The sequence below is a fragment of the Planosporangium thailandense genome, assembly GCF_011947195.1.
In the GTDB taxonomy this organism is placed as follows: domain Bacteria; phylum Actinomycetota; class Actinomycetes; order Mycobacteriales; family Micromonosporaceae; genus Planosporangium; species Planosporangium thailandense.
Window position 1 is genome coordinate 1 of record NZ_JAATVY010000005.1, and the last position, 57671, is coordinate 57671.

General features: G+C 69.1%; 49 protein-coding genes, 1 tRNA gene and 4 pseudogenes (1 of these 54 running past the window's edge). 32 read left to right on the forward strand and 22 right to left on the reverse strand.

Annotated elements, in window-relative coordinates; translation table 11 throughout:
* The coding region (locus tag HC031_RS34750; protein ID WP_205862601.1) for a hypothetical protein at nucleotides 1–212 on the forward strand (212 nt) is incomplete at its 5' end.
* A 35-nt stretch (nucleotides 213–247) separates the two neighbouring features.
* Here HC031_RS34750 and HC031_RS09715 read toward each other — a convergent pair.
* A complete protein-coding gene (locus tag HC031_RS09715) occupies nucleotides 248–469 on the reverse strand; it encodes a DDE-type integrase/transposase/recombinase (protein ID WP_338090590.1) in 222 nt (73 codons plus the stop codon).
* A 53-nt stretch (nucleotides 470–522) separates the two neighbouring features.
* Nucleotides 523–585 (reverse strand): annotated as a pseudogene (locus HC031_RS34755) (hypothetical protein); the annotation flags it as partial.
* 233 nt (nucleotides 586–818) lie between these two features.
* Between HC031_RS34755 and HC031_RS09720 the strand changes: the two are divergent.
* Together HC031_RS09720 and HC031_RS34315 are read left to right on the forward strand one after the other, a co-directional pair.
* A complete protein-coding gene (locus tag HC031_RS09720) occupies nucleotides 819–1652 on the forward strand; it encodes an alpha/beta fold hydrolase (RefSeq protein ID WP_167924906.1) in 834 nt (277 codons plus the stop codon).
* Nucleotides 1645–2205 carry a TetR-like C-terminal domain-containing protein gene (locus HC031_RS34315; protein ID WP_338090570.1) on the forward strand — a complete coding sequence of 187 codons (561 nt, stop codon included), beginning with the start codon at nucleotides 1645–1647 and terminating at the stop codon, nucleotides 2203–2205. Before HC031_RS09720 ends, HC031_RS34315 begins: the two co-directional genes overlap by 8 nt.
* A 398-nt stretch (nucleotides 2206–2603) precedes the next feature.
* On the opposite strand, the gene HC031_RS09730 is transcribed toward HC031_RS34315, so the two are convergent.
* Nucleotides 2604–2891: a hypothetical protein gene (locus HC031_RS09730; RefSeq protein ID WP_167924907.1), complete on the reverse strand. Its 288-nt coding sequence runs from the start codon at nucleotides 2889–2891 to the stop codon at nucleotides 2604–2606.
* Here HC031_RS09730 and HC031_RS09735 point away from each other — a divergent pair.
* On the forward strand, nucleotides 2833–3183 hold the full coding sequence (locus tag HC031_RS09735; RefSeq protein ID WP_240942334.1) for a transposase: 351 nt from the start codon (nucleotides 2833–2835) through the stop codon (nucleotides 3181–3183). The genes HC031_RS09730 and HC031_RS09735 overlap by 59 nt on opposite strands.
* A 132-nt stretch (nucleotides 3184–3315) precedes the next feature.
* Here HC031_RS09735 and HC031_RS09740 read toward each other — a convergent pair whose 3' ends face one another.
* The 4 genes and pseudogenes from HC031_RS09740 to HC031_RS09755 form a co-directional block, all read right to left on the reverse strand.
* On the reverse strand, nucleotides 3316–4329 hold the full coding sequence (locus HC031_RS09740; protein WP_167925149.1) for an alpha-ketoacid dehydrogenase subunit beta: 1014 nt from the start codon (nucleotides 4327–4329) through the stop codon (nucleotides 3316–3318).
* A gap of 2 nt (nucleotides 4330–4331) precedes the next feature.
* Nucleotides 4332–5369, reverse strand: a complete 1038-nt coding sequence (locus HC031_RS09745) for a thiamine pyrophosphate-dependent dehydrogenase E1 component subunit alpha (RefSeq protein ID WP_167924909.1) — start codon at nucleotides 5367–5369, stop codon at nucleotides 4332–4334.
* Between the two features lie 158 nt (nucleotides 5370–5527).
* The gene (locus HC031_RS09750) at nucleotides 5528–5893 is read right to left on the reverse strand and encodes a hypothetical protein (RefSeq protein WP_167924910.1); all 366 of its coding nucleotides are present in this window, start codon (nucleotides 5891–5893) and stop codon (nucleotides 5528–5530) included.
* A 306-nt stretch (nucleotides 5894–6199) separates the two neighbouring features.
* A pseudogene (locus tag HC031_RS09755) lies at nucleotides 6200–6574 on the reverse strand (PIN domain-containing protein); the annotation flags it as partial.
* Between the two features lie 96 nt (nucleotides 6575–6670).
* Here HC031_RS09755 and HC031_RS09760 point away from each other — a divergent pair.
* Nucleotides 6671–7084: a hypothetical protein gene (locus HC031_RS09760; RefSeq protein ID WP_167924911.1), complete on the forward strand. Its 414-nt coding sequence runs from the start codon at nucleotides 6671–6673 to the stop codon at nucleotides 7082–7084.
* A 781-nt stretch (nucleotides 7085–7865) separates the two neighbouring features.
* Here HC031_RS09760 and HC031_RS09765 read toward each other — a convergent pair.
* Nucleotides 7866–8702: a HEAT repeat domain-containing protein gene (locus HC031_RS09765; RefSeq protein ID WP_167924912.1), complete on the reverse strand. Its 837-nt coding sequence runs from the start codon at nucleotides 8700–8702 to the stop codon at nucleotides 7866–7868.
* 145 nt (nucleotides 8703–8847) lie between these two features.
* Nucleotides 8848–8979 (reverse strand): annotated as a pseudogene (locus HC031_RS09770) (DbpA RNA binding domain-containing protein); the annotation flags it as partial.
* A 338-nt stretch (nucleotides 8980–9317) separates the two neighbouring features.
* Between HC031_RS09770 and HC031_RS09775 the strand changes: the two are divergent.
* The 4 genes from HC031_RS09775 (at nucleotide 9318) to HC031_RS09790 (ending at nucleotide 11933) form a co-directional block, all read left to right on the forward strand.
* Nucleotides 9318–9521, forward strand: coding sequence for a cold-shock protein (locus HC031_RS09775; RefSeq protein ID WP_167925151.1), 204 nt, complete (start codon nucleotides 9318–9320; stop codon nucleotides 9519–9521).
* A 349-nt stretch (nucleotides 9522–9870) separates the two neighbouring features.
* Nucleotides 9871–10224, forward strand: coding sequence for a histone-like nucleoid-structuring protein Lsr2 (locus HC031_RS09780; protein ID WP_167924913.1), 354 nt, complete (start codon nucleotides 9871–9873; stop codon nucleotides 10222–10224).
* Nucleotides 10225–10422: 198 nt separating this feature from the next.
* Nucleotides 10423–11139 carry a polyamine aminopropyltransferase gene (locus HC031_RS09785; RefSeq protein ID WP_167924914.1) on the forward strand — a complete coding sequence of 239 codons (717 nt, stop codon included), beginning with the start codon at nucleotides 10423–10425 and terminating at the stop codon, nucleotides 11137–11139.
* 491 nt (nucleotides 11140–11630) lie between these two features.
* On the forward strand, nucleotides 11631–11933 hold the full coding sequence (locus HC031_RS09790) for a DUF4193 domain-containing protein (protein WP_167924915.1): 303 nt from the start codon (nucleotides 11631–11633) through the stop codon (nucleotides 11931–11933).
* A 9-nt stretch (nucleotides 11934–11942) separates the two neighbouring features.
* Here the strand turns inward: HC031_RS09790 and HC031_RS09795 are convergent, their stop codons facing one another.
* The gene (locus tag HC031_RS09795; protein ID WP_167924916.1) at nucleotides 11943–12161 is read right to left on the reverse strand and encodes a hypothetical protein; all 219 of its coding nucleotides are present in this window, start codon (nucleotides 12159–12161) and stop codon (nucleotides 11943–11945) included.
* Nucleotides 12162–12247: 86 nt separating this feature from the next.
* On the opposite strand from HC031_RS09795, the gene HC031_RS09800 reads away from it, so the two are divergent.
* Both HC031_RS09800 and HC031_RS09805 read left to right on the forward strand, forming a co-directional pair.
* A complete protein-coding gene (locus HC031_RS09800) occupies nucleotides 12248–12538 on the forward strand; it encodes a hypothetical protein (RefSeq protein WP_167924917.1) in 291 nt (96 codons plus the stop codon).
* 851 nt (nucleotides 12539–13389) lie between these two features.
* Nucleotides 13390–13761: a helix-turn-helix domain-containing protein gene (locus HC031_RS09805; protein WP_240942335.1), complete on the forward strand. Its 372-nt coding sequence runs from the start codon at nucleotides 13390–13392 to the stop codon at nucleotides 13759–13761.
* Between the two features lie 136 nt (nucleotides 13762–13897).
* Here HC031_RS09805 and HC031_RS09810 read toward each other — a convergent pair.
* Nucleotides 13898–14119, reverse strand: a pseudogene (locus tag HC031_RS09810) (transposase); the annotation flags it as partial.
* A gap of 123 nt (nucleotides 14120–14242) precedes the next feature.
* Here HC031_RS09810 and HC031_RS09815 point away from each other — a divergent pair.
* The 16 genes from HC031_RS09815 to HC031_RS09890 all read left to right on the forward strand — a co-directional run bounded on the left by HC031_RS09815 (nucleotide 14243) and on the right by HC031_RS09890 (nucleotide 37132).
* The gene (locus HC031_RS09815; RefSeq protein ID WP_167924918.1) at nucleotides 14243–15481 is read left to right on the forward strand and encodes a helix-turn-helix domain-containing protein; all 1239 of its coding nucleotides are present in this window, start codon (nucleotides 14243–14245) and stop codon (nucleotides 15479–15481) included.
* Between the two features lie 757 nt (nucleotides 15482–16238).
* Nucleotides 16239–18797, forward strand: coding sequence for a fibronectin type III domain-containing protein (locus HC031_RS34320; protein ID WP_205862540.1), 2559 nt, complete (start codon nucleotides 16239–16241; stop codon nucleotides 18795–18797).
* A 346-nt stretch (nucleotides 18798–19143) separates the two neighbouring features.
* Nucleotides 19144–19719 (forward strand): hypothetical protein, encoded by a 576-nt coding sequence (locus HC031_RS09825; protein WP_167924919.1) that lies wholly within the window; start codon nucleotides 19144–19146, stop codon nucleotides 19717–19719.
* 604 nt (nucleotides 19720–20323) lie between these two features.
* Entirely contained in the window at nucleotides 20324–20671 is a 348-nt protein-coding gene (locus tag HC031_RS09830; RefSeq protein ID WP_167924920.1) for a hypothetical protein, read from the forward strand.
* 11 nt (nucleotides 20672–20682) lie between these two features.
* Nucleotides 20683–22080 carry a sensor histidine kinase gene (locus HC031_RS09835; RefSeq protein ID WP_167924921.1) on the forward strand — a complete coding sequence of 466 codons (1398 nt, stop codon included), beginning with the start codon at nucleotides 20683–20685 and terminating at the stop codon, nucleotides 22078–22080.
* Complete coding sequence (locus HC031_RS09840; protein WP_167924922.1) at nucleotides 22077–22751, forward strand: response regulator; 675 nt, start codon at nucleotides 22077–22079, stop codon at nucleotides 22749–22751. Before HC031_RS09835 ends, HC031_RS09840 begins: the two co-directional genes overlap by 4 nt.
* 168 nt (nucleotides 22752–22919) lie before the next feature.
* On the forward strand, nucleotides 22920–23399 hold the full coding sequence (locus HC031_RS09845; RefSeq protein ID WP_167924923.1) for a hypothetical protein: 480 nt from the start codon (nucleotides 22920–22922) through the stop codon (nucleotides 23397–23399).
* A gap of 15 nt (nucleotides 23400–23414) precedes the next feature.
* Nucleotides 23415–25469 (forward strand): amino acid permease, encoded by a 2055-nt coding sequence (locus HC031_RS09850; RefSeq protein ID WP_167924924.1) that lies wholly within the window; start codon nucleotides 23415–23417, stop codon nucleotides 25467–25469.
* Nucleotides 25470–25751: 282 nt separating this feature from the next.
* A complete protein-coding gene (locus HC031_RS09855) occupies nucleotides 25752–27725 on the forward strand; it encodes a potassium transporter Kup (protein ID WP_167924925.1) in 1974 nt (657 codons plus the stop codon).
* A gap of 658 nt (nucleotides 27726–28383) precedes the next feature.
* Nucleotides 28384–28890, forward strand: a complete 507-nt coding sequence (locus tag HC031_RS09860) for a hypothetical protein (protein ID WP_167924926.1) — start codon at nucleotides 28384–28386, stop codon at nucleotides 28888–28890.
* A gap of 72 nt (nucleotides 28891–28962) precedes the next feature.
* On the forward strand, nucleotides 28963–29052 hold the full coding sequence (gene kdpF / locus HC031_RS34760; RefSeq protein ID WP_167924927.1) for a K(+)-transporting ATPase subunit F: 90 nt from the start codon (nucleotides 28963–28965) through the stop codon (nucleotides 29050–29052).
* Nucleotides 29053–30714: a potassium-transporting ATPase subunit KdpA gene (gene kdpA / locus HC031_RS09870; RefSeq protein WP_167924928.1), complete on the forward strand. Its 1662-nt coding sequence runs from the start codon at nucleotides 29053–29055 to the stop codon at nucleotides 30712–30714.
* Between the two features lie 20 nt (nucleotides 30715–30734).
* Nucleotides 30735–32900, forward strand: coding sequence for a potassium-transporting ATPase subunit KdpB (gene kdpB, locus HC031_RS09875; RefSeq protein WP_167924929.1), 2166 nt, complete (start codon nucleotides 30735–30737; stop codon nucleotides 32898–32900).
* Complete coding sequence (locus tag HC031_RS09880) at nucleotides 32900–33787, forward strand: potassium-transporting ATPase subunit C (RefSeq protein ID WP_167924930.1); 888 nt, start codon at nucleotides 32900–32902, stop codon at nucleotides 33785–33787. The genes kdpB and HC031_RS09880 overlap by 1 nt, the downstream gene beginning before the upstream one ends.
* 43 nt (nucleotides 33788–33830) lie before the next feature.
* Nucleotides 33831–36458, forward strand: a complete 2628-nt coding sequence (locus HC031_RS09885; protein ID WP_338090571.1) for a sensor histidine kinase — start codon at nucleotides 33831–33833, stop codon at nucleotides 36456–36458.
* Nucleotides 36455–37132, forward strand: coding sequence for a response regulator (locus HC031_RS09890; RefSeq protein WP_167924932.1), 678 nt, complete (start codon nucleotides 36455–36457; stop codon nucleotides 37130–37132). The genes HC031_RS09885 and HC031_RS09890 overlap by 4 nt, the downstream gene beginning before the upstream one ends.
* A gap of 947 nt (nucleotides 37133–38079) precedes the next feature.
* On the opposite strand, the gene HC031_RS34325 is transcribed toward HC031_RS09890, so the two are convergent.
* The gene (locus HC031_RS34325) at nucleotides 38080–38421 is read right to left on the reverse strand and encodes a hypothetical protein (protein WP_338090594.1); all 342 of its coding nucleotides are present in this window, start codon (nucleotides 38419–38421) and stop codon (nucleotides 38080–38082) included.
* Between HC031_RS34325 and HC031_RS09895 the strand changes: the two genes are divergently transcribed.
* On the forward strand, nucleotides 38302–38610 hold the full coding sequence (locus HC031_RS09895; protein WP_338090591.1) for a transposase: 309 nt from the start codon (nucleotides 38302–38304) through the stop codon (nucleotides 38608–38610). The two genes, HC031_RS34325 and HC031_RS09895, sit on opposite strands and share 120 nt — an antisense overlap.
* A 222-nt stretch (nucleotides 38611–38832) precedes the next feature.
* On the opposite strand, the gene HC031_RS09900 is transcribed toward HC031_RS09895, so the two are convergent.
* Together HC031_RS09900 and HC031_RS09905 are read right to left on the reverse strand one after the other, a co-directional pair.
* On the reverse strand, nucleotides 38833–39675 hold the full coding sequence (locus tag HC031_RS09900) for a family 1 encapsulin nanocompartment shell protein (RefSeq protein WP_240942336.1): 843 nt from the start codon (nucleotides 39673–39675) through the stop codon (nucleotides 38833–38835).
* Nucleotides 39672–40748, reverse strand: coding sequence for a Dyp-type peroxidase (locus HC031_RS09905; protein WP_167924934.1), 1077 nt, complete (start codon nucleotides 40746–40748; stop codon nucleotides 39672–39674). The genes HC031_RS09900 and HC031_RS09905 overlap by 4 nt, the downstream gene beginning before the upstream one ends.
* A gap of 872 nt (nucleotides 40749–41620) precedes the next feature.
* On the opposite strand from HC031_RS09905, the gene HC031_RS09915 reads away from it, so the two are divergent.
* Entirely contained in the window at nucleotides 41621–43186 is a 1566-nt protein-coding gene (locus HC031_RS09915) for a DUF7405 family protein (RefSeq protein ID WP_167924935.1), read from the forward strand.
* A 186-nt stretch (nucleotides 43187–43372) separates the two neighbouring features.
* Here the strand turns inward: HC031_RS09915 and HC031_RS09920 are convergent, their stop codons facing one another.
* The 3 genes from HC031_RS09920 to HC031_RS09930 all read right to left on the reverse strand — a co-directional run bounded on the left by HC031_RS09920 (nucleotide 43373) and on the right by HC031_RS09930 (nucleotide 47916).
* Nucleotides 43373–45538, reverse strand: coding sequence for an amylo-alpha-1,6-glucosidase (locus HC031_RS09920; RefSeq protein ID WP_338090572.1), 2166 nt, complete (start codon nucleotides 45536–45538; stop codon nucleotides 43373–43375).
* A 127-nt stretch (nucleotides 45539–45665) separates the two neighbouring features.
* Nucleotides 45666–47201, reverse strand: a complete 1536-nt coding sequence (locus HC031_RS09925) for a sensor histidine kinase (RefSeq protein WP_167924936.1) — start codon at nucleotides 47199–47201, stop codon at nucleotides 45666–45668.
* Entirely contained in the window at nucleotides 47179–47916 is a 738-nt protein-coding gene (locus HC031_RS09930; RefSeq protein WP_167924937.1) for a response regulator transcription factor, read from the reverse strand. The genes HC031_RS09925 and HC031_RS09930 overlap by 23 nt, the downstream gene beginning before the upstream one ends.
* A gap of 396 nt (nucleotides 47917–48312) precedes the next feature.
* Here HC031_RS09930 and HC031_RS09935 point away from each other — a divergent pair, with 396 nt between their 5' ends.
* Nucleotides 48313–49215, forward strand: a complete 903-nt coding sequence (locus tag HC031_RS09935) for an FAD:protein FMN transferase (protein WP_167924938.1) — start codon at nucleotides 48313–48315, stop codon at nucleotides 49213–49215.
* A 177-nt stretch (nucleotides 49216–49392) separates the two neighbouring features.
* Here HC031_RS09935 and HC031_RS09940 read toward each other — a convergent pair whose 3' ends face one another.
* The 5 genes from HC031_RS09940 to HC031_RS09960 all read right to left on the reverse strand — a co-directional run bounded on the left by HC031_RS09940 (nucleotide 49393) and on the right by HC031_RS09960 (nucleotide 56118).
* Nucleotides 49393–50415, reverse strand: a complete 1023-nt coding sequence (locus HC031_RS09940; RefSeq protein WP_167924939.1) for a DUF3533 domain-containing protein — start codon at nucleotides 50413–50415, stop codon at nucleotides 49393–49395.
* 279 nt (nucleotides 50416–50694) lie between these two features.
* The gene (locus tag HC031_RS09945) at nucleotides 50695–51453 is read right to left on the reverse strand and encodes an SDR family NAD(P)-dependent oxidoreductase (RefSeq protein WP_167924940.1); all 759 of its coding nucleotides are present in this window, start codon (nucleotides 51451–51453) and stop codon (nucleotides 50695–50697) included.
* Between the two features lie 464 nt (nucleotides 51454–51917).
* The gene (locus tag HC031_RS09950; RefSeq protein ID WP_167924941.1) at nucleotides 51918–52886 is read right to left on the reverse strand and encodes an SLAC1 family transporter; all 969 of its coding nucleotides are present in this window, start codon (nucleotides 52884–52886) and stop codon (nucleotides 51918–51920) included.
* Nucleotides 52887–53719: 833 nt separating this feature from the next.
* Nucleotides 53720–55744: an amylo-alpha-1,6-glucosidase gene (locus HC031_RS09955; RefSeq protein ID WP_167924942.1), complete on the reverse strand. Its 2025-nt coding sequence runs from the start codon at nucleotides 55742–55744 to the stop codon at nucleotides 53720–53722.
* Entirely contained in the window at nucleotides 55741–56118 is a 378-nt protein-coding gene (locus tag HC031_RS09960) for an SCP2 sterol-binding domain-containing protein (RefSeq protein ID WP_167924943.1), read from the reverse strand. Before HC031_RS09960 ends, HC031_RS09955 begins: the two co-directional genes overlap by 4 nt.
* A 626-nt stretch (nucleotides 56119–56744) precedes the next feature.
* On the opposite strand from HC031_RS09960, the gene HC031_RS09965 reads away from it, so the two are divergent.
* Together HC031_RS09965 and HC031_RS09970 are read left to right on the forward strand one after the other, a co-directional pair.
* Nucleotides 56745–56820 (forward strand) — tRNA-Arg (locus HC031_RS09965).
* Nucleotides 56821–56927: 107 nt separating this feature from the next.
* A protein-coding gene (locus tag HC031_RS09970) for a DUF2637 domain-containing protein (protein ID WP_167924944.1) crosses the window boundary here: on the forward strand, nucleotides 56928–57671 show its 5' portion. 66 nt of this gene lie beyond the right edge of the window; only the first 744 of its 810 coding nucleotides appear in the window; it begins with the start codon at nucleotides 56928–56930; its stop codon lies off the right edge, out of view.

The following is a 57671-nucleotide window of genomic DNA, read 5'->3' on the forward strand; positions in this document are numbered from 1 at the left end:
ACGTCGGACGCCACAGGCTCGTAGACCGGCGCTGTTGCGTTGTTAGATCGACAGACGTGTTGAACCCGTTCGGGCGTCTGCGGTCAGAACGCTTGGGCGAGTTCGTCGAACGCCGCAGCCAAGCACATGCCGGGCTGGGCATCGAGGCCGAGTTCGTAGTGTCCGCGGCGCAGATTCTGGACGAAGGTGAACGGCGCCGTTGCATTGTCTGATCAGCGGACGTGTTGAACCTCGGTTTGGCCCAAGGTCAGATTGCGTGGGCGAGTTCGGTGAATGCGGCGGCGACCCGCAAGGCGGGTGGAGCGTCGAGTCCGAGTTCGTAGTGGCCGCGGCGAAGGTTCTGCATGAAGGCGTGTCCGGCGATGACCGTCTGCATGGTGTGGTCAGTTCGTAGGCCGCGCATCGGGCGTAGCCGGTGTTTGAGCCTGCTGTGATCAGCCTCGATCGGGTTGTTCGCGTACTGCTCGATGTGATGCCAAGCCGCGGCCGGGCGCTGATCGCTCTGACCGGGTCGTCCTTGCGCAACTGGTTGGCGCCCCGCACACCCTCCTGCCGGGCCTTCTCGCGCAGCTGCTCCATATGCATGCGACGCAGCTCGGTCTCGCTCAGGTCGGGAGTGCTGGGGTCTGGTTACCCGGTATGGACTTCCCCTCGGTCATGCGGGCCGCGCTACCCGGGTAACCGAGAGTTACCCTCGGTGCGCATCCTGTGGGAGTGCGCCGCGTAGGGCGACCGACTATCTGGCACCCACACCTTGACGGGTATGGCTAATGCTGTTAGCTTTTAGCTAACGACATTAGCTAAACCTGGAGGTTGTCATGTCCGAGTTCCTCACCGTCGACGGCGGCACGATCGCCTACGAGGTCACCGGCGCCGGTCCGCTGGCCGTCCTGGCGCACGGCATGGGCGACAGTCGCGCGTCCTACCGCTTCGTCGTGCCCCAGCTGGTCGCGGCCGGCTATCGCGTGGCCGCCGTCGACCTGCGCGGCTGCGGCGAATCGAGCGCCCAGTGGCCGTCCTACACCCGCACCGACATCGCGGGTGACCTGATCGCGCTGGTGCGGCACCTCGGCGGCCCGGCCGTGCTGGTGGGGCACTCGATCTCGGGCGGCGCGGTCACCATCGCCGCGGCTCAGGCGCCCGAGCTGATCGAGGGCATCATCGAGCTCGGGCCGTTCACCCGCAAGCAGTCGATCCGGCTGGGCGACCTGCGGGTGAAGCGCTATCGCACCGGCATGACCCGGCTGCTGCTGACCGGCATCCTGGGCAGTGTGAAGTGGTGGCACAGATACCTCGACGTCGCCTTCCCGGGACGCAAGCCGGACGACTGGGCCGAGCAGCTGCGGCGCATGGCGGCCATGCTCGGCGAGCCCGGCCGGATGAAGGCGATGCAGCGCATGGGCCAGTCCGCGCCGGCCGACGCCGGGGCGCAGCTCGGCAACGTCCGCTGCCCCGCGCTGATCGTCGAGGGCTCTCTTGACCCCGACTGGGCCGACCCGCGCGCCGAGGGCGAGGCGATCGTGGCGGCGATGCCGGCCAGGATCGGCAAGGTCGAGGTGATCGAGGGCGCGGGCCACTACCCGCACACCCAGTTCCCCGACGAGACCGTGGCGCTGGTGCTGCCGTTCCTCAAGGCGTACGCCCGTGCCTAGGGCCGGACTCGACCCGGCGGCCGTGGTCGCTGCCGCCGCCGGGCTCGCCGACGAGGTCGGGCTCGCCAACGTGACGATGGGCCTGCTGGCCGAGCGGCTCGGGGTGCGCGCGCCGTCGCTCTACAAGCACGTCAGCAGCCAGGCCGACCTCAACCGGCGGATCGCCGTGCTGGCCCTCACCGAGCTGGGCGACGTGCTGCGGGACGCGCTCCAGGGGCGTTCCGGGCGGGACGCGCTGGCGGCCGCGGCGCGCACGATGCGGGCCTACGTGGTCGAGCATCCGGGACGGTACGCCGCCACGATCCGCCTCAATGCTGACTCGCCGGACGATCCGGTCGTGGCGGCGGGAGCGCGGGTGCTCGACTCCCTGTCGGCGGTGCTGGCCGGATACAAGCTCGATCCGGCCGACACGGTGCACGCACTGCGACTGCTGCGGAGCCTGTTCCACGGCTTCGCGGTGCTCGAGGCTGCCGGCGGCTTCGAGATGGACACCGACGTCGACGAGAGCTTCGAGTGGCTGATCGGCTTCGTCGATCGCGGCCTGACCTCTTAAAGAGCTTTTCCGGTCTGGTTGATACCCCGGGGGGCCGCTCGGGTGGGCGGTGGCGCCGAGGATGCGGATGCGGCGCGTGGCGTGCTCGATGACGGCGAGGACGTACAGCTTGGTCCCGGTCAAGGTGACGGTTTCGAAGAAGTCAGCGGCGATGGTGGCCTGGGCTTGTGAGTGTAGAAACGCCGACCAGCTCTCGGAGGTCCGCTGCGGCGCCGGGTCGATCCCGGCCTTGTGGAGGATTTCCCAGACGGTCGAGGCGGCGACCTTGATGTCCAGGACGAGCAGTTCACCGTGGACTCTCCGGTAGCCCCACGAGCTTTTCTCGCGGGCGAGACGTAGCACCAGCGTCCGGATCGAGCGGACCGCGGGTGGCCGTCCGGCACGTTTGGGGCGCGAGATCACCTGTGACGGTGGGCGACCAGATTGCGATGCCTGCGAAGCACCGTCTCGGGGCGCACGAGCAACCTGATCTGGCGCAGAACGTGGCGGGGCAGCCGGTGCAGTAGTGCGGCGAGAAGGGCCCGGTCGGTGGGGGTGATCCGTACCTTTTCGCCGTGCAGTTGCCGTTCAAGGATTGTGATCTGGTGTCGGAGGGCCAGGATCTCCGCGTCCTTGGCACGGTCGCTCATGGGCAGCAGTCGGAGCATCGCGAGGGCGTTGGTCACACCGAGGTCCGATGCGGGCATTCAGGTCCTCAAGACACCGGTGCGGGCACCGCGGGCCAATGCGTACGCGGAGCGCTGGGTCGGCACGGTACGCCGGGAGCTGCTTGACCGGATGCTGATCTTCGGGCATCGCCACCTACAGTCGGTGATGACCGAGTACGTCGATCATTACAACGCGCACCGTCCACACCGCTCACTTGGACAGGCACCGGCGTTCGGGCCGGCCCGAACGCCGGTCGCCCCGGCCGGTAGGCGGGTAGTGAGGCGCCACCGTCTCGGTGGCTTGATCGGCGAATACTCGCAGGCTGCGTGAGGTGACCGACTTTATGGCACCCACACGCCCGGGTGCAGGCGATGCACGAGGGCAAGCGACGCGCTCGCGCCCGCCGCGGCGACGGGTGACGACCCGGCCGCGGGAGTCGCGGACGGAGCCGGCGCGAAGCCGTCAGCGGGCCGTGGCCGGCACGCCCGTCAGGGCCCGGGCCGCGTCGACGATCCGGGTGACGCTCGGGATCACCGCCTGCTCCAGCGGCTCGGCGAAGGGGATCGGCACGTCGGGTACGGCCACCCGGTGGATCGGGGCCCGGAGCCTGTCGAAGGCGCCGGCCTGGATCCGGAAGGCGAGTTCGCCGGTCGTGCCGAAGCTCCGGTAGTCCTCGTCCACCAGCAGCACCCGGCCGGTCCTGCGGGCCGAGGCGACAAGCGTGTCGATGTCGAGTGGCACCAGGGTGCGCACGTCGATGACCTCGGCTGAGATCCCGTGCTCCGCGAGGCGTGCGGCCGCCTGGAGGCTACGCCGGACCATCAGCGCCGTGGCGATGATGGTCAGGTCGGTGCCTTCGCGGCGCACCGCCGCCTGGCCGAACGGGATGGTGTACGGGTCTTTCGGGACGTCCTCCTCCTCGCCCTCGAAGGGGACGCCCGGGTGGCCGGTCAACAGCTTGTGCCCGAAGATGACGACCGGGTTGGGGTCGGCCAGCGCCGTCGCGGTCAGCCCTTTGGCGTCATGGGCGGTGGCGGGCACGACCACCTTGATGCCGGGAACGTTCCCGAAGAGCCCGTAGAGCAGTTCCGAGTGCTGGCCGGCGTCGCCGTAGCCGCCGCCGACGGCGGTCACGATCGTCACCGGCATCGGGAACTGGCCGCCTGACATGTAGTGGTTCTTGGCCATGTGGTTGTAGATCTGGTCGAAGCAGGTGCCGAGGAAGTCGACGAACATCAGCGACACCACCGGGCGCAGGCCGGTCGCGGCGGCACCGACCGCCATGCCCATGAAGGTCTGCTCGGTGATCGGGGTGTCGATCACCCGTTCCCGGCCGTACTTCTGGAACAGCCCGGCGGTGAACCCGAAGACGGCGCCCCAGTAGGTGACGTCCTCGCCCAGCACCACGACGTTCGGGTTGCCGGCCATCTCCTGGTCGATGGCTTCCGAGATGGCGGGCGCGATCCCGCTGAGCATTCTCACGCGAACACCCCCGCGAGTGCCTCCACCGGCTCCGGCGGCGGGCTGTCCTCGGCGAACCTGACCGCCTGTACGGCGTCGTGCGCGGCGGCCTCGCGCAGCCCGGTCAGGGTCGCGTCGTCGGCCCAGCCGAGCCGCCGCAGCCGGTCGGCCAGCCGCGGGATCGGGTCGAGCCGCTGCCAGAGCTCCACCTCTTCGCGGGTCCGGTAGTTTTCGGGATCGCCCTCGAAGTGTCCGCGGTAGCGGTAGCAGACAGCCTCGATCACGGTCGGGCCGTAGCCGTCACGAGCCCGGTCGACGGCCCGTCTGGCCGCGGCGTGGACATCGATGACGTCCATGCCGTCGACCAGGTACGCCGGGACGTTGTGGCTCTGGGCGCGCTGGAACTGCTGGTTCACGGCCTGCGCGGCCCACTTCGGTGTCGCGTCCGCGTACAGGTTGTCCTCGATCACGATCACCAGCGGCAGTTGCCACAGGGCGGCCGCGTTGAGCGTCTCGGAGAAGGTGCCGTGGTTCGCGGCCCCCTCACCGGAGAACGCGACCGCCAGGTTCCGGTTTCCCTGCCGCTGGAAGCTGAACGCGGCACCGGCGGCCTGCGGGTAGGAAGCGCCGACGATCCCGCTGTTGAGGAAGCGCTTGTTCCTGGCGAACAGGTGCATCTCGCCGCCCTTGCCCCGGCACAGGCCGGTGGCCTTGCCGAACATCTCGGCGGCCAGGCGCCCGGGGTCGACGCCCTTGGCGAGCGCGTGGTGGTGCGCCCGATGGGTGCTGACCACCGCGTCCGCGTCGCCGAGCAGCGCGCATACCCCGACGGCGACCGCCTCGTGACCTATGGCGAGGTGCAGCTCACCGCGGATCGGCTCGGCCGCCATGTTGAAGGTGGACGTCTTGCCGATCCAGTACCGGGAGCGGACCGCCTCCTCGAAGACCCGGATCAGGCACATCCGCCGGTACGCGGCCAGCAGCACGTCCCGATCAAGCCCGGCCTCCGCGATCCGCACCGGCAGGTCGGCGTCGCTCGGCTCCGGCCTCCACATCTGGCAACTCCTCCGCTGGATGCTGGTGGGCTCGGTCGGCTTCAGCCACCGGCCCGACTACCCACGAAAGCGGAGGCAAATCACCGCGGGCCTACGCCGAAGTGGCGCAGGCCCGGCCTGCCGCGCCCCGCCGCGGACCGGTAACCCGTGACCGCCGGTCAGGGGTTCTGCACCTGCCGCAGGGCGTCCAGCATCCCGTGCAGGTGAGCCGCTGCCGTCTCGATGTCGTTGTACTTGCGCTGGCCGGCGCGCACCTCGGCCGACAGCACACCGCACCGGTGGACCTTGTCGAAGTCGCCGTACGGGAACTTGTACCGCGCCTTGCGGTCCGGGGGCTCCTCGTCGTCGATGCCCAGGTGCCATTTCGCGTACTCGCCGATTCCGTGCGCGGCGATGAAGTCGTTCTCCTGCTTCGTGGAAGGCTGATGCTCGCTCCACGCGTCCCGGTCGTCGAGCACGTACCGCCCGTCCTCGATCAGCTCGCGGGCGTGCCGGTATCCGCGCTCGTTCAACGTGACCGCCATGTGTCATCACCGTCCTGTCACAGGCAGATCGGAGGTCACCCACCCATCGAGATCGCTACCTGCCTCGGTCGGATTCATGCGGTGACTCCCGCCTCGCGTCGTCGGCCGCGGCCGACGGTCCGGCGATCCCGGGTGCCGAACCCGGGCGACGGGCTCGGGCCCGGAGGGTGCGGATCATGTCCGCGGGCGCTGGCGACGAACCCGCGGCAAGCGGCGGGGTCGCCGGTACCGGGCACGTGGCGGGCGGGCGTGCCGCCAGTAGCGGGCGCGAGGCACGCGGCGGCTTCGCCAGTACCGGGGAAGGCGCAGCGAGCGGGGACCGACCACGCGCGCGCCGAGCGCTTCCACCCGTGCCCGCAGACCGCGATCAGCGGTGACGACGATGTCGTTTCCGGTGCCCTCCCGCTCGAGGAGTTCGACGACGGCGTCGTCGCCTTCGCCCTTGGCGGCGACGACCCGTACCCCGGGAACGGGTTTCACGCCGCGGGCGGGACCCTCGACGACGAGAACGAGTTCGGCGTCGTCGCTGGCGCCCGGTACGGCGCGGGGCCCGGCGGCGGCGAGAGCGTCGCGCAGCCGCTCGGTGGCGCCGGCAGGGTCGCGCCACCAGCCGTCCGGCACCGATCCGACCACGTTCGCGGCGTCCACGACCACCAGCACGTCCCGGTTGTACCCCGGCAGCCGCGGATTACGACCTGGGGATCAATAAGCGTGGGTTGATACCACCCAACGTGTCGGCTTGATCGAGGTTGTGGCGGGCCGCACGGTCTACTGATTGTGTCGATCAAGAAGGCCCGTGCGGCCCTGTCTCATTCTGTCTTTACCGGGATCTCGCGCAACCACCTCGACCGGCTCGTCGCCGAACTGGCCGAACCGTTTCACACCGCCCGAGAGGGACGGCTGCACCCCCGAAGGGGCGGGCGAGACCGCCAGCGCTGGCCGGGCGCCGGGCATCCCGAAACCCTGACCCTGCGCGACCGCCTGCTGTGCACCCTGGCCTGGCTGCGGCTCGGTCTGCCACACCCCCTCGATTTCGGGGTCGCAAACGGCGGGCCGTGCGCTCGGCAGTTGAAGATCAGTCGGACGCGCCGTCAGGCCGGCACTGGACTGAGAGCTCTATTGATGTGGGCTGCAGCTGTGTGGGTGCTGACGTGCGAAAGCAGTCCGCCGACGCCCCGGGATGTGCGTTGACGTCCGTCCCTTCGTCAGTTGAAGATCAGTCGGGTAGTCACAGGCGTAGTTCTCGGTCGCGTATCGGCTGCCACCGGTCTACTGGCGGTCGCCACCCGAGCTGGGCCCACGGACCGTTGATCGGAAGGGCTCGGCTCTGCGGTACCGTCAAAGCGCCCGCACCGGCGTCGAGCAGTCTGCGCCCGCCGGCTGGCGATGGTCCGCAGGGCACCCGACGAATCAGGGAGATACCGATGCCGGAGCCTGAGCCCGCTCAAGACGCCCACGCCGAGGATGTCAACACGCCGACCACCACCGAGACCGAGACCGAGACCGACGAGCCTGCCATCTACGCAAATCGGGCTGCCCGACGCGCGAAGGGCAAGGTTGCCTCGCCTCAACCGTACGGAAAGAGTCAGCGCCCCGGCGGCCGAGGCTCGGTCCAGAGCCAGCGCCAGTGGGGTAACCGCCGAAGCGGCTGATCCGTTGGTGGTCCCTTCGCCGGCACACGGCGCCCGGTGTCCGCGGTGACGGCGGCGGGGGAGCGGCGTGAGCGCAGCGGGGCGCGTTGAATCGCGTTGAATCGCGTTGAACCCCGCTGCGTTGCTCGCACCGTCGTACCGTGACCTGCGGTTCCTCTTGTTGTTGCCGGTCATGGGCCCAGCCGGCGACACCCGCCGACGACGCGCATGTACCCCGGTTCGGGTTCTTTGGGGCAGGCGCAGCGCAAGGCGTGTACCGACATCGGGCTCGTCCCGGAGATGTGCTGCGCTGCGCCTGGTGATCGCCGTGGCGCGGATCGTCACCTGGAGGTGCGGGGCGGGGTTTGACCGGTCGGCTCACCGCGCGCGGCGACGGCGGCCCGAATGCGGCGCAGGGTCCGCAGGCCCTTCTTGGCCGAGACACTGACCCAGCCGTCGAACACCGTGGTCCCCTGGTCCTCCGCGGCCAGGCGGGTCAAGGTCGGGACGGCTCGCTCGTCACCGGTGGAGCCCAGCGCGGTCGCGGCCCAGTAGCGCTGGTCGGCGTCGGTCGACGTGGCCGCGTCGATCAGCCGGGGGATGACGCCGGGCGCGAACTGCGCCAACGCGCTGGCGATGTAGCCGATCCGCTCGTAGCGGCGATGGGTGAACTCGGCCCACAGCGCGGCGAGGGCCTCGTCGCCACCGATCGTGGCGAGCGCGTCAGCGGCTCGGTGTCGCACCCAGTCGGTCGGGTCGTGCAGCAACGGCGCCAGCACTCCGACCACCGTCTCGTCGCCGAGCACACCCAGCCCGACAATGGCCCGCTCCCGCACGATCCACTGGGAGTGATCGACGAGGTCAAGCAGGGCGGGCACCGCTGCGCGGATGCCAAGCACTGTGCAGCCGGTGGCCGCCCACGCCTGGCAGTTGTACCGGGTGTCGGCGAGCGCGGCGAGCAGCGGCTCTTCCAGGTCACTGTCGCCGAAGACCTCGATCCTGTTGAGCGCCCGGCAGTAGATGGACCGGTGGAAGTCGCGGTAGTCCCGTACGACCGTACGCAACGTCGCGATCGCCGACGCGTCGTCGTGCTCGGCGCGTTGCAGGAGGAGGTTGACGTTCTCCTCCCGGCTCTCAAGGTCGCCTTCCTTCAGGGAACGTACGTCCTCAAGGTCCACCCACCTACGGTACAAGGCCCGATGGTGTCCGCAGCGCGCCGGCCCGTGCGCACGCCGGGCCGGACGGCAGCTACGACCCGGCGAGTCCGGTCGGTGACGCGCCGGTGAGTGGCTGGGTGGTCGACCACAGTGGCGGGAGATGCCGCTAGCGGGCCCCGCCGCGCTCCCGACGTACCGTCGCCTTCTTGCCCTTGATCGTGCTTGCGCGCAGGGCGGCGATCACGTCGGTGACCGCGGACTCGGGGACCTCCACGAGCGAGAAGCGGTCGGCGACCTCACTACGGACGGTGCGTCTCAGTGTCTGCTCGGCCGCCGCGCACAGAGGGTTCTGGAGCCCTACCGGCTATCTGGCGCGCCGGCTGGAAGGTCGAGCGTGGCGGGCGGTGAGTCGTTGTTGGCCGGCGGTGGCGGTGCGGCTTGGCTGTGAAAGTCGTCGGGTTTCTGCTAGCGTGAGTGAAGTTTGTTTTTGGGGGTCGGTGGGTCACCGTATCTGAGCCGCTTGACGGGTCGCATGGTTTATTGATGCCGTCAGTGGGGTTGGGTGATGGGACTCGCGTGACCAAGATGGCCGCGGATCTGCGTTCGCAGGTTTTCGCGCCGTATCAAGGAGTTGTAGTGGCTCAGGGCACTGTCAAGTGGTTCAACGGCGACAAGGGTTTCGGTTTCATCGCCCAGGATGGGGGCGGTGACGACGTGTTCGTTCACTTCTCCGCTATTCAGTCCGGCGGTTTCCGTTCGCTGGAGGAGAACCAGCGGGTCGAGTTCGACGTCACGCAGGGCCAGAAGGGTCCGCAGGCGGAGAACGTCCGCGTCATCTGACTTAAGATCGGGCTGCCGCAGGGTCTCGGCGTGTTCGCCGGGATGGTCGAGCGGCACCGGTGAGCGACCCGGGTGCCGGGGCGGTCGACCTGGCAGTATCGGGCGGTGCTCGATCCCCGCACTCTTTTGGGTGTGGGGATCGATGCTATTCGGAGCTTTTGAGTTGCTGATAGTTCGGCTGCGATGCGGTTGACGCGACTTTGCCGGTTACGAAGGCGCCAGAGAATACTGACGGGCCATTGGAAAGAGCAATCCGGAGCTGCTTGCATCGCAGACCGTGTTCGCCATATTTTTGCGTGGCTTACGACTGCCGGCTGATGTTCCCCGATTGCGGGAAGGAACGACCCTGATGGCTAAGCGGACGATCCATATGCTGGTCGATGACATCGACGGCGGAGAAGCGGACGAGACCGTTGCATTTGCCGTTGACGGCATTCAGTACGAGATTGATCTGTCGAAGAAGAATGCCGTGAAAATGCGGGAAGCACTGGCCCGTTACGTCGAGGCCGGGTCGAAGGTCGGCCGCGCGGGTGGCGGGGCGGTCCGCGCCGCTGCGTCTCGAGGACGTGGACCGGCCATTGTGGATCGTTACCAGAGTCGGGCCATCCGTGAATGGGCACAGGGTAAGGGAATCGTGGTGTCCGACCGGGGACGCATCAAGCAGAAGGTCGTCGACCGGTACCAGGCCGAGGTGGGCCGCTGACCGACCGGGCCTCGGTCCGTCCGTCACCGCACCGGTGTCCGATGGACCGGTCCTGTGTCGGCGGCGCCCACTTCAGGGCTTTGACGTCTGCGGGTTCGCGGAGCCGAAGCGGCGTCCGCGTACTGCGCTCTGCCGCGTCCGTGGCGGGCCCGCGTTCTGCAACGTCGCCCGCCTCACGGTGTGGAAAGGATGTACCGAATGGCCCCGCGATTCGCGGAACTTGCCTGGCGCGAGACACCGATGGGCGCCATCAGTCTGCGGCGACGACTCGATCCGTCGCTCAAGGTCGAGGTGTACGAGGTCAAGCTCGACGACGAGTTCCTCATGTCCAGTCTGTTCACCGTGGCCGAGGTCGAGCTCGCCCGACTTGGCCTGGCCGACGCGGTAGGAACTGACCTCGACGTCGTGGTCGGTGGCCTTGGCCTCGGCTACACAGCCCGGACGGTGCTGGCGGACCCGCGCGTGCGCTCGCTGGCCGTGGTGGAAGCCCTCGACGAGGTGATCAAGTGGCACCGACAGGGGCTGCTGCCGTTCGCCGCCGATCTGACGTCGGACCCGCGAACCCGCCTCATCCAGGGCGACTTCTTCGCCATGTCCAACAGCGCTGAGGGATTCGACCGCGACGAGCCGGGGCGGCGATTCCACGTCGTCCTGGTGGACATCGACCACACCCCGCGTCACCTCCTGCACCCTAGCCACGCCGCGTTCTACACACCGCAGGGCCTGCGTGGTCTCACCGACCACCTGCATCCCGGTGGAGTCTTCGCTCTCTGGTCGAACGATCCGCCCGACGAGGACTTCACCGCCGGGCTCGCGGAGGTATTCGCCGCCCCACAGGCACACGTCGTCAGCTTCCACAACCCGCTGCAGCAGCGCCGGGCAACCAACACGGTCTACGTCGCCAGGATGGCCTAACCACCGCGTCGTCATCCACCAGCGGTGCCGCCACGCCGGTCGACGGCGGTCGCCACCGGTGCTCGAAGCGCTCGGCCAGGCTGGCGCCGGCGGCCGGACCGCCCGCCATTCGGTATCCCAAGGTGAAACACGAATCCGTGGGGTACACGATCAGTCCGCGGTCTCGGGCCAGGTCGACGATCTACCGGCTGGAGCGGGCCTGGGGGTCGTGCGGGTGTGCGGCGAATACCCGCCACCCGCTGAGCCTCAACTCTGACCGCTGACGGTTCGCCCCTTTACCGGAGGGCGCCAGACGGCAACGGCCGATCCGGGTGGCCGTCTCCTGGTGCCTTCGGAACCGGCCACGGCCCGGGGGAGTGTCGATTCCTTCACCGTCGGGACGGCGATCACTGCGAGCGGCGTACTCCCCTCCGACGGCGGCCGCTACCCTTCCAGCGCGGTGACCAATCGGCCGCGGTACACGACGGACCAAGGCGGAGAGGCCACCACAGATGAGCAAACCCATCGACTACGACTCACCGCGCCGACCCGCGGTTGAGGTTGACGACGACGGACTCGAGGAACTCAAGGCGCGCAGCACTGCGGAAGGGTCACCGAGAGTCGACCTCGACGAGGCCGAGGCGGCCGAGACCTTCGAGTTGCCCGGCGCCGACCTGTCCGGCGAGGAACTGACCGTGACGGTCGTGCCGATGCAGCCAGACGAATTCCGGTGCACCCGCTGCTTCCTGGTCCACCACCGCAGTCAGCTCGTCGCGCAGGCAGACGGTCAGGAGGTGTGCCGGGAATGCTCCTGACGGTCGCCGTCAGGGCACCAGCTCCCGCCACTCCGGACGACCACCCAGCCATGCGTCGGCGAGGATCTCCGCCGACGACCGACTCGGACAGTGGTGTACCTTCGACCGGCCCGCGGTGCCGCCGGTCTGCGCCTCGACTTCCCATCGTTGGCCGTCAGTGCGGATGTAGACGTCACGACGCCCCCGCGAACTCCGGTTTCCGTTCCACCAGTGGCGCTCGATTCTCACTGGCTGACCGTATAGCACGGCGTGTGAACAGGCTAACCACAAGGATCTTGGAAACGCGGTGGGGAGTGATCGGGCAACCATGGATCATGAACGAGAGGCAGACGCCCGACCGGGTCGGCGTTGAACGCATTCGGGCAGACCGCGCCCTGCCCGCGACGCCGCGCGGATGCCTGTCTGGGCGATGTGCCGCACGGCGCGTGTCCCCGGTGCCGCTGTACCACCGGCCGAAGCATGTGATGTCTGCTCATCCCGGCGTAGCGCGCACCTGCCCGACCGACATGCTGGTCGCGATCAGCATTGTCGGCGGGCTCGATCGATACGGGCCCGATCAGGTCGCGGTCGAGCACGCCGAGGGCGAGGTTCCTCGGGTCAGGTGACGGTTCCCGTACGGCAGTCGCCGCCGCGTCTTGTCGCGTGCGCCGACGTTGGGGCCCTACCGGGCAGCGGACTGCGCCGGTGTGGGTACCCGGTTGGTGTCAACGGGCACCTCTGGCCGGCCGCACCCGGGTCGCGGTCGCGTAGGCGATCCAGTCGGCCGGGTCGAGTCACCCATGCGTGCGTCGAGCGCCGCGTGGACGCGTGCCGGACATCAGGGCCAGGTCGCCGAACGCCGGCGGGAACGCGCCGGCCGGGTGGCTCCGGTGCCGGTGCCGAGTACGGGCCGGTCGTCACCCATTCGGGTACCGGCGAGGCGGCGGGGTCCTGCTCCATCCGCCGTCCCAGAAAATGTGCCCTGACTGGACTAGAAATCATGTCTCAAGTCGGCTAGCTTATCTGGAGTTGATGAAGGGGTTCGACGGTGAACGCCGCACGGGAGCCGGTCGCGCGAGAGGCGCGCCGGTTGGCCCGTCGGGTCGGCAGCGTTGGCTTTGTCGCATCGATGTGACGGAGTCGCTGGCCCGGTGGCGGAAAGGCCTGATCGTCGGGGCTGGACCGCCGGAGATGAGCACTGCCGAGTTTGGGCATCAGATCGGTTTGAGGAAGGAGGTCAGACATCGATATTGCAGCGGTGCGGCCTCGACCATTGCGGTCGGCGCGACTGAGTATTCGGTATCCGCGTCCTTGACCGTGCGGAAGGCGCCCGCAAGCGCTCCGCTTCACCGCCACTTCCGTGGTGAGGCGTGTCATGAGCGCATTGTGAAGTCAATAGATGGTGTTTTACCTCCGTTGGGCCCCGGCGCTGTCCATATCGCGCCGGGGCCCCTGATCGCGTTGCGGAAGGTGATACTTGGCTGACACCAAGCCGGCGTCGGCCGGCAAGTTCGATGACGTGCACCACCCCGCCTACAGCATGGGCGCCGCCGCCGAGATACTCGGTGTCACGCCCAGCTTTCTGCGCGGTCTCGGCGAGGCGGGACTGCTCACGCCGCACCGCTCCGGCGGCGGGCACCGGCGCTACTCCCGTCACCAGCTGGAGCTGGCGGGCCGGGCCCGCGAGCTGGTTGACGAAGGTATGACCCTCGCTGCGGCCTGCCGGGTGGTACGCGCCGAAGATCAGCTCGATATGGCCCGCAGGCGCATCACCCAACTCGAGGACGCCGCCGCCGAGGCGGCTGCGCAACCCTCGGGCGGCGACCACGCCGAGCCGGGCGTGCGGTGACACGCGCGAGCCGGCCGCGTGCTCCTGAACGAGGGCCGGGCTGCGGCGACCTGCAGCACGGACCCGCCGGGACGCGGTACAGGTGCAACACCCTGTTGGGGACTGTCCGATCTTCGGTGTAACTAATCCAGCGCTCTCAATTGGTGGTACTCGGAACGATACGGCCTTCGAAGGTGATCGCGAAGGCGTTGAGGGCGGGCTTCCAGCGGACCGCCCACTTGGCCCGGCCGCGTCCGGTCGGGTCGAGGGCGCGGGTGGCTAGATACAGGCACTTCAGCGCGGCCTGCTCGGTCGGGAAGTGCCCGCGGGCGCGCACCGCGCGCCGGTAGCGGGCGTTGAGCGACTCGATGGCGTTGGTACCAGGTGGGCCTAGCCGGCCTCGTGCTCGGCGGTCCTTGGAGGCAGAACGGGCATTTACCTTTGGCCGGATGGTTGATTTGGACATCGGGTTACGGGCTGCGATATTCGGTACATTCCGGCCGTGGAACGGCTGCTTGCCATGATTGGCCCTGAAGACGATGAGCTGCGGGCATCTCTCCGCGTCATCAAAGCCTTCGATGAGCAGGTCGCCAGCGGCACCGCGCTAGAGGATCTCGTGACCCTCGTGACCTCGCTTACCGGCGCGCGCGTCGTCCTCCGCGATGACTTGACCAATCGGATCCTGGTGGACGGCGGAGGAGATCGCGTAGCGGTCGGCGCGGGCGAGGTCGGTCGAGTCACCAAGGCAGCGGTAGATGCCGGACTGCGGGGACGCCGGGCTGCGGAGTTGACGCTTGACGGCGACGGCGACGGCGACGTGGGGCCGGATGCCGTCCTGGCTGTGAGCGTCGAGCATGCAGGCGCTCAGCTCGGTCTGGCTTGGGCGGTGCGCGGGGAGAGGCCGTGGCGAGTGCCGGATGCGCTGGCCCTGGAATGCCTGGCGAAGGCGGCTGCAAACCGACTGTTGCGCGAGCACGAGCGGTCCCGGCTCGTTCCACCGGATCGGGTACAGGCGCTCGAGCGCCTGCTGACGACCACACTCACTGCGGCAGAGGCGGCCATCGCCGCTCGCCAGGCAGGGCTCGACCCGGATCGCCGGTACCGCGTGACGGTATTCCGAGAACGCCCGGTCGCCGCCGCGAGCCCCGAGGTCGTGCTCGGGCGGGCGCTCGGGGCGTACGCCGCGGCCGGCGTACCGGCTCATGGCTGCCTGCTCGGGCAGACACCGGTGGTGGTGGTCGACGATTCGGCGGCGGTGGTCGACGCATTGCGCGCTGCCCCCCTGGGCTCGTGGAGCGGATGGTGGATGGACGCTGGAGTGGCCCACCCGTTGACCGTTGCCGACCTCGCCGCCGGCTGCCTTGTGGCACGCCAGTCGCTGGCACTGGCCCGTGTCGAGGGCACCGGCCGGGTTGGCGTCGCCGAGGAGCTCGGAGCGCTGCGACTTCTCGCGGCGATCCCCACCACGATGCTGGAGGACCATCCTGACGTCCAGGCGCTCGGCCGTGTGGTGGCCGAGCGTGACGGTTACATTAACCTGGCCGTGCTCGATGTCTACTGTGAGACTGGATCGCTGCGTAAGACCGCGACCCGCCTGTACCTGCATCACTCGTCAGTGGACTACCGACTCAAGCGCATCGAGCGGATGCTGGGCTTTCCGCTGGCGACGCAGGCGGGGCGGCTGCGGGCGCTGATCTCCCTCCAACTCGCCCGGCTGCTGCGGGAGGGCTCCGCCGGCTGAGCGTCACCTGACATCCGCGTCCGACAAATGTCGGCCAACGGGTCCGAAACACCCGACACCTTGCTGATGGATCACCGTTATGCCCGGACGGTACCGTTTTGCCGTGATTCCCGGTAGTAGTCGAGCGCTGGGCGGGCCACTGCCACTGTCTGCCGTTGACGGGCGCGCCGCCCAGCGCCTGGCCACGACGGACACTGGTGTCCGCCTCGCCGCAGACGCGAATGCCTCACTGGCCGGCGTCGGCGCCGCTTGGCGCTCGGTCCACGCCTACCGCTGGCCCGCAGTCCCGATCCGGTACCCACGTCGCGAAGCGCGGCTCCCGGTGGCCAACTGTCAAGCCGGTCGGCACGGCCGACATCCCTACGTTGATCGAATTGGCGGTATTGGCGCTCCGCTATTTCGCCCCCCGCCGATCATTTGAACTCGGGATGTGACGCGCCGTTTCCGTCCCGGCGACCGGCGTTCGCCCACCAGGCTGCGGGAACTGGGCGTGTGCCGACTCCGTGGTACCGGCGTTTCTTCCCCGAGCGCCTGGTCGTCTGGCGGGATCTTGAGGGGCTGGCTTTCGGTAAGGAACCGGCCCCGGGGGCAAAGGCGGTGGTGCGCCCGGCTGGTGGGCGAATTGTGGCGCGGCCACAACAGGGTAATGCGTCGACCGCATGCGTAGGGCTGCCTTTAAAGAATTGAAACTGATAAATGTGGATGACAAGCCGCTTTGCGGCTGTTGTCTTGCTGCTCGTCGCACGTTCTGTAGGTAGTGCGTTCTGTAGAACCGGAGTATCTGTTGAGAAGTGAATTGCGGGGGACGCGCCATTACCGGCGAGCCCTTGTCAGAAGGGGCGTCGCATTAAGGGTGATGTTGTCCGCGCTGGTCATTTCGGTGGCCGGCGCAGGGCTCGTTGTCCTGCCGAGTGGTCCAGCATCTGCCGCGTCGACGTTGGTCACGAAGGAGGTGACGGTCCCGGCGCCGCCGAGTACGACGTTCGCCGGTGCCGCGACCGGTGACGGCTGGGACGTCCAGTTCTACCAGGACCGGGTATTCAACGTCTTCCATCACAACGCGGCCAGCTTCAAGATTGACTGCCACAGCCAGAGCGATGGCACCCACTGCGATACGGTAGGCGGTACCTCCCCGTGGCCGAAGACCGTGACCGGGCCGTCCAGCGAGGGTTTTGCCACGCCGGGCCATTCCACCGGTTGGGTGGACACAGCGGCCGGCCGGTTCTACGGCTGGGCACAGCGCATGACCGATAACACCGGGGGTGTGCTCTGTGTGGACATCACCACCTCGGCGTCGAACCCGTACTGTGGGTTCACCGCGCTCACCGGTGCCGGCGAAGCAGTCTTGGGCTTCGGTTCGAGCGTCGATGGTCAGGCCATCGTCGGGCAGAAGATGTACGCGCTGAACGCCTCGGGGACCACGACCGGTGCGGGCAACAAGTTGCTCTGCTTCGACCAGGTCACCAAGGCGGCGTGCGCCGGCCAGCCGTACGCGATTGGTCGGGATTCCACGTCGGCATCGTCGTTCGACTGGACGGTGGGGATCGCCGGCAAGGTCTTCGCCTACTACCAGACCACGTCCGCGTACGCGGTCAACTGCTTCGACCCGGCCACCAAGGCCATCTGTGCCGGGACCTGGCCGCAGACCACCGCAGCGGCGAACACCGCGCAACCCTTCCCGATGCTCGACGCTAACGGCGACCCGACCGGAATCTGCCTTCCGGTTCAAGGTGCCGCGCCGTGCTGGAGCCTGACCGGTGGGTCGGTTGCGACGCCGGCGGCGCTGAATTCGGCACTGGGTAGCGGAGGTTCCTGGGAGAACAGCACCACCTTCGGCACCCGGATCTACGTGGCCAACGGCGGCACCAACTCGATTTCGTGCTACGACTTCGCCACCGGCGCGGGGTGCCAGAACTTCCCCAAGAACATCCAGAACGCCAACCTGGTCTACACCGTCCAACCCGATCCGGTGCGGATCGGTTGCCTGTGGACGAACGCTGACAACGGGGCTTCTCAGATCCAGAACTTCGACGCCTATACCGGCGGCTCCTGCGGTAACACGATCCGCGTGTCCACGGACATGATCATCCCTCAGGGCCAGTGCACGCCGACCGCCTGGAAGAGTGTGACGGTCGTCGACCCCGCCCCTGGTGGCTACCAGGCAGCTAAGTTCGACATCACCCGGGCGAACGGGGTCGCCGTCCCGGGCGGCAGTAGCCTGGCAGTAAACGCGCAAGGCACGCTTAACCTGTCCGGGCTCGACCTGTCATCGACCGGAATGCGGCCCCTGTTCGCTCTGTCGATGACCAGCCCGACGCTCAACCCGGCCGGCATCAAGTTGTCGTTTGCCTGGGAATCACCATCCGACCCGGTCTGCACGGGCGCTCCGTACGCTCCGGGGAAGCCGACGGTCCAGGGTGGTGATGGTCAGGCGGTCGTCAGCTGGACGCCGCCCTCCGACAACGGATCTCCGATCACGAAGTACACGGTCACCGCACAGCCGGGCGGAAAGACGTGTACGGTCAACGCGCCGGCGACGACCTGCACGGTCACGGGGCTAGACAACGGGACCGCGTACACCTTCACGGTCGTCGCGACCAACGCGAAGGGCACCAGCGGCCCGTCCCCGGCGTCGAGCTCCGTCGTCCCGCTTGGCGTGCCGGGACAGGTGGGCACGCCGACCGTGCAGATGGGTGATGGTCAGGCGGTGGTGAGTTGGACGGCACCGTCCGACGGCGGGTCTCCGATCATCGGTTACACGGTGACCGCGCAGCCGGGTGGGAAGACCTGTACGGTCAACGCGCCGACGATGACGTGCACGATCACCGGCTTGGACAACGGTACCGCGTACACCTTCACGGTCAGCGCGACCAACGCGAAGGGCAGCAGTAAGCCGTCCGCAGCGGTAGGCCTGCCCGGGCAGGTCGGTAAACCGACCGTGAAGGCGACCGCCGGTCAGGCGGTAGTGAGCTGGACGGCGCCGTCAGACAACGGGTCTCCGATCATCGGTTACACGGTGACCGCGCAGCCGGGCGGAAAGACCTGCACGGCGAGCGGGTCCGCGACGAGCTGCACGATCACGGGCCTGGACAGCGGTACCGCCTACGGCTTCACGGTTGCCGCGACCAACGCCGTGGGTGACAGCCAGCCATCACTGGCGACGGTCGCTACGATTCCCGCAGCCGGGTCATCCAAGCTGGCGCTCACCGGCACCGCCTCCTCAATGATCATGACGATCGGAGTGGCACTGCTGCTGTTCGGCGGTGCGCTGCTCGTCATCGTTCGGCGCAGACGAGTCAGCGACGCTGAGCTGTAGCGAATCCAACAGGCACCATGCGGCTCCGAGCTGGACCTGGTCAAGAAGGTCCAGCTCGGAGCCGAGCAGTCCAGGCGCGGCTAGCGGTACACCCGCAGCCGCGCCTGTCCTGTTTGGGCGATCCCTACACCCCACAGGCAGCGTCGCACTGGTCCGCCGTGAGCGCAACAAACCCACCACGCCGCCGCCGTTCCCCGGCGTCGACGATCTCGGCCACCGGGCCGGCGCCCGCCATCCCGTTTCCCGCGCCCGCCAGTCCGTCCGGCAAGGCGCCCCCGGGAGACTGCGATGGCAGAGCCCGGCACCGCCGATCGCCCTATCGTGGCGCCGCGACCTTGACGGGACGATGTTCGGCCAGCGGGGTGCCGAGGTGGTCGAGGTGCACCTCGCGTTCCCAGGGAATGGCGCCCGCCTGCAGGTCAACGAGTTGAGCGATCTCAAGGAGCAGTTGCCCGACCATGGCCGTGGGACTGGCATCTTCACCTGGCTCGAGGCGCTGGACTCGTACGCCGACTCCACCGTCGCCCGCAAATCCAGCGGCGGCTGGAACAACGAGAAGGGGCTCGCCGTAACCCGCTCCGGCCAGCGATCGGCGTGGGCGCCGCTTCCTCGCGGTCCCATCGGTGCACTGCTGGACGTCGGCCACCTGGTCGGGCAGGTCACCGGCACACTCGACGCGTTGACGGCGCTCGACCTGCCACACGACCCGCTAGGGGTACCGGCGATCGGGCTCGACCCGGCCACCAAGATTTCCTACGGCAGCGTTGCCGCCTCTGGCAATACCGCCTCCTTCGGCCACCGCCAACTGGACCACGTCCACGTCGCTCCCGACGAGGCCATCGAGTACAGCGCCGTCGCCACCCGCTCCGCCGAGGTCGCGGCCGAACTCGGGCCCGCCTCGTCGCCGACCATAGGGCCGTGACCGGGCTGTGCTGAACCCTGGCGCCACTGGACCAACGCCCGTCGACTATCCATGTCGCCTTGAAGATATTGATGATCTTCGCGCGCGCGAGCGATGTGTCAGCAATAGTCGGTGAGCTACCGTGCGCGCCAGTGCGCGCCAGTGATCGTCGAGCAAGATCACGACGATCCGTGTAATCGGCGTGCGATCGCCGGTCGGCGTCGCAGCTCCTGATCGGCGGTGAGCGTCCCTGACGCACGCCGATCGTCGCTGGCGGGTACCCTAGTGCCCGTCGCCCTCGTAGTCAGGGGATAGAGCAACGGTTTCCTAATGAGCAGCGCCAAACGTGACCGCAGGCCGGTGGCCTGCAGTTTTTTCGTTTCTGAGCCCCGATTTCGCGGTCGCAAATGGCGGGTCGTGTGCTCGGCAGTTGAAGATCGGTCGAACGCGGCCGGGGGTCTGCTATCAAATGTCTTCTGTCACGCTTGAGCTGGGAATTCGCACGTGGCCGTCAGTGGGACGATCAGTGGGTGGCATCAAGAACACGTCAAGAACCGCCTCGCGGCCTGTCGCGCTCCGTAGCATCGCCCGGTGACGAGGCGGCCGTGCGCGGGAGGGGGACGTGATGAGCCAGGCGCTGGACGAGTGGAGCGTCGGGCTGCGTCACTGGCTGTTGACGGGTTTCGCGGATGCGAAGGGGCAGGCGGCCGGCCCGCACGCGACGTCCGGAGAACATCAGCGATCTTGGCGGCAGATGATGGTGCCCGACCGGCTTGGACTACTTCTCCACCGCCGCGCTGCTGTTACCGCTCGCGACACCACCGGCGGGCTACCGGGCATCTACTTCAGCTGGGTCGAGGACAATCCGGTGCTTTACCTGATCTCCAGTGACGGTGAGATCGCACTCCTGACTCGCGAGGTGCTGTGCCAGGACGAACCCGACCGCGGCCGGCCTCTGGCGTACGTGAGGTGAGCATGACCTGGTTGGCCGATAGCACAGCGCGCCGGGACGACCAACTGCCCGATGGCGCCACCTGGCGTCCGTGGCCCGGTTGGGGCCTGCTGGCTGCGGTGGTGCTGCTGACCGGTATCACCGTCGGCGGGTTGCGGCTGTGGGACAGCGCTGGCGTGACCCTGCCCAGCATCGTGCTGGTCTACCTGGTCGCGGTGGTCATCGTCGCCGTGCTCGGCGGTACCTGGCCCGGCATCGTCGCCGCGGTGGCCAGCGACGCCCTGCTCAACTGGTTTTTCATCCCGCCCTACCACACGCTGGCGGTGGAGCATCGCGCAAACCTCACCGCACTGGTCGTGTACGTGCTCGTCGCGGTGACCGTCAGCGTGCTGGTCAACGTCGCCGCCGCCCAGCGCGCGGCGGCGGTGCGCAGTGGCCTGGAGGCCCGGCTGCTGGCCCGCATCACCGCCGAGCCCGTCGCCGAGCACTCGCTGCAGCGGTTGCTGGAGCGGCTGCGGGCCACGTTCGGGTTCACCGCTCTGGCGCTGTGGGAAGGCGACGAGCCGGTCGCGCACGCCGGTCCGCCGTTCACCGGGCCGCCGACGTTACGCGTCGACGCCGGTGACAACCTGCAGTTGGTTGCCGAATCGCCGGAAACGATCGGCGAGGACCGCGCGTTGCTGGCTCGGCTGGCGGCCGGTGCCGCCCGTACCCTCGAGGCGCAGCGGCTGGCGACCCAGGCGGCGCAGGCCCGGCAGTTGGCCGAGGTCGACCGGCTGCGGACCGCGATCCTGCGCGCGGTCGGTCACGACCTGCGTACCCCGCTCGCGTCGATCAAGGCAGCCGCGTCCAGCCTGTACAGCCCGGATGTTCGGTTCACCGACGCCGACCGCGACGAGCTGGTCGCCACGATCGTGGAGTCGGCCGACCAGCTCGACGACCTGATCGAGAACCTGCTCGCGCTCAGCCGGCTGCAGGCCGGGGTGCTGTCGGCCCAGCCGCGCCCGGTCGCCCTCGACGAGGTCGTCGCCCGCGCCGCTCTCGGCTTCGACACCAGCCGCCTGGAAATTGAGGTGCCCGACGACCTGCCCCGGGTCAACGCCGACCCCGGTCTTCTGGAACGCGTCATCGCCAACCTCGTCGACAACGCCGTCCGCGCCACGCCGGACGGCGTCGTGCTGCTGCGCGCCACCGCCCACGACGGTACGGCCAGCCTGGCCGTCATCGATCACGGCCCGGGTATTCCCGCCGCCGACCGCGACCGGGTCTTCGCGCCGTTCCAGCGCCTCGACGACCATTCCACTGAGGGGCGCCTCGGCCTAGGACTCGCGATCGCCCGGGGCTTCACCGACGCGATGGGCGGCCGGCTGTGCCCTGCACAGACCCCCGGTGGGGGCCTCACCATGACCATCGAGCTGCCAATCGCATGACCAGCGTCCTCATCGTCGACGACGACCGACAGCTGCTACGCGCCCTGCGGGTCAACCTCACCGCCCGCGATTACCAGGTCCTGCTCGCCCCGGACGGCGCCACCGGCCTGGCGCTGGCCGGCCGGCACCGGCCCGACCTGGTCATCGTCGACCTCGGCCTGCCCGACATGGACGGCGTCGAGGTGGTGGCCGGCATTCGGGGCTGGTCGAGCGTACCGGTCATCGTGCTGTCGGCCCGGCACACCGAACAGGCAAAGGTCAACGCTCTGGATGCCGGCGCCGACGACTACGTCACCAAGCCGTTCGGCATCGAGGAGCTGCTCGCCCGCATCCGCGCCGCGCTGCGCCGCGCCGTCGCCGGAGGCAATGAACCGGTCGTCCGCACCGAGACGTTGACCATCGACCTGGCCGCCAAGCGGGTCGAACGCGACGGCGCGACAGTCCGGCTGACCCCGACCGAGTGGCACCTGCTGGAGGTGCTGGTGCGCCACGCCGGCAAGCTGGTCACCCACCGGCAGCTGCTGCGCGAGGTGTGGGGCCCCGCGTGCGAAACAGAGGTCAACTATCTGCGGGTGTATCTGGCCCAGCTACGCGGCAAGCTCGAAACCGACCCGGCCCACCCTCGACACCTGGTCACCGAGCCGGGCATGGGGTACCGCTTCGAGCCCTGACCGGGCGGCCTGTCTGTATCGGGCGGCGTTAAAGACCCGTGAAAATCGCCGGCAGCGGCAGTCAAGGATCCGTTAGGAATCGTCGGTGCGCCCCCGACATCGACTTCGCTGGGGGCCGTGACCACCAGGGACCACCACCCCACGACCAGGCCTAGCAGTCCCGACGCCGTGGCTGACGCCGATGACGGCGGCTGGGCCATCATGCTGTTCGCCGGCGCCGTCGTCCTTTCGATGATCACCTGCCTCGACGCGGCGGTCGTGCACTCGATCGGTCCCCGGCTGGCGGTGCTCGCCGTCGCCGTCGCCGTCGTCGCCGAGCGCGCAGCCGATCCCCGCAGCGCCCTCGGCTGCGCCGTGCTGGCCTTCGCGCTCGGCGACGGCTTCCTGCAGTATCACGCCGGGTCGCTGGGCTGGCAGGCGCCGATCGACTACCCGTTCGCCCTCGGGCTGCTCGGTGCCACCGCCCTGGGCCTGTCCGCCGGCCAGATCCGCCTGGCCCGGCGACGCCGGCAACGGATGCGGCCGTTCGTCGCCCTGCCGCGCGCCGCCAGCGTTCAGGACACCCCACGGCCGGGGGACGCCAACGCCGGGTGGCCACCGTCACCCATTAAGGAACCACCAAGATCAGGCGGTAGCGGCTGGCGGTGAACCTACCGTCTAGCCGTGACCACCGTGACCGGGCTGACGAAACGCCTGCTCGTCGGCCGCCCCGTGCGCAGCGACCGGCTCTCCCACACCCTGTTGCCCAAGTGGCTGGCGCTGCCGATCTTCGCCTCCGACGCGCTGTCCAGCGTCGCCTACGCCACCCAGGAGATCCTGCGGGTCCTGGCGATCGGTGGCCTCGCGCTGCTGTACCTCACCCCGTGGGTGGCGCTCGGCGTCGTCGTGCTGCTGGCGGTGGTCGCGGTCTCCTATCAGCAGGTCGTGCACGCCTACCCCGACGGGGGCGGCTCCTACGAGGTCGCCTCCCGCAACCTCGGCCCGCTCGCCGGCCTCGTTGTCGCCGGCGCCCTCATGGTCGACTACACCCTCACCGTCGCGGTGTCGGTCGCCTCCGGCATCGACAATGTCATCTCCGCCGCGCCGTCGCTCAACCCGTACCGGGTTCCGATCGCGCTGGGCACCGTGTTCGTCCTCGCCGCGGTCAACCTGCGCGGCGTCAAGGAGTCCGGCAAGGCGTTCGCGATCCCCACCTACGCGTTCATCGTCGGCATCGTCGCCACGATCGTCGTCGGTGGGCTGCGCTATGTCGCCGGTCATCCGCCGGTGGCCGAGAGCGCCCGCTACGGCATCGCCCCGCACTCGACCGGCCTGGCCGGCCTGGCGCTGCTGTTCGTCACGCTGCGGGCCTTCTCGTCCGGCTGCACCGCGCTGACCGGCATCGAAGCGGTCTCCAACGGGGTACCGGCGTTCCGTCGCCCGGCCAGCCGCAACGCCTCCATCACCCTCGGGCTGATCGGCGGAATCGCCATCGTCATGTTCGGCGGCATCACCCTGCTGGCTATCGGTGCCCACGTGCACTACACCGACAACACCTGCGACCTGACCGGCTTCGTCGGCAACTGTGCCACCACCCCGCAGCGCACCGTTATCGCCCAGCTCGCCGCCGCGGTCTTCGGGGACGGCTCGGTCGCCTTCTACGTCATCCAGGCCGCCACCGCGCTGATCCTGGTGCTTGCGGCCAACACCGCCTTCAACGGCTTCCCGGTACTCGGCGCGCTGCTGGCCCGACGCCGCTACCTGCCCCGCCAGCTGCACACCCGCGGGGACCGGCTCGCGTTCAGCAACGGCATCCTCGCCCTCGCGCTGGCGGCGGCCGCCCTGCTGTTCGTCTACGACGCCTCCGTCGACTCGCTGATCCACCTGTACGTTCTGGGCGTGTTCACCGCCTTCACGCTGTCCCAGTTCGGCATGGTCCGACACTGGCAGCGCAGCCTCGCCACCGAACGCGACCCGGCGGTTCGGCGCCGGGCCCGCCGCTCGCAGGTCATCAACACCGTCGGCGGCGCGCTCACCGGCGTCGTCCTGGTCATCGTGCTGATCACCAAGTTCACCGAGGGCGCCTACCTCGTCGTGATCGCGGTGCCGATCTTCGTCCTGGGCATGTCCGGCATCCGCCGCCACTACGACCGTGTCGGTCAGGAGCTCAAACCGCAGCGCGCCGACATGGTCCTGCCCGCCCGGGTGCACGCCGTCGTGCTGGTCAGCACGCTGCACCTGCCCACGGTGCGCGCGCTGACCTACGCCCGGGCCACCCGCCCCGACAGCATCACCGCCCTCACCGTCAACATCGACGACGCAGACAGCCGTCAGCTGCAGGAGGACTGGCAGCAGTGGGACATCAACGTCCCACTCACCATCGTCGACTCCCCGTACCGGGAGATCACCCGCCCGGTGCTGCGCCACATCCGCAAGCTGCGCGCCGACGCCCCTCATGACATCGTCGCCGTCTACATCCCCGAGTACGTGGTGGGGCGCTGGTGGGAGCAGCTGCTGCACAACCAGAGCGCGCTACGGCTCAAGCTCCGGCTGCTGTTCGAGCCCGGAGTCATGGTCACCAGCGTCCCCTGGCAGCTCGCCTCCGCCGACGCCCGTCGGGAACGGCTCGGTCGTGCCGGTCGCGCGCGGGCCGCCCGCACCCTCGTCCCCGGCGCTACCCGGCTGCCCGCCGACGAGTCGCATTCGCCGTCGATACCGAGCATCGACCGGGGACGCTGATGATCGTGAGGCCCGTACGGCTGCCCGGCGCGGTCGGCGCCCGGTCCGGGTACCCGCCCCACCACCCGCCCGTCGCCCCGGATCAGGCGGCCATCCCAGAGCCGGAGCTCGTCGTTGGCCATCTTCAACAGTTGATGTATCAGTTGTTGGCTCATCAATGGGCCGGAAGACGCGTGCCCGCACCCGACATCGTCCGACGCGTGGGCGTTCCCGGGTGCGGGCGAGGGAGTATCGCGCACGCAGCGGCGCGCCGATTGACATGTCTGTGTGGTGTCGGAACCGATGAGAACTGAGCAGGGTGCGGTAAGCGGCAGCGCGACGGGTGGCCGGGACGCGGTCCAGACGTCGCCGCCGGGTCACACGATCGCGCGGGGCGCGGCGGGGCTGCCGCTGCTGCTGGGCGCGTTGGGCGTGGTGTACGGCGACATCGGCACCAGCCCGCTGTACGCGTTGCAGACGGTCTTCTCCCTCGACGGTGGCGTGGTACGCCCGACCGCGTCCGACGTGTTCGGCGTGATCTCGCTGGTGTTCTGGTCGATCACCCTGATCGTGTCGGTCAAGTACGTGATCTTCATCCTGCGCGCCGACAACGACGGCGAGGGCGGGGTGATGGCGCTGGCTGCCCTGGCCCGAAAGGTCCTGTGCAGCGGCAACGCCGGGCGTGCCGCGGTGGTGATGATGACGCTCGGGGTGCTCGGTGCCTCCCTGTTCTACGGCGACAGCGTGATCACCCCGGCGATCTCGGTGCTGTCCGCGATCGAAGGGCTCGAGGTCAGTTCACCGCAGTTGGCGGAGATCGTGCTGCCGGTGGCGGCGGTGATCCTGACGCTGTTGTTCGCCGGCCAGCGGTGGGGCACCGGTCGGGTCGGGGGCGTGTTCGGGCCGGTCATGCTGCTGTGGTTCGGCTGCCTGGGGGCGGCCGGCCTGGTGGAGGTGCTACGCCACCCCGGCATCGTGGCCGGGCTGTCACCGACCTACGCGGTCGGCTTCGTGGTGGCCCACCCGGGTATCGCGTTCGTCGCCATGGGCGCCGTGGTATTGGCGATCACCGGCGCCGAAGCGCTCTACGCCGACATGGGCCACTTCGGCCGCGCCCCGATCCGGCGGGCCTGGTTCGCGATCGTGTTCCCCGCATTGACGCTGAACTACCTCGGCCAGGGCGCGCTGATCCTCAAAGACCCGACCAGCCGGGCCAACCCGTTCTTCCTGCTGCTGCCAGGCTGGGCACGGCTGCCGATGGTCGTGCTGGCCACCGCCGCCACCGTGATCGCCTCCCAGGCGGTGATCTCCGGGGCGTTCTCGATGTCGCGGGAGGCCATGCGGCTGGGCTTCCTGCCGCACCTGCGCATCCGGCAGACCTCCCGCCGCGAGTACGGACAGATCTACGCCCCCGCGGTCAACTGGGGCCTGTTCGCCGCGGTCCTGCTGGTGGTGTTCACCTTCCGCTCCTCGGCCCGGCTGGCGACCGCCTACGGGGTGGCGGTCACCGGCACCTTCCTGATCACCACCACCCTGTTCCTGATCGTCGCCCGCGGGCTGTGGCACTGGCGCACCTGGCGGATCGTGCTGGTCGCGATCGTCTTCGGCGCCCTGGAGCTGACCTTCTTCACCGCGAACCTGACCAAGGTCACCCACGGCGGCTGGCTGACCCTGCTCATCGCCGCCGTCGTGTTCACGATCATGGTTACCTGGGAGCGCGGACGCGAACTGGTCACCGCCCGCCGGGCCGAAAAGGAAGGGTCGTTGCGGGACTTCATCGACTCGCTGCACGCGATGGACATCCCGTGGGTACCGGGCACCGCGGTGTTCCCGCACCCGAACAAGGAGACGACGCCACTGGCGCTGCGCGCGAACGTCGCGCACAACCACGTCCGCCACGAAAAGATCGTGATCATCACGGGTCGGACCGCGAACGTCCCGCACATCCCCTGGGAGCACCGGCTGACCGTCGACGACCTCGGCGACCCGAATGACGGCATCATCCACATCGACGCCGTGTTCGGCTTCCAGGACCCCACCGACTTCCCGGAGGTCCTGCGCCGCGTCGCCGGCCACCCGCTCGCCGAAGGGCTCGCCCTCGATCAGGTGTCCTACCTCGTCTCCAAGATCACGCTGCGCCGCGCCGACCGTCCCGGTATGACCGGCTGGCGCAAGCGCCTGTTCATCGCCCTCGCCCACAACGCCGCCAGCCAGGCCGAGTTCCTGCACCTGCCCGAGGAGGACACGATCATCCTCAGCGCCGAAGTTCCGGTCTGAACCCGCGGGGCCCGTCGGCCGACGGTTGCGCCACTCCTCCACGGCCGGGTCGGCGCTATCGCGCGGGACAAGCGCGTTGGCTCCGTGCGCAGTGAGCTGTCCCGGGGCCGGCGGCGGCGCCGGCTCCGTAGGCGGGCGGTGACTCGATTGCCCGGCCAGGTCGCAGGTCGTCCCTAACCGTCGGTCAAGGAAACGCTCGGGTGCTTGCCGCGGTTGGCCTGCGTGTCGCGCCGGATCTGTTGTCAGCGGCCGGTGCGACAGGGTGGTGCGGCGGGTTCCTGGAGCGGCCGGTCGAAGCAGGCGTCGCCGCGAACGCCGACGTGGGGCCGGGGTCAGCAACGGCGCGGCCAGCGGCGGTGCCGTCGGCCGACGGGCCGAGATGGCGCCACACACCGTCGGTCCGTCGCCGCCGGAGACCACCGACCGTAGGTCGTCGACGTCGTCCCGGCCCGCTGTCGGGATTGCGGCAGGTGCCCGCTCAGCGGGTTCCGTACCGGTGTGGCCACGGTCACGGCGCGGGCGGCGGGACGTGAAAGGCACGTGAAAATCGCCGGCCTGGCCGTGAAAGACGCGTGAAGGCACCTGATCGGGCCGTGCCGCTTGGGCTTGACTGGCTCCCGCCCGGCGCCCGGCCGCGGCAGGGGAGTCAGGGAGAGCGATGGCGCGCCAGCGGGGTGTGCGTGGCAGGCGGTCACGCCCGTCGACAAAGGAGACCACGCCGACCGGCGTCGCCGTGGCGGCGGGGTCGGCGGTCGTCGTCGTGGCGGCGTTCGTGACCGTGGCGGTGCCGCCGTCAGCGGGGGTCTGGCGCATCGGAGTCGTCGCGGTGGCGTTGGCGGTGTTCGCGGCGCTGACCGGCAACGTGGTCGCGGTCGCCGCCGTCGGCGTGCTGGCGTTCGGGGTCTTCGACGGGTTCCTGGTCAACCAGCTCGGCGAGCTGTCCTGGCACGGCGCCGACGACGCGTGGCGGATCGCGACGCTGGCGGCGGCGGCCGTGGGGCTGCTCGCCGGATCGGCCTACCGGGCAGTGCGTCACGCACGGCTGTGGCGGCGCCGCGAGGAATGGGTCGCCGCGCAGGCGCGGGACGTCACCGGGCCGGGCGACGGGCGTCCTTCGCATCCGAAGGCATTCGTGTGGAACGACAAGGAGATACACCGTGGCTGACGTGACCTATGTGATGTTGACGGTGGCGCTGTTCGCGCTGTTGTCGCTGGCCGTCCGGGCGGTGGAAAAGCTGTGACGGCGGAGAACCTGGTTGGTCTGGTCCTCGCGGTGGCGCTGACGGCGTTTCTCGTGGTGGCCCTCTTGTTTCCGGAGCGGTTCTAGATGAGTAGCACGATGGCGGGCGCGCTCTTTGTCGCCTCGCTGGTGATCGGATTGGCGCTGGCCTACCGGCCGCTGGGTGACTACATGTACCGAGTGGTGACCTCGACCCGGCACCTGCGGGTCGAACGGGTCATGTACCGGCTGGTCGGGGTCGACCCGGGCGGTGAGCAGCCGTGGGGTGTATACGCCCGCAGCGTGCTCGCCTTCTCGACGGTGTCGATCCTGTTCCTGTACGCCTTCCTGCGGCTGCAGCACTACCTGTGGCTGTCGCTGGGCTTTCCGAACGTCGTCCCGTCTGGAGCGTGGAACACCGCGGTCAGCTTCACCACCAACACCAACTGGCAGTGGTACTCCGGCGAGTCCACGATGGGCCACCTGGTGCAGATGGCCGGCCTGGCGGTGCAGAACTTCGTCTCGGCAGCGGTGGGTATCTCGGTGGCGGTGGCGCTGGTGCGCGGCTTCGCCCGCAAGCAGACCGACCGGCTGGGCAACTTCTGGGTCGACCTGGTCCGCATCACCTACCGGGTGCTGCTGCCCATCTCGGCGGTCGCGGCGATCGTGCTGATCGCCGGCGGCGCGGCGCAGAACCTGGCGAACGGTCACGACGTGCACACCCTCGCCGGCGGCGTGCAGCACCTCACCGGCGGGCCGGTGGCCAGCCAGGAAGCGATCAAGGAGCTGGGCACCAACGGCGGCGGCTTCTACAACGCCAACAGCGCCCACCCGTTCGAGAACCCGACCACCTGGACCAACTGGCTGGAGATCTTCCTGCTGCTGGTGATCTCGTTCAGCCTGCCCCGCACGTTCGGCCGGATGGTGGGCAGCAACCGGCAGGGGCATGCGATCGCCGCGGCGATGGCGATCCTGGCCCTGGGCAGCGTCATCACCATCAACGTCCTGCAGGGCCTGCACCACGGCACGGTGCCGCAGGCGGTCGGGGCGGCCAGCGAGGGTGTCGAGACCCGGTTCGGAGTGCTCGATTCGGCCACCTTCGCATCAGCGACGACGCTGACGTCGACCGGGGCGGTGGACTCGTTCCACGACTCCTACACCGCCCTTGGCGGGGGCGTGACGATGCTGAACATGATGCTCGGCGAGGTCGCGCCCGGCGGCACCGGGTCGGGCCTGTACGGCATGCTCGTCCTCGCCGTGCTGACGGTGTTCATCGCCGGGTTGATGGTGGGCCGGACTCCGGAGTACCTGGGCAAGAAGATCGGCGCGCGTGAGGTCAAGTTCGCTTCGCTGTACTTTTTGACCACCCCGACGCTGGTGCTGGCCGGCACCGCCATGGCGATGGCGACCGCCTGGGGCAAGGCCGGCATGGCCAACTCCGGCGCGCACGGGCTGTCGGAGGTGCTGTACGCGTTCACCTCGGCGGCCAACAACAACGGCTCGGCGTTCGCCGGCCTGACCGTCAGCTCGACCTGGTACAACACCGCCCTCGGCCTGGTGATGCTGCTCGGCCGGTTCCTGCCGATCGTGTTCGTGCTCGGCCTGGCCGGCTCCCTGGCTCGCCAGACCCCGGTACCCGCCTCCACCGGCACGCTCAAGACCTACCAGCCGCTGTTCGTGGGCATGTTGGTCGGCGTCACGGTCATCTTGGTGGCGCTGACGTTCCTGCCCGCTCTCGCCCTCGGCCCGCTCGCTGAGGGGATCCAGTGACCTCGCAACAAGGACAATCGATGACCGTTACCGACGTCGACAGGTCTCACACGCAGCAACCGGCCGCCCCCGCGCCGCACCGGGTGTCCGGCGGGCTGCTCGACCCCAAGCAGTTGTGGAAGTCCACCCCGGACGCGCTGCGCAAGCTCAACCCGGCCACGCTGTGGCGCAACCCGGTCATGTTCATCGTCGAGATCGGGTCGGTGTTCACGACCATCTTGGCGATCGTCCACCCGACGGTGTTCGCGTGGGTGATCACGGTCTGGTTGTGGCTGACCGTGGTGTTCGCCAACCTCGCCGAGGCCGTCGCCGAGGGCCGGGGCAAGGCACAGGCCGACGCGCTGCGCCGGGCCAAGCAGGACACCGTGGCCCGCCGGCTGCGCGGCTGGACCCCTGGCGGCTCGGCGGTCGCCGAGGAGCAGGTGCCCGCCACCGCGCTCCAACTCGGCGACATCGTGATCGTGGAGGCGGGCCAGGTCATCCCCGGCGACGGGGACGTGGTTGAGGGCATCGCCAGCGTCGACGAGTCGGCGATCACCGGCGAGTCCGCGCCGGTGATCCGCGAGTCCGGCGGCGACCGGTCGGCGGTCACCGGCGGCACCAAGGTGCTGAGTGACCGGATCGTCGTGCGCATCACGCAGCGGCCGGGGGAGAGCTTCGTCGACCGGATGATCGCCCTGGTAGAGGGCGCCAACCGGCAGAAGACCCCCAACGAGATCGCGCTGAACATCCTGCTCGCCGCGCTGACCATCATCTTCCTGCTCGCCGTCGCCACGTTGCAGCCGCTGGCCGTCTTCTCCAAGGCGCAGAACCCGGCCGCGCCGAACACCGAAGCGCTGACGTCCCACGGCGTCAGCGGCATCGTGCTGGTCTCGTTGCTGGTGTGCCTGATCCCCACCACCATCGGGGCGCTGCTGTCGGCGATCGGCATCGCCGGCATGGACCGCCTGGTGCAGCGCAACGTGCTGGCCATGTCCGGCCGCGCGGTCGAGGCCGCCGGCGACGTCAACACCCTGCTGCTGGACAAGACCGGCACCATCACCCTGGGCAACCGGCAGGCCAGCGAGTTCCTCGCGGTCGACGGCATTGATCCGCAGCTGTTGGCCGATGCGGCGCAACTGTCCAGCCTCGCCGACGAGACCCCCGAGGGCCGGTCGGTGGTCGTGCACGCCAAGACCGCCTACGGGCTGCGCGAGCGCCACCCCGGTGAGCTGACGTTCGCCGTCTGGGTGCCGTTCACCGCCCAGACCCGGATGTCCGGGGTGGACATCGCCGACGACGGTGGCGTGCGCAGCATCCGCAAGGGCGCGGCGACGGCGGTGATGCAGTGGGTCCGCGACCACGGCGGGCACCCCACCGACCAGATCGGGCCGCTCGTCGACGGCATCTCCGCCTCCGGCGGCACCCCGCTCGTCGTCGCCGAGCACGTGGACGGCCAGCCGGCGCGGGCGCTGGGCGTGATCCACCTGAAGGACGTGGTCAAGGCCGGTATGCGGGAACGATTCGACGAGATGCGCCGGATGGGCATCAAGACCATCATGATCACCGGTGACAACCCGCTCACCGCCCAGGCGATCGCGGCCGAGGCCGGCGTGGACGACTTTCTCGCCGAGGCCAAGCCGGAAGACAAGATGGCGCTGATCCGCCTGGAGCAGGCCGGAGGCAAGCTGGTCGCGATGACCGGCGACGGCACCAACGACGCCCCGGCGCTGGCGCAGGCCGACGTCGGGGTGGCGATGAACACCGGCACGTCGGCGGCGAAAGAGGCCGGCAACATGGTCGACCTGGACTCCGACCCGACGAAGCTGATCGAGATCGTGGAGATCGGCAAGCAACTGCTCATCACCCGCGGCGCGCTGACCACGTTCTCCATCGCCAACGACATCGCCAAGTACTTCGCGATCATCCCGGCGATGTTCGCCGCCGTGTACCCGGGCCTGGACCGGCTCAACATCATGCGGCTGCACAGCCCCACCTCGGCGATCCTGTCCGCGGTCATCTTCAACGCCGTCGTCATCGTCGCGTTGATCCCCCTCGCCCTGCGCGGGGTGCGCTACCGGCCCAGCAGCGCCGCCACGATGCTGCGCCGCAACCTGTTCGTCTACGGCCTCGGCGGAATCGTCGCCCCGTTCGTCGGCATCAAACTCATCGACCTGCTCATCCAGTTCATCCCCGGGATCTCCTGATGCGACTACCTATGTGGGTTTCCCAGCACCTGGCCGCGCTGCGCGCGCTGCTCGTGCTCACCGTGTTGACCGGCATCGTCTACCCGCTGGTGATCACCGGTGTGGCGCAGCTACCCGGCCTCAAGCACCACGCCGACGGGTCACTGATCAAGGTCGGCGACAAGACCGTCGCCAGCGCTCTGGTCGGGCACCTGTTCACCGACTCCGACGGCAACCCGCTCGTCCAGTACTTCCAGACCCGGCCGTCGGCGGCTGGCGCCGGCTACGACCCGACGGCCACCGCCGCGTCCAACCTCGGCCCCGAGAGCGTCGTCGACACCCTGCCCGATCCGTCCAAGCCGGGCGACGCCGGAAAGCCCAGCCTGCTCACCCAGGTGTGCGCCCGCAGCATCGCGGTCGGCAAGCTGGAGGGCGTCGACGGCCGTCGGCCGTACTGCACCCCCGACGGAATGGGCGCGGTGCTTGCGGTGTTCCATCGTGACGGGCTCACTGGTCCGGTCACCCGCGTGGTCAGCCTCAACCAGGCGTGCCCGGCCAGGCCGTTCGTGTCGACCTACCAGGGCGTGCCGGTGGAGTGCGCGAAGTTCGGCGAGGACTACTCCCGGGGCGTGGTCACCCCGATCCGCGGCGACGCCCCGGCCGCCCCGGCGGTGCCCGCTGACGCGGTCACCGCCAGCGGCTCGGGCCTTGACCCGCAGATCAGCCCGGCCTACGCGCGGCTGCAGGCGGCCCGGGTGGCCAAGGCCCGTGGCGTCGACGTCTCGGCTGTGCTGAAGCTCGTCGACGCCCACACCACCGGCCGCGCTCTCGGCTTCATGGGTGAGCCGGCGGTCAACGTGGTCGAGCTCAACGTCGACCTCGACCGCACGTACCCGATCCACGGGTGACGGTTCGATGAGCCAGGGGCGGCCCCGAGGAGAGGAGCAGCCGGTGACAGCGCGGGGACAGCTGCGTGTCTACCTCGGGGCCGCCCCGGGCGTGGGCAAGACCTACAAGATGCTCGACGAGGGGCACCGTCGTCGTGACCGCGGCACCGACGTGGTCGTCGGGTACGTCGAGTGCCACGGCCGCAAGCACACCGAGGCGCTCGTCGCCGGCCTGGAGGTGGCGCCCCGCAAGACGGTGACCTACCGGGGCGCGACCTTCACCGAGATGGATCTCGACGCGGTGCTGGCCCGCCGCCCGCGGGTGGCCCTGGTCGATGAGCTGGCCCACACCAACGTGCCCGGTAGCGGCAACGCCAAGCGGTGGCAGGACGTCCAGCAGCTGCTCGACGCCGGCATCGACGTGATCACCACGCTCAACATCCAGCACCTGGAGTCGCTCAACGACGTCGTCGCCCAGATCACCCGGGTGCCGCAGCGCGAGACCGTCCCCGACGAGGTGGTGCGCCGCGCCGAGCAGATCGAGCTGGTCGACATGACCCCCGAGGCGCTCCGGCGGCGGCTGGCCCACGGCAACGTCTACGCGCCGGACAAGATCGACGCCGCGCTGGGCAACTACTTCCGTGTCGGCAACCTCACCGCACTGCGCGAACTGGCCCTGCTGTGGCTAGCCGACAAGGTCGACGACCAGCTCGACCGCTACCGCGCCGAGCACCACATCGACACCACCTGGGAGACCCGCGAACGGGTGGTCGTCGCGCTCACCGGCGGCCCCGAAGGCGACACCCTGATCCGCCGCGCCGCCCGCATCGCCGACCGCAGCAAGGGCGCCGACCTGCTGGCGGTACACGTCGCCCGCAGCGACGGGCTCGCCGGCGCCGACCCGGCCCACCTGGCCCGCCAGCGCGCCCTCGTGGAGAGCCTGGGTGGCACCTATCACCAGGTCGTCGGCACCGACATCCCGGCTGCGCTGCTGGAGTTCGCCCGCGGCGTCAACGCCACCCAGCTCGTCCTGGGGGCCAGCCGCCGCGGCCGCCTCGCACAGCTCTTCTCGCCCGGCGTGGCGGTGACCACCACCGCAGAGTCCGGCCCGATCGACGTGCACCTGGTCACCCACGAGGAGGTCAAGCGCGGCCGGGCCAGGATCACCGCCGCCGGCGGGCTGGCCCCGATCCGCCGGTGGGCTGGGTTCGCCCTCGCCGCCCTGGGGCTGCCGGCGCTGACCGTCGGGCTCACCCAGGTCCGCGGCCACCTGTCGCTGCCCAGCGACATCCTGCTCTACCTTGCCGCGGTGGTGGCGGTCGCGCTGGTCGGGGGCCTGTACCCGGCGCTGATCGCAGCGGTCGCCGGGTTCCTGCTGCTCAACTGGTACTTCACGCCCCCCATCCACCAGTGGACCATCGCCGAACGGGAGAACATCCTCGCCCTCGCGGTCTTCCTGCTGGTCGCAGGTGGGGTCAGCACCGTCGTCGACCTCGCCGCCCGGCGCACCCGCGACGCCGCCCGCGCCCGCGCCGAGGCCGAGACCCTGTCCACCCTCGCCGGCAGCGTGCTGCGCGGCACCCGCCCGCTGCCGGCGCTGCTCGACCGGCTCCGCGAGACCTTCCAGCTGACCGGCGTCACCCTGCTCGAGCGCCGCGAGGATATCGCCAGCGGTCCGGACCTGCAGCACGACCCCGCCGCCTGGCGGCTGGCGGCCGCCGTCGGCGACCAGCCCTGCCTGACCCCGGCGCAGGGCGACGCCGACGTGTCCGTCGGCGACGTCTGCCTCGTCCTGCGCGGCCACCCGCTCGCGGCCGCCGACCGGCGCGTCGTCGAAGCGTTCGCCGCCCAGGCCGCCGTCGCCCTACGCCAGGAACGCCTCGCCGAACAGGCCGCCGCCGTCGGCCCGCTCGCCGAGGTCGACCGGCTGCGCACCGCCCTGCTGTCGGCCGTCAGCCACGACCTGCGCACCCCCCTGGCCAGCGCGAAGGCCGCCGTCGACGGCCTGCGCATCCCCGACGTCGAGTTCAGCGACGCCGACCGCGACGAACTGCTCGCCACCGCCGGGGAGTCCCTTGAACGCCTCAGCCGCCTGGTGGAGAACCTGCTCGACATGAGCCGCCTGCAGGCCGGCGTACTGGCCATGGCACCACAGTTGACCAGCCTGGCCGAGGCGATCCCCCTCGCCGTGGACGACCTCGCCGACGGCGGACACGGTGTGCGCATCCGGGTACCCGACGACCTGCCCGAGGTCCACGCCGACCCGGCCCTGCTGGAACGCGCCCTGGCCAACGTGCTGGCCAACGCCCTGCGCTACAGCCCACCCGACCAGCCGCCGCTGGTGACCGCCAGCGAGTACGCCGGCCAGCTCGAGGTCCGCATCATCGACCACGGCCCCGGCGTCCCCGCCGCCGACTGGGACCGCATCTTCCTGCCCTTCCAGCGGCTCGGCGACCGGGACAACGCCACCGGTGTCGGCCTCGGCCTGGCCCTGTCCCGCGGCCTGATCGAGGCCATGGGCGGCACCCTCACCCCCGAGACCACCCCCGGCGGCGGCCTGACCATGGTCATCAGCCTGCCCGCCGCCCCGCCCACCGACGACGGCCCCGACCAGGCCACCGAGCCGACAATCCTCGACCACATCGACCGAATCGACGGTCGGCGCGACGGCGAACAGGGGGCACGAGTATGACCCGCATCCTCATCGTCGACGACGAACCACAGATCCTGCGCGCCCTGCGCATCAACCTGTACGCCCGCCAGTACGAGGTCGTGACCGCCGCCCAGGGGGCCGAAGCCCTGCACGCCGCCGCAACCCACCACCCCGACCTTGTCATCCTCGACCTCGGCCTGCCCGACATCGACGGCATCGAGGTCATCCGCAAACTGCGCACCTGGACCCCGATCCCGATCGTCATCCTGTCCGGACGCAGTGAAAGCGCCGCCAAGGTCGCCGCCCTCGATGCCGGCGCCGACGACTACGTCACCAAACCCTTCGGCGTCGACGAGCTGCTCGCCCGCATCCGCGCCGTCACCCGCCGCACCATCAGCACCGACCCGCCACCCCCGGTACGCATCGGCCGCCACACCGTCTCGCTCGCCGACCGGATCGTGCGCTCCGACGACGGCACCGCGGTGCACCTGACACCCGTGGAGTGGCAGCTCCTCGAGGTCCTCGCCCGCAACCCCGGCAAGCTGGTCAGCCAACGCCAGCTCCTGCAGCAGGTCTGGGGACCGGCCTACCAGACCGAGACCGGCTACCTGCGCCAGTACATGAAGCACCTACGCCGCAAGCTCGAACCCGACCCCAGCCGACCCCGCCACCTGCTCACCGAATCCGGCATGGGCTACCGCTTCCAACCGTGACGGAAGTGGCGCGGTCTCCGGACCCGCAGCGGACACCGTCGGCCGTGACGCGATGCCAGCCTCCGCGGCTCACCAATCATGGTCGGGCGGGGCGACCAGCGGATGACGTGCGACCGGGCACTGGACTGGGAGCCCGACGACCCTCGGCCCACCCGACTCGCCGCTGACATCGCCGCCTGGGACTCACACCGTTTCGAGTCCGGCCAGGCCCAGCCCGCGACGGTCACCCCTCATGTACTCCTACGTCACGACATTCTCGCCGGCGTGGCGACCGTTGATGACGCTGCTGTCCGTGCCGCCCCGGGGGCTGGTCAGCCCCGCGCTGCCCGAGCCGCGGAATGGTTTGAGGAGCCACGGCCTACGGTGGATCGGCGGACCGCCGATTGCGCCGAAGACCACCTTGCCCACCACAACGCCTTCCTCACGACGGCCAACGCTCCTACCATCCACCGGCAAGGCACGCCCGCCATGAGACCGATTACCGACGCAAGCCCCAAGAGGAGCTCAACCACTCTGACTCCGAGCAGATCCGCCTTGTCGCGTCGCGAGAATCGGCCGGTCGGGTCTGGTCTGAGTTTGTGCTGTCGAAGTCCATGGCCGGTTGGGAGTGGGACCGACTCCCCATCCGTGCGCCTGCGCTCGGTCGACCCACGATCCGCAGAACTGCTTTTCGCAGCGAGCGGCGACCCGCCACGCACGGACCACACGGACGTGTCAATGCCGCTACGTTGACGACCCATCGCCTCATCCGAAGTTGCGGCACCTGGAGCACGGCGGGCCACCACCAGTACCGCGCCATCGAGACGGGAGACCGCTCATGGGAGCACTCTGGATCGGCGTCGACATCGGCAAGACCCACCACCACCACGTCGTCGCCGTCGACGACACCGGCACCGTCGTGCACTCCGAAGAGATCGCCAACGCCCAACGCGACATCACCGCCCTGATCACCCGCATCGGCCGGCGCCGCCGCCCGCGCCCAGACCGTCACCGTCGCCGGCGAGGCCACCGCCGCCGAGATCATCGCCTAGCTCGCCGGCGACCTGCAGACCGTCAACGACCGCATCACCGCCGTCGAGAAACTCATCACCACCGCACTGGCCCGCCACCACCTCACCCCGATCACCACCAGCCTGCCCGGCATGGGCCCGATCCTCGCCGCCGAGTTCATCGCCCACACCGGCGGCCTCGACCGCTACCCCAACCCCGGAGCACTCGCCGCCCACGCCGGCCTCATCCCCGTACCCCGCCAATCCGGCCGGATCAAAGACCGACAACGCCGACCCCACCGATACCACCGCGGCCTGCGCCGCGTGTTCAGCCAGTCCACCCTCAGCGCTCTCAATGCGTGTCCCGCCTCACGTGCCTACTACGACAAGAATCGAGCCGAAGGCAAAACTCACCGCCAGGCCGCCGCGGCCCTGTCCCGCCGCCGCGTCGACGCCCTCTGGGCCTGCATCCGCGACAACAGCCCCTAACAGCCCAAACAACCTAGGCCGGTGCGCTGTGCGGCGGCCTGATGCCCGTAGAAACTTCATATCGGTGGCATGGCTGACGTCGGGACGGCCCTTCCTGGCTCGGTCGAGTGGTCTGGGTGCTACCCGCGAGGGATTTCCACGTCAGGCGTGGTCAGGGATCATGTGGCCGCACGAACAGGGCCCACCAAACCGGGTTGGACCATCAGCATGCCCGGCGGATTGTCAGACCGCACCGGCCTCGACCGGTGGGCTCGGCGGCGTCGGCAGCGCGACGGCAGCTTCTCCGGCGTAGACCAGGAAGGTGAGCGTCTCCTGGATGTACAGCTGGATGTTCGTGGTGTCGTGTGCGAGGTAGCCGATGGAAGCGTCCTGGCCGATGTGCAGTTCGAAGTCGCCTCCGCGGGTGGAGAGCAGGAAGGCACCGTCGATGGCTGGTGCCCAGATGATCTCAGCGTCCACGATGCGGGCGATGTGCTCTTGGACCGGGTAGCCCTGGTCGGAGGTCTCGATGACGGTGGTGTAGGCGCCGGCGTCGAGGGCCAGTGAGTACGGACCGTCGACGCCGGCCAATCGCAACGCGGTCACGGCCTGGCTGACGGCGTGAGGATAGTCGCGGACCGGCACCGGCAGCGTGATGGCCGGGTTGGACGAGCTGGCGCGAACGCCGACGATGCCGGCCGCGGCATATCCGTCGAAGATCGTCCGGTCTTCGGCGAAGGCGAGCTGGCGGGCGGCGTCTTTGACCGGCTGCCAGTCGGCGTCTTTGGCTCCGCGTTCGACGTCGTCGACCTGCTGCCGGTCGACGGTGAAGGGCACGCGCAGTTCGACGATCGGCTGGCCGCGGCGTGCATGGGCGATGACGCCGTCCGCGGGAGGATCGATGGCCTGCAGGTGCCCGGTGCCGACCCCCGACAGCTGAACCCCTTCCGGGCCGGTGACATCGACGATGCGACGGCCGGCCACGTGACGGCGGAATGTACGCCGCGCCTCCTCCTCCAGGTCGGCCCATGCGGCCGCAGAGATCGGCGCCAGTTCCCGATGCAGGTTGGTCATCGAGTTGGTCATCGAACGTGGCTTCCTTTGAGATCGCCGATCCCCAGGGATTGCGCGAACGGCTGTTCAGGGTCTGGCGGCGCGCCGGTCGTGGCGGACACGCGTGCCTCGTCCCGGCTTCGGGTCGCCGCCGCAACAGCGGGCGGATCGGGCAGGTTGTCGAGGAAATTGTTGCTCGGGACGAAGAACAGGGAGCCGGTCACCGGGGTCGAGAAATCCAGGATCCGGTCGTGGCGGGCCGGTGGGTCGCCGAGGAACATCCGTTCCAGCATCCGTTCGGTGACCGTCGGGGTGCGGGCGTAACCGATGAAGTAGGTGCCGAACTCGCCACGCCCTGCTTCGCCGAAGGGCATGTTGTCCCGCAGGATCTTGTGTTCGGTGCCGTCAGGATCGCTGATCGTGGTCAGCGCGACGTGGGAGTCGGGGGGCTTGACGGCGTCGTCGAGTTCGATGTCGGACAGCTTGGTGCGGCCGATCACCTTTTCCTGCGCCTCGACCGGCAGGGCGTTCCACGCCCGCAGATCGTGCAGGTACTTCTGCACGATTACGTAACTGCCGCCGGCGAATCGCGGGTCCTCGTCGCCGATCAGAACGTTGGCGCTGGCCACCGGGCCGACCGGGTTCTCGGTTCCGTCGACGAAGCCGAGCAGGTCCCGTACGTCGAAGTACTTGAATCCGTGTACCTCGTCGTGGACGGTCACTGCGTCGCGTATCCGGTCCATGATCTCCGTTGCCAACGCGAAGCACAGGTCTGGCCGCTGTGCCCGGATGTGGAACAGCAGGTCGCCTGGTGTGGCCACGGCGTGGTGGACCGGCCCGGCCAGTTCCCGGAACGGGTGCAGCTCGGCCGGGCGCGGCCCGGCGAACAGCCGGTCCCAGGCGTCCGATCCGATCCCGGTGACGCAGCTCAACCTGCCTTCCTGGGCGCGGAAGCCGACAGCCCGCTGCAACCCCGACAGGTCGGACAGCAAGGCCCGCACCCGGGACTTGCTTGCTGGATCGATCGTCACCACGAGGAACAGTGCCGCCCTCGTCAGCGGGCTGAGCACCGCCTGCGGGATCGCCTCCCGCCCCGGCTCGGCCATCGCCGTTCCTTCCGCTGGTGCGGTTCCCTCCACTGGTGTGCTGTCGCTAGCACGCTCCACCCGGTCAGATCGTGGGCGTACCACGGTAGTCCGCCCCGGGACAGCGGTCGTCACCCGACGTGGGTGAGGCACCCCCGGCTCGATCAGGACCGGTGACGCGCCGCCGGACACGATCGTGGACGGCAACGCCGGCAAGGACTACCAAGCAAGCGGTGCCCCGATGCCGGCGTCGAACGGCTGCGGCGAGCCAGGGTGGCCGCACAGCCCACCCAACGGTAGGAGATCTTGAAGCGTACCGGGGCTGACAGTTTTTCCGTGTTTTCCGTGGCTCACCCGCAAACAAGTCCCCGCTACGCTCCTGCAGGGCCTCGATGATCGCGTAACCGCGGGGCTCGCGTCGAAGGACCGCGAGCAGCAATGCGTGGAGACTCCGCCGTAGCGCGCGCCTGCGGGCCCACCCGCCGACCCGCTACGGCGGGGTTTAGCCGTTCCGGCTGTTGGGTAGCCAGTCCGGTTGCACCGTCGGTGACGGGAGAAGCATGGGGCGACGGGTGGAGGCCGCGTGCGGCTGTCACCCAACGGGCTTGGGGCCACCCTTACGGTGGCCTCCGGACGAGTGGCGCCCCTGGTGCGGCTTGCCCCGGCCGGTGGTCTCAACTCCGCGGTGGAGCACGTCGCGGAGTAGGCACGCCGAGCGGGAGCCGGACGCGGCCCTCGTCGCCGAGTGGCTGGTCGGGCAGTTCCCGACGCGCCACTGGCCGGGCTCGTCGCGGGGTCGCCGCTAACCGGGCGGTCAGAGAAAAACAAGCGGCAACCGGGCCTTTGCAAAGGTAACGCAAAAGCGTCGGTCGCACGCTAGGGGAATGTGTCTCATGGCAAACAGCGACGAAAATGTGTTTGCGGGAAAACTCCGCGGGGAGCTGAGCAGGCGACGCTTTCTGCAAGGGACGGCATGCACCCTCGGCGCGGCCCTGGCATCCGCCGGCATCTACGAGAAGATCGAGACCATTGCGCAGCCACCGGAGCGGCCTGCTTTCGCCTCCAGCCCACCCACGCAGGAACAATACATCCTCCAGAACGAGCAGGTGGTCACGGTCGATGGCTCGGGCGTGGAGACGAGTAATGGCACGACTGCGGTCCGGGTGCCGGCCCTGCACGATCATGTCATAACTGCAACCCTGAATGTGCCGGCAAATGCGAAAGCCTTGCAGGAGGCGCAGCGTCACCTGGAATCCGCTCTCATGGGCCTGGAGCAGCAATTTCCGCCCACTCCTGCGGGAGTGGGCATCACCGTAGCGTGGGGACTTCCCTACTTCCACCACTACATTCCAAGCCTGGGCAAGACGTCCAGCTTCTTCAAGGCGGGGACGCTCTACCCGACGTATCTGCCGGTCGACCTGGTGACCTCCAAGATGGAGGGCCATACCGTGTACGCGCTGCAAGAGTCCAGGACGTTCCCCAGCGACCAGTCCCCTCCTGGCTTCGGGCCGGTCCGCATGGAACAGAATGATATGGCCGTGTTACTGCGCAGCGACTCGCTCGCGAACATCATGGCAGCCACCAAGGCGCTGTTCGGGACGGGAAGCAACCAGGCGGGCGGCCTGTTCAAAGTGACGAGTATCCGCCGGGGCTTCTCCGGGGGCGGTTTCTACGGGCTACAGGGCCTGCCGAGCAAGCTCGCGCTGGCGGCTCATCTTCCCGGCGCGCAGTCCATCCCTGCCAATGCGCAGGGCTTTCTCGGCTTCACCACGACCCTGCAGTCGAATATGGGACCCGGCATCATCGCCAATCTGGAGACCCTACCTGGCGTCACCGATCAGTGGCCCCACGGCTACTTCAGGCAGGGGACCACCATGCAACTCTCACACCTGTTTCAAGATCTGGCGACCTGGTACGAACAGCGCTTCCCCCAGTATGCGCGTCGCGTCCAGGCGATGTTCCAGCCCGGCCTCTCGCCTGCGCCCGCGCCGGGCACTCTCACCCTCGATCCGCCAGGTCAAAGTGAGGCCGATGTGGCGCACGGGGTCGAACGGTACCGCGCCTACGGTCACAGCGGGAGCATGGCGCAGGTGGACAGCACGACATCGCCGACGACCAGCAACTACGGCGCAGCCTATCCCGCCGGGACGACCATCCCCGTGCGCGGTGATTTCGACACGCTGGACAATCCGTTCTACTACACCTCCGATCCGACGGGAAACCATTACAACGAAAAAAAGGCGGCAGGGTTGCACTTCATCATGTTCCAGCCGACGATCGGGATCTTCAATCGCGTTCGGCTCGCGATGGACGGCCACTATTCCGATACGACCCTCCCTGTCGCGCCGCGCTCCCACGGCGCGGGCATCAACTCGGTTCTGTTCACGACCCACCGGCAGAACTATCTGGTTCCACCTCGTCGCCATCGCTCCTTCCCGCTCGCCGAGTTCCTTTCCTGACACCAGCCGCGCCCGTCCGCGGGCCGTCGCAACGTCGGCCTGCGCGACTTTGCCGAGACCGGCACCGGTCGCCCGTCCGGCTGACGCCTTGTTCCCGTCTCCGCGGTTGGTCGGCGAACGCACTCGCAGGCCGCTTAGGGGTGATCGAACTTCTGGCACCCACACTCTTCGCGTAGACGACGCCGGTCACCCGGCGAGGCGGACGTACGCCTGGCTGCCTGCGACCTCCACGTCCCACCGCTTGCCGAACGCATTCGCGCGGGCCAACTTGATTCGCCTGATCGCCTCGGGCACGGCGGGGTCGACAACGAGTTCGCCGTCGCGTGCGTCGAGTCCGAGCATGGTGCGTACGAACAGGAAGGGCGCGGCGGTCGCCCACGCCTGGGGGCTGCAGGCGGTCGGATAGGGAACCGGTACGCGGCCGAAGCACCGGTCGTAGCCGGACAGCGCTTCCGGCAGGCGGTAGTGGGAGAACTCCGCCGCCTGCAGCATCGCCGTGATGATCCGGTTGGCCTCGTCCCGGAACCCGTACCGGGCCAGCCCGTGCGCGATCAGGGAGTTGTCGTGGGGCCAGACCGTTCCCATGTGGTAGCCGATCGGGTTGTAGCAGTGGTCGGCGGTCGAGGTGGTGCGTACGCCCCAGCCGGAGAACATCTCATCCGACATCAGCTGCCGGGCCACGGTCGCGGCTCGCTCGGGCGGCACGATCCCGCTCCACAGCAGCTGGCCCATGTTGGAGGTCATTGAATCGATCTGTCGCTTGTCGCCGTCGAGGCCGATCGCGTAGTAGCCGCCCCGCTCGTCGATCCAGAAGTCGCGGTTGAACCGCTCGTACAGGTCGGCGGCCTGCGCGCGCAGTGTGCGCGCCAGTTCCGGCTCGTTGAGTGGGCCGTCGGCGAGCTGCGCCAGGCGCAGCTTCGCGTCGTAGGTGTAGCCCTGGGTCTCGCAGGTCGCGATGGGCAGCACCGGGATGGTGCCGTTGGCGAACTGCACGCCGTCCCAGGAGTCGCGCCAGCACTGGTTGCCCAGCCCCTGCGGTGAGCGGGTGGCGTACTCGACGTACCCGTCGCCGTCGCGGTCGCCGTACTCGTCGATCCACCGCAGCGCCGCGTACGCGTTGTCGCGCAGGCCGACCACGAAGTCGTCGTCACCGGTCCAGCGCCAGTACTCCGACAGCAGGATCAGCCACAGCGCGGTCGCGTCGATCGTGCCGTAGTACGGGTTGTGGGGACGCAGCCCGAGCTGGGTCAGTTCGCCGTGACGGACCTCGTGCAGGATCTTGCCCGGTTCCTGGTCGGTGAAGTCGTCGACCACCCGGCCTTGGCGAACGGCGAGCTTGCGCAGCGTGCCGTGCGCCAGGTTGGGCCCGAAGGCCAAGGTCTGGTAGGCGGTGATCAGCGTGTCGCGGCCGAAGAGGGTCAGAAACCACGGCAGCCCGGCCGCCGGGAGCACGACCCGCTCTTGTTCGCTCAGACGCTTCTCCATCCGCAGGGAATGCAGGTCCAGCATCGACTTCTCGATGAGATCGCGTAGCAGTTCGGAGTCGCTGTGAAGGGTCGGCAGATTGGCCCTCCAGTCGGCAACCGGGTCGTCGCTGAACCGCCGGCAGAACCCACCGAAAATCCGGCGTGCCGGTCTGACGTTCGCCCTCAAGAAGTGCAGCGGAACGATCAGCTCGCACCACCATCCGTGGTGGCGCGCGAGCTGGAGGTCCCACACCAGGTCGTCGCCCTCGACGCGACTGGCCGGCGGATGGACCTTGACCTCGGTTCTGGCCTCGAAGGACCGGTTGCGGTAGTCGAAGCACAGGCGCGAGCCGTCGACGGCGTGCGAACGGGTGATCTTCGCCGACCGGTCCCGGGCGACGACGTCCTTGATCTCGAAAAGGTCGGCGAAGTCGGTGCCGACCGCGAGGCGCAGCTGGATCGACACCGGTTCGGCGGTGAAGGATTCCAGCCCGATGCGCTCGTGCATGCCGTCGCCGACGAAACGCTCCCGGCGCACCCCGATGGTGTTCGCCCGCAGATCGGGCAGCTCCGGGTTGGTCAGGAAGAACGCCGCGGAGTAGTAGTCGACGGTGTCTGAGCCGAGCACGAGCAGCGGAGAGTTATTGACCGTGAGTTCCCACCGGCCCAGGAACCGGGTGTCCTCGTGGACGAGACCGCCGATCGAACCGTCGGGCACGTCGCCGACCGCGTTGGAGTACATGAACGTAGGGCCGTCGAGCACGGCGACCGCGTCGGCGCCCAGCTCCGGTGGCAGATTGCGCGTGGTGGCGGCCGGAGGCTGGCCGTCCGGACTCGGGACGGGCATTGGGTCGGCCGGGGTGGGCCGGCGAACGACGGTGGTCACGGTAGACCTCTGCACGGTAAGGCAGTTCCGACTGCGAAATGCCGCCTACGCCTGATGGTGTCAGTCAATCATCCCTCCCCGCACGTCGGGCGAGGGAATGGTGGTCTTATTCGATCGTGGTCGGTGGTCAGCGGCTTTCCTCAGGGGCAGCGGGATGAACGTCGGGCTGTGCCGGCAGGCGTAGGGTGAACGCCGTTCGTCCTACGCGGCTGCTCACCGAGATATCGCCGCCGTGCGCTTCGATGATCGCCTTGACGATGGCCAGGCCGAGCCCGCCGCTGCCTCCGGTGTGGTGTCGGGATCGGTCGGCCCGGGTGAATCGGTCGAACACGTGGGGCAGCAGGTGGGCCGGGATGCCCGGGCCGTCGTCGACCACGCTGAGCGTGGCCTGGCTTCCCGATACGGCCAGGCTGGTGGTCACGGTGGTGCCGGGCGGGGTGTGGGTACGGCCGTTGGTCAGCAGGTTCGCCACCGCTCGGCGCAGATTGGCTTCGTCGCCGAGTACCGTGACCGGATCGTCCGGCAGGTCGAGCCGCCAGTGGTGGTCGGGGCCGGTGATCCGGGCCTCGTTGACGGTGTCGGCGACCAGCCAGGACAGGTCGACCGGTTCGCGGTGCTGCGGCCGGTTTGCGTCCAGCTGGGCGAGCCGGAACAGGTCCTCCACCAGTGTGGTCATCCGCTCGGCATCCTCCCCGATGCGCCGTACGGACTCGGCCACGTCGGGCGGAAGATCGGACCGGCGGCGGATCAGCTCCGCGTATCCGCGGATGGCGGCCAGTGGAGTACGCAGTTCGTGGCTGGCGTCGGCGCTGAACTGGGATAGCCGTGTCTGGCTGGCCTGCTGGGTGGCGAGCGCGTCGGCGACGTGGTCGAGCATCCGGTTGAGCGCCGTGCCGACCTGGCCGACCTCGGTGCGCGGATCGACCGCGGCTTCGGGGTCCCACATCGGTAGGGGTGGGTGGTAGCGGTCGAGCGGAAGCTCGGCGACGCGTTGGGCGGTGGCGGCGACGCGCCGGAGCGGGTACAGCGTCTTGCGGATGAGTAGGGTGCCGAGCAGGACCGTGATGACGAGTGAGACCACGCCGACGACGGCGTGGACGACGACGAGGCGGAACTGCGCGGCGGCGAGCGGGGCCAGGGGGAGTCCGGTGATGATGACGTCGCCGTTCGGGGCGGCCGTGGCGATGAGTCGGTAGTCGCCGAGGCCGGGTAGGCGACGGGTGACCGGGTAGCCGAGGGGCAGCGTTTCGAGCACCGCGGTCTGCGGCGGGGCGAGGTCGCGGTGCCCGTTGTCGGTGCCGCTGCGCAGCCCGCCGTCCACGACGTGTGAATCGGTCACGCGGCTGAGCACGGTCAGCTCGGGCACGCACGGTGCGTTGACCACCGAGTTCGACGTCGGCGGTGAACCGGATGGTCCGTTGTGCCCGGCGAAGTCCATCACGTGTTGGGACGTCACCACTAGTTGCTGGTCGAACTGGGTGATCAGCGTGTGGCGCATGAGTGCACCGGCCGCGGCGGTGAGGATGACGCACGTCGCGGCGAGCAGGCACAGCAGCTGGGCGATCAGGCGGAAGTGCAGTGATCGGGCGGCCCACCAGCGTCGTGCCCGAGATCCCGGGCGGCGGACGGGGCGACCGTACTCACTCGGCGGGTCTGAGGGCATAGCCGGCACCCCGGATGGTGTGGATCATCGGCGGGCGCCCGGCGTCGATCTTCTTGCGCAGATGTGAGATGTACAGCTCGACGATGTTGGCGTTGCCGCCGAAGTCGTAGTTCCAGACCCGGTCGAGGATCTGGGCCTTGCTCAGTACCCGGCGGGGATTGCGCATGAAGAAGCGCAGTAGCTCGAACTCGGTGGCGGTCAGCTCGATCGGCGCGTCGGCGCGCCGCACCTCGTGGGTGTCCTCGTCGAGGGTCAGATCACCGACGACCAGCGTGGCTGACCCGGCCCTGGCGACGGTCCTGGTGCGCCGCAACAGTCCGCGCAGCCGCGCCACGAGCTCCTCGAGGCTGAACGGCTTGGTCACGTAGTCGTCACCGCCGGCCGTCAACCCGGTGACCCGGTCGGCGACGGCGTCTCTGGCGGTCAGGAACAGCACCGGCACGTCCGGGGTCTCGGCGCGTAGCCGACGAAGCACCTCCAGACCGTCCATGTCGGGCAGCATGATGTCGAGCACCACCGCGTCGGGCTGAACGGTGTGCGCCAACCGGACCGCGGTCGCGCCGTCGCCAGCGCCGCACACGTCCCAGCCCTCGCTGCGCAGCGCCGTCGACAACAGGTCCGTCATGGCTGTCTCGTCGTCGACGAGCAGTACCCGCACCGGTAGGCCGTCAGTGCGGCGCAGTTCGGTTCCACTTGACGCGACGGCGGACGACATCCGATCGGTACCAGGCCGGAATGCTGTGTTCACGGTGATCAAGTGCCACTCCTCAGCCCGCCCGCTGCCCCATGGGCGCACGGCCTGTGCCGGCGGGCAGGGCGGCTCGGGATCAGCGGCGGTGGGTGCCACGGCTTTGGCACGGTGTACCCGCGACCGCGGTATCGACCTACCGCAATTCCTGCCGACAGGCCCTCGTCAGGCGAAGTACAGGCTACGGACAGGTCCGCTACCCACCATGGGACACGTAACACCGGCAACCGCCGGATGTGACAACCACTGGAGACGTTGAAGGACAAGCTGATGTTTGCGGAGAAGACCGCGCCCCGAGCCGGATTCGCCTCGGACCGGACCCGCGGGACGGTTCCGTACCCCGTCTGGAGAGGAGTAAGCGAGGTGCCTCCTCGGGAGTTCCTTCCCGACCGGTCAGGCACGGCCGAGTGGCCGGTGTGGGACGCGACCGCGCACGTGATCGTCACCGCACCGGAACGAGTCGTCGACGCCCAGGCACTGGTCGTCGAGCAACTCGCCGCGATCGAAGAGGCGTGCAGTCCGTTCCGCCGAGGTTCAGAAGTGCGCACACTCGAACACGCCGGCGGCCGACCGGTGCGGGAGAGCGCCCTGCTCGCCGAACTGGTGGCGGTTTCGCTGCGGGAGGCGCAGCGTAGCGACGGCGATGTGCTGCACGGGCACGAGCGGGAACCACGCCGAGCGTGGCCGCGCGGCGGCGGGACCGACGAGTGGCAGCCGCTGGCGCCTGACAGGCGAAGCATCCGACGCAACGGGCAAGAGATCACTGCATCTGCCGAGGCGCTGCCGGACCTGCGCGCCGTGGCCAGGGCCCATACCGCCGATCGCTGCGCGTGGTCGATCGCCAAGCGCTTCAAGATCGGAGTACTGGTCGGCATCGGTGGTGACATCGCCACCGCCGGGCGAGCGCCGGACGGCGGCTGGCGAACCCTGATGAAGGCCGTTCCCGGTGGTCGGAGCCTTCCGGTCCGGCTGCCCTCCGCCGCGCTGGCCACCTCCGGTACGGAAAGCCAGCGGTGGCGTGGCGGCGGAGGACCGTTGCCCTACGCCCTCTGCCCGGGGACCAGCCGGTCGGCCACACCGATGTGGCGCTCCGTGTCGGTTGCCGCGTTCACATGCGCCTACGCCAGGACGCTCAGCATGGCAGCGCTGGCGCGCGGACGCACCGCACCGGACTGGCTCCGTGATCTCGGCGTAGCCGCCCGACTGGTGGACACGGACGGCGATGTGGTACTCGTCGGCCCCTGGCCGGCCGACGCCCCACGGTAACCGTGATCCTCGGCTGCCCCTGGCCGCAAGTCGGTCGCGGTGACGTCGCTGGTGGCGGCCGAGGTCGAGCAGGTGACGCGGGATCATGAGCCAGATCCGTACAGCGTCGGCGCTGCTCCACCTCGGCTGCCACAGCGTCGATCGCGACGGAACCGACCGACCGGACCGGTGGGCGGCTCACCGTACGGCGATGTCGGCGACGTCGTCTGAGTCGCTCACCGGCGTCCAGTGCAGGGCCCGTATGGAGATCAGCAGAGCGGCGAGGGAGCCGACAAGCCAGAGGAGCTGGACCACGATGGGCTCCGGGTGCCGTGCGTCATGGAAGTACGTGGCGTTGTGAATGACCGCGACGGTCGCACCGGTCGGCAGGTAGTGGCCGAAAAAGGCGTACACCGCCGGCAGGATGGGCGCCGAGACGGCGCCGCCGGCCGACGGGTTGCCGACCGCGGTGAACAAAAGCCAGGCGGGCACGATCGCCCAGCGGCCGAGCAGGACGATCATGGTCGAGGTGAACAGTGCGGTCACCACGATCTGAGCCGCTGCCGCCGCCCAGATCTCAAGGAACGGCCCGCGCAGCGCACCGATCATCAGGTCGGCGATCACGGTCAGCGCCAGCCCGCCGACGATCCCTAGTACGGCGATGAAGGCCAGCCAGGAACGTGGCGACATCCGTGGCTCGTGGGCCCGCAGATTGAACATGATGGAGAACCCGAGAAACGTCGCCGCGAAGGTCACGTAGAACCCGATCAGGCCCTGCGGGTCGGTGTCGGGAAGCGGGCGGATGTCGACGGCGTGCAGCGGAGCAGCCGCGTGCGGCGCCAGCGCTTCCCCCACCCGCTCCACCGCGGCCGTGAGCACCCCGGCGACCGGGGCGCTGGCGGCGCTGGAGACGAGCAGAAGCGGAGGCTGCGGGCCCAGGATGAGCGCGGCCTTCATGGTCTGCCGTTTCATCGCGGCTTCGGGGGCAGCCCGGGACGGGTATGGGTGGAACTCGAGTGCGCCGTCCACCTGCTGCTGGAGCGTATTGATCAAGGCGGCGTACGGTTTGCGGTCGCCGACGACCGCGGTCGGAATGTGATTGGGCATCGGGCGGCCGAGCGCGATGCTGTACGAGGCGACGAACAGCGACGCCATCAGCACGCCGATGACCACGACGACCTGTGCCGCGCGGTACGCCGAGAGAGTGCTGCGCAGTATCACCCGTGACGGATGCCCGCGCGGCCCACGACCATGCTCACCATCGTGGCCGACCTGGTCGACGAGCGCGGCCCCCTTTCTGCGGCGGTGTGGTGGAGCTGGTGACGATCGCCGGCGCCGGTCACCGGTGGCCCGGCGGGGCGCCGACGTCGCGTGCAGCAGCTGCTGGGCACCGATCCGGTGTCGACCGCGGGGTATGCCGGGCCAGGTGACCGAGCGGTCTCCGGCTGGGGACGCGAAAGGGTAACGCGGGCATCGTTCGATGCGGTCGGTGCGTGTCGGTCAAAGGCCGCCGGAGACGGTGATGTCGGTGCCGGTGACGTACGACGCAGCCGGGGAGATCAGCCACGACACCGCCTCGGCGATCTCGTTGGGCCGGCCCGCGCGACCGAGTGGGCTGCTCGTGGCGGCCTCGTTCGCTCCTGGGGTCGCCGCCGCCATGTCCGTGTCGATGACGCCCGGCGAGACGCTGTTGACGCGGATCCCTTCAGGGGCGACCTCGTTGGACAGGCCACGGCTGAACGACACCACGGCGCCCTTGGCGGCCTCGTACGGCACGAATCCCGAGATGCCGGGGGGCGCCTGGGCGCCGATCGAGGCGATGTTGACGATCGAGCCGCCGTGGCCGCCGCGCGCGGTGGACATCGCCTGCACGGCGTGCTTGGCGCAGACCATGGGGCCCACGACGTTGATCTGCATCAGGCGGGCCAGCTTGTCCGCGTCCTGTTCGTCGATGCGGGCCTGCTCGCCGGTCGTCCCGGCATTGTTGACCAGCGCGGCCAGCGGCCCCATCTCCTGTTGCGCCCGGTCGAACAGGTCCGCGACGTCGTCGGGTGCCGTCACGTCCGCGCGCATGGCGACGGCCCGGCCACCGTGGCCGCGGATGGCGGAGACGACGGACTCGGCTCCGTCGGCGTCCGCGGCGTAGTTGACGACCACGCCGTACCCGTCCTCGGCCAGCTTCTCGGCGATCGCGGCGCCAATACCCCGGCTGGCGCCGGTGACGATCACCGCGCCCTTGCCCTGCTCAGCTTTCGTCATCTCATTGACCTTCCACCGCTGGATCTCGTGTCAGGCCGAGCTGCACACGGTGCGGTTCACAACGCCAGCAACCCGACGATGAACGATCAGCAAGCCCAGGTTGACTAACCGCATCCGACACCTACCCCAGGGGCCAGGGCGAACCCGCGCAAATCCCCTGACCGGAGCACGGTTGCCTGGCGCCGTAACGCGGTCGCTGGCCGAGCCGGCGCGTCGAGGAAGGACGCGGCGTCGTGGCCGGCCGCCTCGGTGGTATCGGGGTGCAACCGGTAGAGGAGGCGAGGCCGGGGTTGTTGAATAGCACGACCTCGCCGTCGCGGGCGAACTCGTCGATCAGCGCCAGGCCTCGGTCGTCGAGGTTGCTCATCACATGCGGAAAGAACACCAGCGGGGTGTCGCGGGACGTCGAGGCGCCGGTACGCGAATGACTCGCGACGCGTATGCCGTGATGGCGGTGCTTGCGGCTACTGGAGTTGTGGCAGGAATCTGCGGCGGGCGAGGGCGGCCGTTGTCTCGGCGGCGAGGGCGGCGATGAAGGCGGTGATCGCGAGCAGCACGACCCAGGCCCAGACCTTGTACCCGGCGGGTCTGCCGTAGTTGATCCAGTGCAGGGCGAAGGTGGCGACGGCGGCGTACGGGAACCCGAACGACCAGAACGCCGGGGTGAAGGACAGCCGGCGGTACACGGGGATGAGCCGGAGCTGGACGATGACGGCGAGCGCGGTGAAGCCGCCGAGAGCCAGGGCGATGGCGTCGATCTTCCCATGGAAGATGGCCAGGTAGGCGAGACCGACGAGGGCCGGCGGTGCGACCTCGATGGCCAACGTGGGCGTCAGCGGCGCGGGCAGCCGGGGACGGAACAGCAGCCGGGCCATGATGACGGAGCCGATGAGCAGCCAGGACAGGACGCCGAGGCCCATGAACGCGTGAGCGACGGCGGTCCAGCCGGCGAGGGCGGCGCCGATGGAGGCGATGAGTCCGCCGGCGACGGCGGGCAGGACGTAACCGGAGTGCAGCCGGTCCAGGTCGAGGTCTTCGACGATCCACTGGCCGGTGATCCACCCGGCCAGGACGGTGCTGGCGACGGCGAAGACCGCGAACAGCCACCTGCCGGCGGCGGGGGCGTGCGGCATCAGGCCGATCGCCAGGAGCATGCCGACGATCGGGATCAGCGACACGAACGGTGCCAGCACCGGATCGGCCAGCTCCCGCCGCCAGCCGCCAGGCCGGCGCGGTACCTGCGAGAGGTAACCAACGACGAGCACCAGCCATACGGCGGCGGTGATGATGAACAGGACGTCGGCCATCAACGCGGGCGCCAGCCCCAGCATGGCCGCGTACCTCCAGCAGACGGCCAGGCCGGCCAGCGCGAAGGAGATCCCGAACATGTTCGGGGTGATCCCGACCCGGGGCTGGACTGTCCGCGTGGTCATCTACGTCCCCCAAGCGCATACCGGCGATCAGGTTGCCCTCTGTGGATTCACCGGCCGGTCGCGGATCGGCGATATTATGCCCGGCCGCCGGATGGACGCCTACCCGGCAATCCCGGGCGTTATTCGCCGCGCATGCAATCGCCCGCGGCCCAGTGGACCTTCACCGGGTGACTCCCGATACAGGGTGCGTGCCCCGCGTTCCGGTTCACATCATCACAGTTATCGACCTTCGTGGACCGAGCTTCAGTTGCGCAACCAAGTGCCGGGCCATGATCGCGGTCGGCTCGCGCCTCACCCGGCCCGGTGGGTGATACCCCGGGGCCGTGCCGGCCGGACTCGCCGCGTTCCGTGGTGACGTCTTCCTGTACTGAACCGCCGGTACGCCGAAAGCCGGACGTTCCCTCAATACGTCCGCCACGCCACGGCTCACCTTGGTCGATATCGTTGAGCCGGGTAGACCCGGAGGGTCGGGTTCGGTCTGGGTGTGTGATGCCGCAGTTCATGGCCAGCTGATCGGCGGTGCGCGTCCCTGACGCACGCTGATCGCCGCTGGCAGGTACCCTAGTGCCCGTCGCCCTCGTAGCTCAGGGGATAGAGCAACGGTTTCCTAATGAGCAGCGACAATCGTGACCGCAGGCCTGTGGCCTGCGGTTTCTCGTTTCAGGATCTCGATTTTGGGGTCGCAGACGGCCGCCCGTGTGCTCGGTAGTTGAAGATCAGTTGGCTGTCTTTGTGTCGCGTAGAACCAGTAGACAAGAAGCCCAGCTCACGACCCATACGTCGGGTTCGGGGTGCACGACCGCCGCGGCCACCGCCACCGCGTCGTCGGGGGATCAGCGGGAGCGGCCGAACGCGTCGGCGACACCCCATCGGCCGGGGATGTCGAGGAGTTCGATGCGGCCCATGTCTTCGGGGAGGGCGGGGTCGACCACGAGGTGGTCGCCGTGCGGTTCCATGCCGAGCATGGTGCGCAGCAGCAGCATGGGGGTGCCGGTGGACCAGGCCTGCGGGCTGCAGGCGGTGGGGTACTCGACGGGGTACTTGGTCAGTTGCCGGTCGTAGCCGGCGAACGCCTCCGGTAGGCGGCCTCGGAAGTAGTACGCGGCGTCGAGGATGGCCCTGGCGATGCGCGCGGCTTCCTTGCGGAAGCCGTAACGGCGCAGCCCCCAGGCGATGAAGGAGTTGTCGAACGGCCAGACCGTGCCCAGGTGGTAGCCGACGGGGTTGTAGCGCCCTTCACCCTCGGCGAGGGTGCGTACGCCCCAGCCGGAGAACAGCCGGGATCCGGTGAGGTGGGCGGCGATCTTGTCGGCCCGGTCGGCCTGGACGATGCCGCTCCACAGCAGGTGTCCGATGTTGGACGACAGGGCGTCCACCGGCTGGCCGTCGGCATCGAGGGCGAGGGCGTAGTACTCGCCGTCTTCGATCCAGAAGTCGCGGTTGAAGCGTTCCTTGAGGTCGGCCGCCTGCTGTTCGAGCTTGTCGGCGTAGGCGGGGTCGTTCCAGAACTCGCGGGCCAGGCGGGCGCCGCGGCGCTTGGCGTCGTAGGCGTAGCCCTGCAGCTCACAGGTGGCCCGGGGGAAGCTGGGGAGGCGGCCGTCGTGGTAGGAGATGGAGTCCCAGGAGTCTTTCCAGCACTGGTTCTCCAGGCCGGTCTTTTCGTTTCGGCGCTGGTACCAGATGTAGCCGTCGCCCATGATGTCGCCGTACTCGTCGATCCAGTCCAGCGCGGAGCGGGCGAAGGGTTCGAGGAGGCGGACCAGGGCGGCGTCGCCGGTCCAACGCTCGTACTCGTCAACGAGCACGATGTACAGCGGGGTGGCGTCGGCGCTGCCGTAGTACGGCGAATGTGGCTGCTCCTCGAACGCGGCGGACTCCCCGTACCGGTGCTCGTGCAGGATCTTGCCGGGCTCCTCGTCGCGGAAGTCGTCGAGGTGTCGGCCCTGGTCGAGGCCCAGTATGCGCAGCGTGGTGTCGGCGAGGTCCGGGGAGAACGGCAGGGCCTGGAGGCTGGTCAAGATGCTGTCCCGGCCGAAGATGGTCATGAACCAGGGCAGCCCTGCCGCCGGCATGCTGCGACCTTTAAGGCTCAACGGCTCGAACCGCAGCGCGCAGCGGTCCATTATGCTCTGCCGGTAGGCCGTCGCCAGTGCCTCGTCGCTGCACTCCAGCCGGGGCACCCGCTCGAGCCACCCGTCGATCGCCTGCCGGACATCGAGCCGGGAACGTGCCTGACCTTGCAGGCTGTGGCGGATGCTGCGGCCGTCGGGGCCCTGCATCGCCGCGCACATGGTCGTGGTCCAGGTGCCGTGCGGTTTGATCCGGACCTCGAACGTCAGCCTGTGCTCGTCGACGCGCGCGGGCTTGGTGCTGGTGATTCGAGTCTCGCGCCGGAAGGCCTCGCGCTGGTAGCCCAGCCGCAGACAGTCGTCTTCGACGAGGGCGTAGCGGCGCCCCTTCTTGTGCTGGACGTCCTTGATCTCGAACAGATCGGCGAAGTCGCTGGCCGCCTCGATCCGGATCGTCACGTCGATCGGCTCGACGTCGTGGTTGAGCACGGTCAGCTGCTCCTCCAGGCTGCGCGCGATGCGCCATTCGCGGATCACCGAGATCTTGGCGTCGATGTAGTGTGACGGCGCGCCCGGCACGAGAAAGAAGCGCACCTCGTAGTACTTCAGGTCGTCGACCGACAGTGGGCGCAGCGGTTCGCCGTTGATGGTCAACTGCCAGGTCGACAGATACCGGGTGTCGAACGAGAACAGCCCGGTCGGGAACGTCATCGACGGCTCCATGTCGCCGGATTGGTCGCCGATCGCGAACGTGTTGCCGTCCAGGATTCTGACCAGCCCGTTGCTCATGTCCGCCGCCGCCCCTCCGGTGCGAGTGATCGTGGGTGGCGGGCCGCGCGGGGCCCGGGAAACGTCTGTTTGACGGCAGTAAAAAAGAGCAGCTGGCCCTCGACCGTGAGCCGGTGCCCAAGGAAGGATGCCAGCGCATTCGCCTCGCCGGTCATGATCTGGTCGAACAGCATCCGGTCGACGCGGACGACGCAGTCGGCGTCGCGGCACTCGCGCGACACCCGCACGTCGCCGTTGGAGATCACGAGGAACCAGTGGTCCGTCCCGTCCGACCCGACAAGGTCGAACCGCAGGGTTCCGTCGAGGCCGATCAAAACGCGATCATGGCCGCGGCGGCCCAGTTCGGCGAAGAAGTCCGCGGTCGAGTCGCCCACCGGCTACCCCTTCAACCGATCCGCTGCCCACAGCCGTTTCGCGCCCACCCTTGGCCTGGGCACACGCCAGCCGCCCGAACGTGGGACTGTGGCCACCCGACCAACGCTTACTGCGGAAGCGGTGAGCGTGCGCCACCCGGATGGGGTGAATCTGGCGGCACCATGTTTACACCAACAGGCTGCTCGCCGCGTGCGGTGACGTCGAGCGCTACCACGACGCGCTGGCTTGGCGTGCCACTTGATCACTGGGGATGTTGTCCCCGCGCTATGGTCTGCAGACGGTCGGCCGCGTACAGGCCGAGATGGCCGCCGCCGATGACGAGGATGCGAGGAACGCCGTTCCTGATCATCGCGATCCTTCCGGTCTCGTTGTCCGTCGCAGTGGCCGTATCAGCCCCGGGCCACCGGGAGCTTTCACGTCAGGGCGCCGGTCATTCGTGGCCGGTGTGGCCGACGGCTTTACCGTGCGCGCCAGTGCGCGACGATGCACGCGCATGATCGCCGACCAAGATCGCAACGGTCCATGTGATCGGTGTGCGATCGCTGGTCGGCGCCGTCGCTGCTGATCGGCGGTGAGCGTCCCTGACGCACGCTGACAGCCGCTGGCAGGTACCCTAGTGCCCGTCGCCCTCGTAGCTCAGGGGATAGAGCAACGGTTTCCTAAACCGTGTGTCGCAGGTTCGAATCCTGCCGGGGGCACCAGACAAATGGGCACGGTCGTCGAGATCACGAACATTGGTGATCGAGGCGGCCGTTTCGCTTGCTGTAACTCGTGAAGTCGCTGGTCGGCGCCGGTCGGGTGGTGCCCGATGAGCGCGACGAATCGGGCGATCGTCCGCGCGGCCGGAGCGACCGTGATCGGGCTGGCCGGGGTCGCCGGGGCTATCTCTTATTCACACATGGCGGAGTTGGCGCGGCTGCACGGCGAGGTCGGGTGGCGGGCGCACGCATTCCCGGTATCGGTCGACGGGATCGAGATCGTGGCATCCCTGGTGTTGCTGGCGCATCGCCGGGCCGGGACGTGGCCGGGGTGGCTGCCGTGGGCGGCGCTGGCGGCCGGCACGGCGGCGAGCGTCGCGGCGAACGTGGCGGTAGGCGGGTCGGATCCGGTCGGGCGACTGGTGGCCGGGCGGCCGGCGGTGGCGCTGCTGGTGTCGATCAAGCTGTTGTCCGGACTGCTGGATGCCGCTCCAGCGGGGACCGCCATGAACGGCACTCCCCCGGATGGGACCGCTGGTCCGGGACCATCTGGTCCCGCCAACCCGGTCCCCGGTGCTGGGACCGGTTCGGGACCGGACCGGCAGAAGCCGGTGAACCGGGACGGCGATCGGCACGACGGGACCGCCGGGACCGCGCAGCCTGTGGACCGGTCCCGGACCGGGACTGATCTGGCGGGTTTGGAGGCTGCCGCGCGGCTGGTCCGGGACCGCTTGATCGCTCAGGGATCGCCGGTGAACCGACGGAACCTGGCGGCGGGGCTGCGAGCCGGTGGTCATCGAGTCCGCAATGATCGGCTCGGTCATCTCCTCCACGTCGTCGCCGGCGAGGCGGAT

Coding starts and splice junctions, on each gene's coding strand:
- HC031_RS09720 (WP_167924906.1), top strand. CDS start 819: ATGTCCGAGTTCCTCACCGTCGACGGCGGCACGATCGCCTACGAGGTC.
- HC031_RS09735 (WP_240942334.1), top strand. CDS start 2,833: ATGGGCAGCAGTCGGAGCATCGCGAGGGCGTTGGTCACACCGAGGTCC.
- HC031_RS09730 (WP_167924907.1), bottom strand. CDS start 2,891: ATGCCCGCATCGGACCTCGGTGTGACCAACGCCCTCGCGATGCTCCGA.
- HC031_RS09740 (WP_167925149.1), bottom strand. CDS start 4,329: ATGCTCAGCGGGATCGCGCCCGCCATCTCGGAAGCCATCGACCAGGAG.
- HC031_RS09745 (WP_167924909.1), bottom strand. CDS start 5,369: ATGTGGAGGCCGGAGCCGAGCGACGCCGACCTGCCGGTGCGGATCGCG.
- HC031_RS09750 (WP_167924910.1), bottom strand. CDS start 5,893: ATGGCGGTCACGTTGAACGAGCGCGGATACCGGCACGCCCGCGAGCTG.
- HC031_RS09780 (WP_167924913.1), top strand. CDS start 9,871: ATGGCTAAGCGGACGATCCATATGCTGGTCGATGACATCGACGGCGGA.
- HC031_RS09785 (WP_167924914.1), top strand. CDS start 10,423: ATGGCCCCGCGATTCGCGGAACTTGCCTGGCGCGAGACACCGATGGGC.
- HC031_RS09790 (WP_167924915.1), top strand. CDS start 11,631: ATGAGCAAACCCATCGACTACGACTCACCGCGCCGACCCGCGGTTGAG.
- HC031_RS09800 (WP_167924917.1), top strand. CDS start 12,248: ATGAACGAGAGGCAGACGCCCGACCGGGTCGGCGTTGAACGCATTCGG.
- HC031_RS09825 (WP_167924919.1), top strand. CDS start 19,144: ATGTTCGGCCAGCGGGGTGCCGAGGTGGTCGAGGTGCACCTCGCGTTC.
- HC031_RS09830 (WP_167924920.1), top strand. CDS start 20,324: ATGAGCCAGGCGCTGGACGAGTGGAGCGTCGGGCTGCGTCACTGGCTG.
- HC031_RS09840 (WP_167924922.1), top strand. CDS start 22,077: ATGACCAGCGTCCTCATCGTCGACGACGACCGACAGCTGCTACGCGCC.
- HC031_RS09855 (WP_167924925.1), top strand. CDS start 25,752: ATGAGAACTGAGCAGGGTGCGGTAAGCGGCAGCGCGACGGGTGGCCGG.
- HC031_RS09860 (WP_167924926.1), top strand. CDS start 28,384: ATGGCGCGCCAGCGGGGTGTGCGTGGCAGGCGGTCACGCCCGTCGACA.
- kdpA (WP_167924928.1), top strand. CDS start 29,053: ATGAGTAGCACGATGGCGGGCGCGCTCTTTGTCGCCTCGCTGGTGATC.
- kdpB (WP_167924929.1), top strand. CDS start 30,735: ATGACCGTTACCGACGTCGACAGGTCTCACACGCAGCAACCGGCCGCC.
- HC031_RS09880 (WP_167924930.1), top strand. CDS start 32,900: ATGCGACTACCTATGTGGGTTTCCCAGCACCTGGCCGCGCTGCGCGCG.
- HC031_RS09890 (WP_167924932.1), top strand. CDS start 36,455: ATGACCCGCATCCTCATCGTCGACGACGAACCACAGATCCTGCGCGCC.
- HC031_RS09900 (WP_240942336.1), bottom strand. CDS start 39,675: ATGACCAACTCGATGACCAACCTGCATCGGGAACTGGCGCCGATCTCT.
- HC031_RS09905 (WP_167924934.1), bottom strand. CDS start 40,748: ATGGCCGAGCCGGGGCGGGAGGCGATCCCGCAGGCGGTGCTCAGCCCG.
- HC031_RS09915 (WP_167924935.1), top strand. CDS start 41,621: ATGGCAAACAGCGACGAAAATGTGTTTGCGGGAAAACTCCGCGGGGAG.
- HC031_RS09925 (WP_167924936.1), bottom strand. CDS start 47,201: ATGCCCTCAGACCCGCCGAGTGAGTACGGTCGCCCCGTCCGCCGCCCG.
- HC031_RS09930 (WP_167924937.1), bottom strand. CDS start 47,916: ATGTCGTCCGCCGTCGCGTCAAGTGGAACCGAACTGCGCCGCACTGAC.
- HC031_RS09945 (WP_167924940.1), bottom strand. CDS start 51,453: ATGACGAAAGCTGAGCAGGGCAAGGGCGCGGTGATCGTCACCGGCGCC.
- HC031_RS09950 (WP_167924941.1), bottom strand. CDS start 52,886: ATGACCACGCGGACAGTCCAGCCCCGGGTCGGGATCACCCCGAACATG.
- HC031_RS09955 (WP_167924942.1), bottom strand. CDS start 55,744: ATGAGCAACGGGCTGGTCAGAATCCTGGACGGCAACACGTTCGCGATC.